General features: G+C 62.5%; 51 protein-coding genes, 2 tRNA genes and 1 pseudogene (2 of these 54 only partly in view). 26 read left to right on the top strand and 28 right to left on the bottom strand.

All coding sequences use genetic code 11. The features are described 5' to 3' along the window. Positions 1-2982 carry the 5' portion of a PAS domain-containing hybrid sensor histidine kinase/response regulator gene (locus JVX98_RS19620; protein ID WP_205237153.1) on the bottom strand. It extends 522 nt beyond the left edge of the window, so 2982 of the gene's 3504 nt are visible here — the first part of the coding sequence; its start codon is at positions 2980-2982; the stop codon falls past the left edge of the window. Positions 2983-3242: 260 nt separating this feature from the next. Here JVX98_RS19620 and mscL point away from each other — a divergent pair, with 260 nt between their 5' ends. Next, entirely contained in the window at positions 3243-3671 is a 429-nt protein-coding gene (gene mscL / locus JVX98_RS19615; RefSeq protein WP_043613162.1) for a large conductance mechanosensitive channel protein MscL, read from the top strand. Positions 3672-3876: 205 nt separating this feature from the next. Continuing rightward, a complete protein-coding gene (locus JVX98_RS19610) occupies positions 3877-5043 on the top strand; it encodes a pyridoxal phosphate-dependent aminotransferase (RefSeq protein WP_192447910.1) in 1167 nt (388 codons plus the stop codon). A gap of 33 nt (positions 5044-5076) precedes the next feature. Here JVX98_RS19610 and JVX98_RS19605 read toward each other — a convergent pair whose 3' ends face one another. From JVX98_RS19605 to JVX98_RS19565, 9 genes are all read right to left on the bottom strand, one after another. Then, positions 5077-5385, bottom strand: a complete 309-nt coding sequence (locus JVX98_RS19605) for a chorismate mutase family protein (protein WP_205237152.1) — start codon at positions 5383-5385, stop codon at positions 5077-5079. A gap of 451 nt (positions 5386-5836) precedes the next feature. Continuing rightward, positions 5837-6841: a cytochrome d ubiquinol oxidase subunit II gene (gene cydB, locus JVX98_RS19600; protein WP_205237151.1), complete on the bottom strand. Its 1005-nt coding sequence runs from the start codon at positions 6839-6841 to the stop codon at positions 5837-5839. Beyond that, positions 6831-8258, bottom strand: a complete 1428-nt coding sequence (locus JVX98_RS19595; protein ID WP_205237150.1) for a cytochrome ubiquinol oxidase subunit I — start codon at positions 8256-8258, stop codon at positions 6831-6833. Before JVX98_RS19595 ends, cydB begins: the two co-directional genes overlap by 11 nt. Before the next feature lie 323 nt (positions 8259-8581). Further along, positions 8582-10063 carry a glycosyltransferase family 39 protein gene (locus tag JVX98_RS19590; protein ID WP_205237149.1) on the bottom strand — a complete coding sequence of 494 codons (1482 nt, stop codon included), beginning with the start codon at positions 10061-10063 and terminating at the stop codon, positions 8582-8584. A gap of 155 nt (positions 10064-10218) precedes the next feature. Then, positions 10219-11388, bottom strand: coding sequence for a M20 aminoacylase family protein (locus JVX98_RS19585; RefSeq protein ID WP_205237148.1), 1170 nt, complete (start codon positions 11386-11388; stop codon positions 10219-10221). A gap of 1 nt (position 11389) precedes the next feature. Continuing rightward, positions 11390-12214, bottom strand: a complete 825-nt coding sequence (locus JVX98_RS19580; RefSeq protein WP_192447903.1) for an ABC transporter permease — start codon at positions 12212-12214, stop codon at positions 11390-11392. Then, the gene (locus JVX98_RS19575) at positions 12211-12936 is read right to left on the bottom strand and encodes an ABC transporter permease (protein ID WP_205237147.1); all 726 of its coding nucleotides are present in this window, start codon (positions 12934-12936) and stop codon (positions 12211-12213) included. Before JVX98_RS19575 ends, JVX98_RS19580 begins: the two co-directional genes overlap by 4 nt. A 102-nt stretch (positions 12937-13038) precedes the next feature. Next, a complete protein-coding gene (locus JVX98_RS19570; protein ID WP_034797062.1) occupies positions 13039-13821 on the bottom strand; it encodes a transporter substrate-binding domain-containing protein in 783 nt (260 codons plus the stop codon). Positions 13822-13857: 36 nt separating this feature from the next. Beyond that, a complete protein-coding gene (locus JVX98_RS19565) occupies positions 13858-14631 on the bottom strand; it encodes an ABC transporter ATP-binding protein (RefSeq protein ID WP_043613145.1) in 774 nt (257 codons plus the stop codon). A 285-nt stretch (positions 14632-14916) separates the two neighbouring features. On the opposite strand from JVX98_RS19565, the gene JVX98_RS19560 reads away from it, so the two are divergent. The 8 genes from JVX98_RS19560 (at position 14917) to JVX98_RS19525 (ending at position 24140) form a co-directional block, all read left to right on the top strand. Continuing rightward, positions 14917-15540: a TetR/AcrR family transcriptional regulator gene (locus JVX98_RS19560; RefSeq protein ID WP_043613143.1), complete on the top strand. Its 624-nt coding sequence runs from the start codon at positions 14917-14919 to the stop codon at positions 15538-15540. Between the two features lie 17 nt (positions 15541-15557). Beyond that, entirely contained in the window at positions 15558-16748 is a 1191-nt protein-coding gene (locus JVX98_RS19555) for a pyridoxal phosphate-dependent aminotransferase (RefSeq protein WP_205237146.1), read from the top strand. Beyond that, entirely contained in the window at positions 16745-18352 is a 1608-nt protein-coding gene (locus JVX98_RS19550) for a 5-guanidino-2-oxopentanoate decarboxylase (RefSeq protein ID WP_205237145.1), read from the top strand. The genes JVX98_RS19555 and JVX98_RS19550 overlap by 4 nt, the downstream gene beginning before the upstream one ends. A gap of 165 nt (positions 18353-18517) precedes the next feature. Next, positions 18518-18925, top strand: coding sequence for a hypothetical protein (locus JVX98_RS32370; RefSeq protein ID WP_246764908.1), 408 nt, complete (start codon positions 18518-18520; stop codon positions 18923-18925). A 110-nt stretch (positions 18926-19035) separates the two neighbouring features. Next, the gene (secD, locus tag JVX98_RS19540; protein ID WP_205237144.1) at positions 19036-21576 is read left to right on the top strand and encodes a protein translocase subunit SecD; all 2541 of its coding nucleotides are present in this window, start codon (positions 19036-19038) and stop codon (positions 21574-21576) included. A gap of 513 nt (positions 21577-22089) precedes the next feature. Beyond that, positions 22090-22302 carry a hypothetical protein gene (locus JVX98_RS19535; RefSeq protein WP_034797039.1) on the top strand — a complete coding sequence of 71 codons (213 nt, stop codon included), beginning with the start codon at positions 22090-22092 and terminating at the stop codon, positions 22300-22302. A gap of 230 nt (positions 22303-22532) precedes the next feature. Next, a complete protein-coding gene (locus tag JVX98_RS19530) occupies positions 22533-22985 on the top strand; it encodes an Rrf2 family transcriptional regulator (protein WP_034797035.1) in 453 nt (150 codons plus the stop codon). A 144-nt stretch (positions 22986-23129) separates the two neighbouring features. Then, complete coding sequence (locus JVX98_RS19525; RefSeq protein WP_192447896.1) at positions 23130-24140, top strand: SIS domain-containing protein; 1011 nt, start codon at positions 23130-23132, stop codon at positions 24138-24140. Positions 24141-24177: 37 nt separating this feature from the next. On the opposite strand, the gene JVX98_RS19520 is transcribed toward JVX98_RS19525, so the two are convergent. Continuing rightward, positions 24178-24702, bottom strand: a complete 525-nt coding sequence (locus tag JVX98_RS19520; RefSeq protein WP_192447895.1) for an Lrp/AsnC family transcriptional regulator — start codon at positions 24700-24702, stop codon at positions 24178-24180. A 48-nt stretch (positions 24703-24750) separates the two neighbouring features. Here JVX98_RS19520 and JVX98_RS19515 point away from each other — a divergent pair, with 48 nt between their 5' ends. Beyond that, entirely contained in the window at positions 24751-25938 is a 1188-nt protein-coding gene (locus tag JVX98_RS19515) for an MFS transporter (protein ID WP_205237143.1), read from the top strand. A 21-nt stretch (positions 25939-25959) separates the two neighbouring features. Here the strand turns inward: JVX98_RS19515 and JVX98_RS19510 are convergent, their stop codons facing one another. The 5 genes from JVX98_RS19510 to JVX98_RS19490 form a co-directional block, all read right to left on the bottom strand. Further along, complete coding sequence (locus JVX98_RS19510) at positions 25960-27288, bottom strand: capsule biosynthesis protein (protein WP_205237142.1); 1329 nt, start codon at positions 27286-27288, stop codon at positions 25960-25962. A gap of 13 nt (positions 27289-27301) precedes the next feature. Next, a complete protein-coding gene (locus tag JVX98_RS19505; RefSeq protein WP_205237141.1) occupies positions 27302-28894 on the bottom strand; it encodes an LTA synthase family protein in 1593 nt (530 codons plus the stop codon). A 97-nt stretch (positions 28895-28991) separates the two neighbouring features. After that, positions 28992-29831, bottom strand: coding sequence for an SDR family oxidoreductase (locus JVX98_RS19500; RefSeq protein WP_205237140.1), 840 nt, complete (start codon positions 29829-29831; stop codon positions 28992-28994). A gap of 84 nt (positions 29832-29915) precedes the next feature. Beyond that, positions 29916-31331 carry an aminotransferase class I/II-fold pyridoxal phosphate-dependent enzyme gene (locus JVX98_RS19495; protein ID WP_205237139.1) on the bottom strand — a complete coding sequence of 472 codons (1416 nt, stop codon included), beginning with the start codon at positions 31329-31331 and terminating at the stop codon, positions 29916-29918. Further along, positions 31328-38839 (bottom strand): type I polyketide synthase, encoded by a 7512-nt coding sequence (locus JVX98_RS19490; protein WP_205237138.1) that lies wholly within the window; start codon positions 38837-38839, stop codon positions 31328-31330. The genes JVX98_RS19495 and JVX98_RS19490 overlap by 4 nt, the downstream gene beginning before the upstream one ends. A gap of 408 nt (positions 38840-39247) precedes the next feature. Here JVX98_RS19490 and JVX98_RS19485 point away from each other — a divergent pair, with 408 nt between their 5' ends. From JVX98_RS19485 to pncB, 3 genes are all read left to right on the top strand, one after another. After that, positions 39248-40435, top strand: coding sequence for a polysaccharide biosynthesis/export family protein (locus tag JVX98_RS19485; protein ID WP_034797015.1), 1188 nt, complete (start codon positions 39248-39250; stop codon positions 40433-40435). Positions 40436-40614: 179 nt separating this feature from the next. After that, positions 40615-41214: a bifunctional nicotinamidase/pyrazinamidase gene (gene pncA / locus JVX98_RS19480; RefSeq protein ID WP_205237137.1), complete on the top strand. Its 600-nt coding sequence runs from the start codon at positions 40615-40617 to the stop codon at positions 41212-41214. Positions 41215-41259: 45 nt separating this feature from the next. Then, positions 41260-42564: a nicotinate phosphoribosyltransferase gene (pncB, locus tag JVX98_RS19475; RefSeq protein WP_034797014.1), complete on the top strand. Its 1305-nt coding sequence runs from the start codon at positions 41260-41262 to the stop codon at positions 42562-42564. A 326-nt stretch (positions 42565-42890) separates the two neighbouring features. Here pncB and JVX98_RS19470 read toward each other — a convergent pair. Together JVX98_RS19470 and JVX98_RS19465 are read right to left on the bottom strand one after the other, a co-directional pair. Next, a pseudogene (locus JVX98_RS19470) lies at positions 42891-43626 on the bottom strand (DNA helicase). A 325-nt stretch (positions 43627-43951) separates the two neighbouring features. Further along, positions 43952-44026 (bottom strand) — tRNA-Thr (locus tag JVX98_RS19465). Positions 44027-44177: 151 nt separating this feature from the next. On the opposite strand from JVX98_RS19465, the gene JVX98_RS19460 reads away from it, so the two are divergent. The 10 genes from JVX98_RS19460 to JVX98_RS19415 all read left to right on the top strand — a co-directional run bounded on the left by JVX98_RS19460 (position 44178) and on the right by JVX98_RS19415 (position 50728). Continuing rightward, positions 44178-44429 carry a hypothetical protein gene (locus tag JVX98_RS19460; protein ID WP_210335871.1) on the top strand — a complete coding sequence of 84 codons (252 nt, stop codon included), beginning with the start codon at positions 44178-44180 and terminating at the stop codon, positions 44427-44429. Positions 44430-44691: 262 nt separating this feature from the next. After that, a complete protein-coding gene (gene murA / locus JVX98_RS19455; protein ID WP_205237136.1) occupies positions 44692-45984 on the top strand; it encodes a UDP-N-acetylglucosamine 1-carboxyvinyltransferase in 1293 nt (430 codons plus the stop codon). Between the two features lie 106 nt (positions 45985-46090). Next, positions 46091-46531, top strand: coding sequence for a DUF2948 family protein (locus JVX98_RS19450; protein WP_205237135.1), 441 nt, complete (start codon positions 46091-46093; stop codon positions 46529-46531). A gap of 55 nt (positions 46532-46586) precedes the next feature. Next, positions 46587-47891 (top strand): histidinol dehydrogenase, encoded by a 1305-nt coding sequence (gene hisD, locus JVX98_RS19445; protein WP_205237134.1) that lies wholly within the window; start codon positions 46587-46589, stop codon positions 47889-47891. Next, positions 47888-48364 carry a UPF0262 family protein gene (locus JVX98_RS19440; RefSeq protein WP_205237133.1) on the top strand — a complete coding sequence of 159 codons (477 nt, stop codon included), beginning with the start codon at positions 47888-47890 and terminating at the stop codon, positions 48362-48364. The genes hisD and JVX98_RS19440 overlap by 4 nt, the downstream gene beginning before the upstream one ends. A 14-nt stretch (positions 48365-48378) precedes the next feature. After that, complete coding sequence (locus JVX98_RS19435; protein ID WP_192447883.1) at positions 48379-48846, top strand: low molecular weight phosphatase family protein; 468 nt, start codon at positions 48379-48381, stop codon at positions 48844-48846. Between the two features lie 269 nt (positions 48847-49115). Further along, a complete protein-coding gene (gene infA / locus JVX98_RS19430; protein ID WP_004435948.1) occupies positions 49116-49334 on the top strand; it encodes a translation initiation factor IF-1 in 219 nt (72 codons plus the stop codon). 143 nt (positions 49335-49477) lie between these two features. Continuing rightward, a complete protein-coding gene (locus JVX98_RS19425) occupies positions 49478-50098 on the top strand; it encodes a Maf-like protein (protein WP_034797002.1) in 621 nt (206 codons plus the stop codon). 4 nt (positions 50099-50102) lie between these two features. Beyond that, on the top strand, positions 50103-50315 hold the full coding sequence (gene yacG / locus JVX98_RS19420) for a DNA gyrase inhibitor YacG (RefSeq protein WP_034797000.1): 213 nt from the start codon (positions 50103-50105) through the stop codon (positions 50313-50315). Positions 50316-50652: 337 nt separating this feature from the next. Beyond that, positions 50653-50728, top strand: a tRNA-Phe gene (locus JVX98_RS19415). Positions 50729-50798: 70 nt separating this feature from the next. Here the strand turns inward: JVX98_RS19415 and JVX98_RS19410 are convergent. Genes JVX98_RS19410 through JVX98_RS19385 form a run of 6 tightly spaced genes read right to left on the bottom strand, consistent with a single transcriptional unit; the run spans position 50799 to position 53504 of the window. Next, positions 50799-51890 (bottom strand): tyrosine-type recombinase/integrase, encoded by a 1092-nt coding sequence (locus JVX98_RS19410; protein ID WP_246764907.1) that lies wholly within the window; start codon positions 51888-51890, stop codon positions 50799-50801. Then, a complete protein-coding gene (locus JVX98_RS19405; RefSeq protein ID WP_246764906.1) occupies positions 51890-52126 on the bottom strand; it encodes a hypothetical protein in 237 nt (78 codons plus the stop codon). Before JVX98_RS19405 ends, JVX98_RS19410 begins: the two co-directional genes overlap by 1 nt. Beyond that, positions 52126-52323 carry a helix-turn-helix domain-containing protein gene (locus JVX98_RS19400; RefSeq protein WP_205237132.1) on the bottom strand — a complete coding sequence of 66 codons (198 nt, stop codon included), beginning with the start codon at positions 52321-52323 and terminating at the stop codon, positions 52126-52128. Before JVX98_RS19400 ends, JVX98_RS19405 begins: the two co-directional genes overlap by 1 nt. A gap of 56 nt (positions 52324-52379) precedes the next feature. Then, positions 52380-53033: a hypothetical protein gene (locus tag JVX98_RS19395; protein WP_205237131.1), complete on the bottom strand. Its 654-nt coding sequence runs from the start codon at positions 53031-53033 to the stop codon at positions 52380-52382. After that, entirely contained in the window at positions 53026-53271 is a 246-nt protein-coding gene (locus JVX98_RS19390; RefSeq protein ID WP_205237130.1) for a hypothetical protein, read from the bottom strand. Before JVX98_RS19390 ends, JVX98_RS19395 begins: the two co-directional genes overlap by 8 nt. A gap of 41 nt (positions 53272-53312) precedes the next feature. Beyond that, entirely contained in the window at positions 53313-53504 is a 192-nt protein-coding gene (locus tag JVX98_RS19385) for a hypothetical protein (protein WP_205237129.1), read from the bottom strand. A gap of 113 nt (positions 53505-53617) precedes the next feature. On the opposite strand from JVX98_RS19385, the gene JVX98_RS19380 reads away from it, so the two are divergent. Both JVX98_RS19380 and JVX98_RS19375 read left to right on the top strand, forming a co-directional pair. After that, positions 53618-54097: a hypothetical protein gene (locus tag JVX98_RS19380; RefSeq protein ID WP_205237128.1), complete on the top strand. Its 480-nt coding sequence runs from the start codon at positions 53618-53620 to the stop codon at positions 54095-54097. A 48-nt stretch (positions 54098-54145) separates the two neighbouring features. After that, entirely contained in the window at positions 54146-54694 is a 549-nt protein-coding gene (locus JVX98_RS19375) for a hypothetical protein (protein ID WP_205237127.1), read from the top strand. Here the strand turns inward: JVX98_RS19375 and JVX98_RS19370 are convergent. The 4 genes from JVX98_RS19370 to JVX98_RS19355 all read right to left on the bottom strand — a co-directional run. Further along, positions 54644-55435, bottom strand: coding sequence for a hypothetical protein (locus JVX98_RS19370; RefSeq protein WP_205237126.1), 792 nt, complete (start codon positions 55433-55435; stop codon positions 54644-54646). The genes JVX98_RS19375 and JVX98_RS19370 overlap by 51 nt on opposite strands. Before the next feature lie 387 nt (positions 55436-55822). Beyond that, a complete protein-coding gene (locus JVX98_RS19365; RefSeq protein ID WP_205237125.1) occupies positions 55823-56410 on the bottom strand; it encodes a DUF2163 domain-containing protein in 588 nt (195 codons plus the stop codon). Next, complete coding sequence (locus tag JVX98_RS19360) at positions 56407-57057, bottom strand: hypothetical protein (RefSeq protein ID WP_205237124.1); 651 nt, start codon at positions 57055-57057, stop codon at positions 56407-56409. The genes JVX98_RS19365 and JVX98_RS19360 overlap by 4 nt, the downstream gene beginning before the upstream one ends. Beyond that, positions 57050-57436, bottom strand: the 3' end of a protein-coding gene (locus JVX98_RS19355) for a tape measure protein (protein WP_205237123.1). 2028 nt of this gene lie beyond the right edge of the window; the window shows 387 of its 2415 coding nt (coding positions 2029-2415); its start codon lies off the right edge, out of view; the stop codon is at positions 57050-57052. Before JVX98_RS19355 ends, JVX98_RS19360 begins: the two co-directional genes overlap by 8 nt.

The following is a 57436-nucleotide window of genomic DNA, read 5'->3' as shown; positions in this document are numbered from 1 at the left end:
CACGCGCGAGATGCGGTCGACGATCGAAAGGCCGAGCCCAAGGCCGGAGGCCGTGCGGGCGCCTTCGTCCAGCCGGGCGAATTCCTTGAAGACGGTGCGGAACTTCGACTGGGGAATGCCGATGCCGGAATCGAGCACCTCGATCGTCGCCATGGCGCCATGCCTGCGCACCCCGACGAGCACCTTGCCGGTCAGCGTGTATTTGATCGCGTTGGAGACCAGGTTCTGGACGACGCGGCGCAGCAGGTTCGGATCGCTGCGCACGACGAGCGATGTCGGCATGATGATGAGTTCGAGATCCTTGGCTCGCGCCATCGGGGCAAAATCGGTCTCGATCCTTCTAAGCAATTCGTTGAGCGGAACGGATTGTATCCGCGCCTTCATGGCGCCGGTGTCGAGGCGTGAAATGTCGAGCACGGCGCCAAGAATGGCTTCGACCGATTCCAGCGAGGAATCGATGTTTTCGACCAGCGTGCTGTTGTCGGATTCACCGAGCCGCTCGACGAGCGACGAGGAGTAGAGGCGGGCGGCGTTGAGCGGCTGCAGGATGTCGTGGCCGGCGGCGGCAAAGAACCGCGTCTTGCCGATATTGGCCTCGTCCGCGGCCGCGCGCGCCTCGGCGAGTTCCCGGTTCACCCGGGTCAGTTCGCCGGTGCGCTCGGCCACGCGCAGTTCCAGCGTCTCGTTCGCCTGCTTCAGCGCCATGTCGGCGGCGACGCGCTGGGTGATGTCGGTATAGGTGGTGACGATGCCCTTGTCGGGCATGGCGTTGGTGCGCACTTCGATGATGCGCTCGCCGTTGCCAAGTTCGAGCAGGAAAGGTTTGTCGAGCGTCAGGAAGTTGGCGATCAGCCCCTTTTCCTGATCCTTGCGAATGTCACCGCGCTTGGTGAGGATCGAGACGATATCGGCAAGCGGGAAGCCGACCTGGCCGGCCGCTTCCGGCAGGTCGAGAAGCTGGCGGAAGCGCCGGTTCCAGATGATCAGGTTGTTGGCATTGTCGAAGACGGCGATGCCCTGGTCCATCTGCGAGAGCGCGGTCTGCAGCATATCCTGATTGTATTGCAGTGCCTCGCTCGCCTGGTCTAGCAGCCAGGCCGTCTCGGACGAGGTGTCGTCGCCGCGCTGCAGCGCGAGCGAAAGCACCAGCCGCGCCGAGGACGAGCCGATGGCGCTGCCGAGCAACTGCTCGGAGAAATGCACGACCGCCATGTCGGCGGGTGCGTTGTCGTCCAGCCAACGGCCGGTCTGGCGCTCATAGGTATGGAAGGAGCGCTGCATGCGCTCGGCGCCCATGTAGCGTGCGATCGTCGCCTTGAGGTCGCGCACGGTGACCTTGGTCTTGCGGCCGCGAAAGGCGCCCTCGGTGCGCGACCGCCGGGTGATGAATACGCCGGCCTGGAAGCGTTCGATCGGCTTCGGCGTGCGGGTCAGCGATCCGAGAACATAGGTGGCGCAGTTGACGAGCAGGCTGAGCGTCGTGGCGTTCACCAGCGGGTCCGCATCGGGACCGGAGAACAGCTCGGTGAACGGCAGAAGGAAGCTCAGCACCGTCGTTGCCACATGGGAATTGTCGGGTCCGCCGAGGCTCGGAAGGAAGAGCAGATAGGCCCAGACGAGAAAGCCCGAGACCATGCCGGTGATCGCGCCGCGGGCATTGGCCTGGCGCCAGACAAGGCCGCCCAGCAGCGCCGGCGCCATCTGCGAGATGGCGACGAAGGAGAGCAGCCCGAGCGAGGCGAGGCCGGCGCTGATGTCGGCGGAGCGATAGTAGGCGTAGCCGAGCAAAAGCACGGCGAAGATTGCGGAGCGTCGGATGTTGAGCAGCGTTCCCGCGAGGTTTTCCTGCAAGCCGCCGCGCTGGCTGAGGTTGCGGCGCAGGAACACCGGCATGACGATGTCGTTGGAGATCATGATCGACAGCGCGACGGACGCGACGATCACCATCGCGGTCGCCGCTGAAAAGCCGCCGATGAAGGTGATCAGCGTCAGCACCGGCAGACCGTTGGCGAGCGGCAGCGTCAAGAGATAGAGGTCGGCGTCGCCGGAGCCGGAGAAGGTGAGGATGCCGGCAATGGCGATCGGCAGCACGAAGAGATTGATGCCGATCAGGTACAGCGGAAAGAGGATGCCGGCGGTGCGAAGCTCGCCTTCGGTGCGGTTTTCGACGACCGTCACATGGAACTGCCTGGGCAGCATGATGATCGCAAAGGCGGACGTGACGATCAACAGCACCCAGCGCGCTATCGGGGTCTCGTAGGAAAGCGCCGACTGCACGGCAGGGCTTTGCGCGGCCAGAGACCACAGGTGAGCCGGGCCGTTGAAAATGACGAAGACGATGTAGAAGCCGGCGGTGACGAGCGCCACCAGCTTGACCAGCGATTCCATCGCGATCGCGAGGATCAGTCCGTCCTGGTGCTCGGTCGCATCCGTATGGCGCGTGCCGAAGACGATGGCAAAGCAGGCGAGGAAGAGCGTGACCAGCAGCGGCAGGTCGATGAAGCTTTGCCCGGCGCCGATGCCGTAGTCGCTGGTGTTGATCATGGCGGCGACCGAACTCGAGATCGCCTTCAGCTGCAGCGCGATATAGGGAATGGCGCCGACCAGCGAAATCAGCGCGACGATCGCGGCCACGGCTGGGTTCTTGCCGTAACGCGCGGCAATGAAGTCGGCGACCGATGTCAGCTTCTCGGTCTTGGCGAGCCGTATGATCTTGCGGATCAGCGGCATGCCGAGCGTGAACATCAGGATCGGGCCGATATAGATGCCGGTGAATTCGAGCCCGCGTTCGGCCGCAAGCCCGATGCCGCCGAAATAGGTCCAGGAGGTGCAGTAGATGGCAAGGCTCAGCGCATAGACGAGCGGCCTGCCTTTCAGCGCAGCGCTGTTCCTCCTGGCCCGCCGGTCGCCATAGCTCGCCACTGCAAACAGCAGCAGCAGATAGGCGAAGGCCGAGGCAAAGATGACCGAACCCGAAAGCATGCCTCACTCCTCCAGGGCGGAGCATAGGGCAAGTCCGCCGGGTTGAGAATTGCCCTCGCATGAGTCTTAAGTTCAAGGCTCGACACGAGAAATCGGTGTGCAGCGCCGGCTGCCTTCCCGTTCCTGCTCTATCCGGTGCTAATTGATCAAAGGCAAAGAAAGGTTTTCTCGCTGCCCGCTTTGGTTTAGTTTCCGTAAACGCTTGCAGCGCGGGACAGCGCCGCTGGCCGTTTTCAAACGGGGATAATACGGAGAGATTTATGCTGAATGAGTTCAAGGAGTTTATTGCCCGCGGGAACGTGATGGATCTCGCGGTCGGTGTCATCATCGGCGCAGCCTTCAACAAGATCGTGACGTCGGTCGTCGAAGACCTGGTCATGCCGATCGTCGGTGCGCTCACTGGCGGCGGTTTCGATTTCTCCAATTACTTCCTGCCGCTTTCGGCCAACGTGACGGCCACGTCTCTCGCCGCCGCCCGCCAGCAGGGCGCCGTGTTTGCCTACGGCAACTTCATTACCGTGCTGATCAACTTCCTGATCCTTGCCTGGATCATCTTCCTGATGATCAAGGCGGTGAACCGCATGCGCGCTTCGATGGAAAAGAAGAAGGACGAAGCGCCGGCCGCACCGCCGCCGGAAGACATTCTGCTGCTCTCGGAAATCCGCGACCTGCTGAAGCAGCGCGCCTGAGTTTTTCTTCGCGGCCCCGGCTTTGCCGGGGCCGCGAAACATCACAAAAATCGATAAATCGGTCAGATAAAGTCGCGTGATCGCCCCGGCGAAAGCGGCTAGAAGCAACGGGCAAACCGGAGCGGTCCATTTCGCTCTAGTCCATTGGAATCTTTCATGATGATTCAGGCGGCAGCCTGCACCATCGTGCATCCGGAGCCCGCCGATGACCACGCTTGCCACCATCAGCCCCCGCGCGCTTTCCGCGCCCGAAAGCGGTATCGTCGAGGTGGTGAACTATGCCCGCGGGCGCGATGGCCTGATCCCGCTCTGGGTGGGCGAGGGCGACCTGCCGACCCCTGCCTTCATCAGCGATGTCGCACGCGATGCGCTTGCCGCCGGCGAGACCTTCTATACCTGGCAGCGCGGCATCCCGCCGCTGCGTGAGGCGCTGTCGCGCTACTATCAGCGCCGCTTCCAGAAGACGCTTTCGCCCGAGCATTTCTACGTCGTCGGCTCCGGCATGCAGGCGATCAAGCTGTCGATCGAGGCGATCGCCTCGCCCGGCGACGAGATGGTGCTGTTGACGCCGGCCTGGCCGAACTTTGCCGCCGCCGCCGATCTCTCCGGCGTCCGGCCGGTTTCGGTCGAGTTGCGCTTCGAACACGGCAAGTGGCAGCTCGATCTCGATCGGCTGCAGGCGGCGATCGGCCCCAAGACCAAGGCGCTGTTCATCAACACCCCCTCGAACCCGACCGGCTGGACCGCGACCCGCGAGGAACTGGCCGCGATCCTGGCGCTGGCGCGCAGGCACGGGCTCTGGATCATCGCCGACGAGATCTACGCGCTCTATTATTATGGCGGCGCCCGCGCGCCGTCCTTCCTCGACGTGATGGAGGAAGGCGACCGCATCCTCTTCGTCAATTCCTTCTCGAAGAATTGGTCGATGACCGGCTGGCGCGTCGGCTGGATCGTCGCCCCACCGGAAATCGGCCAGGTGCTCGAAAACCTGGTGCAGTATTCGACCTCGGGCGTCGCCCAGTTCCTGCAGCGGGGTGCTGTCGCAGCACTCGACGAGGGCGACGCCTTTGTCGATGCCAATGTCGCCAAGGCGGCAAAGAACCGTGACGTCTTCTGCGACGCGCTGATCGCCACCAACCGGGTGGAAACGCTGAAGCCCGACGGTGCGCTCTACGCGTTCCTGAAGATCGACGGCGTCACGGATTCGCGCGCGGCCGCAATCGACATCGTCGACAAGACCGGTGTCGGCCTGGCGCCGGGAACCGCGTTCGGCGACGGCGGCTCGCTGTTCATGCGCGCGTGCTTCCTGCGCGACCCGGGCCATGTGAAGGAAGCGGCGGACCGCCTGCAGGGTTACATTCTCGGGCGCTGACGGCCGCAGGCCGAAAGATCGGCGACGGCGATGTTACTCGTTGCCGGTTTCGCCGAGCAGCTTCTGCTCGTGGGCGATCGCGTGGCCGATCAGCCGCGCCCAGATGTCTTCGTAAAAATCAGGGTCGAGGTTGACGCGCGCTGCATTCTTGCGGGCGTTCTCGCGCACTTCCATCACCCGCGCCGGAATGTCGGCCTTCAGCTTCAGCGGTGCCTTGATCTCGGCCGCCCGGTCGATATAGCCCCAGCGCTCGGCAAACAGCGCCATCAGCGCCTGGTCGAGCCGGTCGATCTCCGCTCGCACGTCGGCCATGGTTTCGCATTGCGCGGGGGTCTTCTGCATCTGTCTCGTCCAATTGCCTGGGGCGCAGCCAGCGCGGGCCAGGATGTTCGAGCGTCCCTCGGCTCTCAGCAAGCGGGGCGCTTCTGCGGCGCACTGCTAACAAACGGCGAGCTGTCTTGGAAGGGGCAACAGGGTCGCAGCCGGCGACCCCTCGAGGTGGTCACCTCAGCAGGCGATCGCTTTGCAGGGGAGGAGGGTGCGGTCCTGTCTCCGTCTGCGGCGATCGCCTGCTGACGTGTTAAAGGGAAGTTAGCCGGCCAAGCTTGAGCGAGGCTTTTTAGAGCGGGATGCGGAAAAGTGCTGCGGTTTTCCGCCCGGATCCCGCTCCAATGGATCGACTATGTTCCGATCATCAGCTTGATCGCAAGGCCGACGACGGTGACGGCCGCCACCCCCGCGCACCAGAGACCGACGAACCAGAGAAGCTTGCGGCCTGTACCCGTCTCGCTGGTCAATGGTAGCCCTCCTCTGGGTCGACCTTGCCGTGGAAAACCCAATAGGCATAGGCGGTATAGGCGAGAATGATCGGCACCAGCACCAGTGCGCCGGCGAGCAGGAAGGAGAGGCTTTCCTCAGGCGCCGCCGCATCCCAGATCGTCAGCGATGGCGGCACCATATAGGGGTAGAAGCTGATGCCGATACCGGCATAGCCGAGCACGAAGAGGCCGAGTGCGGAGATGAACGGCCGGCTGTCGTGGCGATTGCGGATGCCCGAGATCAGCGCATAGAGGCAGCCGAGAACGAGCGCCGGCACGATGACGCTGAAGATCGCCGTCGGAAAGCTGAACCAGCGGTCGAGATATTGCGGCTCCAGGAACGGCGTCCACAGGCTGACGATACCCATCGCGGCCACGGTGGCGAAGGAGCATTTGAGCGCGAGGTCGCGAGCCCGATCGGCAAGGTCGCCATGGGTCTTCATCACCAGCCAGGTGGCGCCGAGCAGCGCATAGCCGACGACGACGGCAATGCCGGTCATGATCGAGAACGGCGTCAGCCAGTCCCACCAGCCGCCGACATAGGCACGGTTCTCGACCGGAATGCCCTGGACGAGGGCGCCGAGCGTGATGCCTTGCGCAAAGGCCGCCAGCATCGAGCCGCCGGAGAAGGCCCAGTTCCACAGATATTCGGCCCGGCGCGTACGCCAGCGATATTCGAAGGCGACGCCGCGGAAGATGAGGCCGATGACCATGGCGATGATGGGGGCGTAAAGCGCCGGCAGGATGGTCGCGTACGCCAGCGGAAACACCGCCATCAGGCCGCCGCCGCCGAGTACCAGCCAGGTCTCGTTGCCGTCCCAGACCGGAGCGACGGAATTCATCATCACGTCGCGGTCGTGCTTCTCTGGAAAAAACGGGAAGAGAATGCCGACGCCGAGGTCGAAGCCGTCGAGAATGACATAGGCGAGCACCGCAAAGGCGATGATGCCGGCCCAGATGAACGGCAGATCAAGCTCCATGATGGCCTCCCTTGATGTTTGCATGGCTGGCGTGAGTGGCGGGGCCCGGCATGATGCCGGAACTGCGCAATGGTCCTTCGCCGAGCTCCGGCATCGGATCGCGCGGCAACCGCGCCATCAGGCGCAGGATGTAGAAGGTGCCGGCGCCGAAGACGAAGAAGTAGACGATGATGAAGGCGATCAGCGAGGCGGCGACGGCGGGTGCCGCGATCGGCGCCACCGAGTTTGCCGTCAGCAGGTGGCCGTAGACCGTATAGGGCTGGCGGCCAACTTCGGTCGTGACCCACCCGGCGAGCACGGCGACGAATCCGGCAGGCCCCATGGCGATCGCGGCACGGTGCAGCCAGACATTGCTGTCGAGCGTGCCGCGATAGCGACACCAGAGCGACCAGAGCCCGATGCCGAGCATGGCGAAGCCGAGGCCGACCATCACCCGGAACGACCAGAACACGATGCCGACGGGCGGATGCAGCTCCTCGGGGATCGTATCGAGCCCGGCAAGCGGCGCGTTGAGGTCGTGTTTCAGGATCAGGCTCGAAAGCTTCGGGACCTCGATCGCATAGTCGACGCGCTTTTCAGGCGAGTTCGGAATGCCGAAGAGGATGAGCGGCGCACCGTCCGGATGGCTCTGGTAGTGTCCCTCCATCGCCATCACCTTGGCCGCCTGGTGTTCCAGTGTGTTGAGCCCGTGCATGTCGCCGGCAAAGATCTGGATCGGCGCGACGATCGCCGCCATCCACATCGCCATCGAGAACATCTTTCGCGCCCGCCGTGGCGCCGTCTTGCGGATCAGGTGCCAGGCGCCGCAGGCACCGACGACGAAGGCCGTCGTGAGATAGGCGGCCAAAACCATGTGGGTGAGGCGATAGGGGAAGGACGGGTTGAAGACGATCGCCCACCAGTCGACCGGGACGAATTGGCCTGCCTCGTTCATCGCAAAGCCCGCCGGCGTCTGCATCCAGGAGTTCGCCGAAAGGATCCAGGTGGCCGAAATCAGCGTGCCGATGGCGACCATGGCGGTTGCGAAGAAATGCAGCTTCGGCCCGACGCGGTTGAGGCCGAACAGCATGACGCCGAGAAAGCCTGCTTCGAGGAAGAAGGCGGTCAGCACCTCATAGCCCATCAGCGGCCCGATGATCGGCCCGGCCTTGTCGGAAAAGACGCTCCAGTTGGTGCCGAACTGGTAGGACATGACGATGCCGGAGACGACGCCCATGCCGAATGCGACGGCAAAGATCGTCTTCCAGAAATTGAAGAGCTCGAGATAGACCTCGTCCTTCTTCCACAGCCACAACCCTTCGAGCACCGCGAGGTAGCTCGCAAGCCCGATGGAAAAGGCGGGGAAGATGATGTGGAAGGAAACGGTGAAGGCAAACTGGAAGCGAGCGAGCAGGGTCGCATCGAAACTCTCAAACACGGGCGCAATCCTTTCAGACATACGGACGCGACGCGTCGCTGACGCGTGGGCCGCAATGCTCTGGCTGCTGCATCATTCGTCCGGTGATCGATCGTCGATCAGGGGACCTATCTTGGCCTCTGGCCGAGGCAAATCCTTGGGTTGCGCCGGCTTTTCAGCATGCACTTGAATCTGCGCCAAATTTGCGAAACGTCAATGACGGCGCGTCCGCCACGTTGTCACACTGCGGCAATGTTGCGCTGCGGCATATTGGAGCGCGCCGCGCGGACGCCGGTGGGCGCCGGGGAAACACGACGCCCGGCCGGTGGCCTGTCCGGCAGCGACTAGTCGCTGCTCGCCACTTTGTCGCATGCCGGGGTTTGCGCGTCGCTGCCGTTGTCGTGGCAGGGTTCCGCCTTGGAGGGGACGGCCAGAGGCCTTGCCGCGAGCACGCCCATCCTCTTGCCGCGGTAGGGACTGTCCATGACCAGCTGATATCCGGAAAAGTCGTCGGCGTTTCGGCCAACGACGATCGCGCGGCCCTCGGGGTGGCTTGCAAACCATTGCGCCAGCCGCTGTGGAGGGACGTCGTCGACAGGTTTTTCCAGGCGAGCCAGGAAGCCGAACTCGGCGTGATAGTTGGCGACGAAGGCCCAGTCCCGGTCGCGATTTGCGCGCATATAGGCGGCGGTCGGCTCCAGATCATATCGCTTCAGGAACGTCGCCGAAGCGACCGCCTGCCCGACGACGATGGCCGCAACCATGGCCACCATGTTCAGCACCAGGCGGCGGCTCGGGACATTTTTGAGACAGAGGACGACGGCAAGCACGACGGCCGGCACCAGTGGCATCAGGTAATGCGGCTGTTTCTCGCCGATCAGGGAAAAGCTTGAGAAAGTCGGGGCTGCCCAGAAAAGCAGGAACCGCGTGCCTTCCTCGTTAAGCCACCCTTGGCGCAGCGCGGCAGCGCCTTTCCAGAAGCTTGGGAAAAACACCCACGGGATCATCATTGCGGGCAGCAGCGGCAGGTAGAAGTAGAAGGGTCGGACATGGGCGTTGAGCGTGCCCGTCGCCCGGCCGACCGTCTGATCCCAGAGCAGCGAATGGGTAAACTTGCCGTCCGCCTGCATCAACACCGGGACGAGCCAGCAGAGAACGATGAGGCCGGCGATGGCAAGCGCTGCGAAGATGCCGAGATACCACCGGCCGGGTCGCCTGAGATCGTCTGCCCAGAGCGGAGCCAACGCGATCGGGAACAGGATGTGAAGGAAAGCCACCGGCCCTCTGGCGAGAACGCCGAACCCCAGCGACAGTCCGATCAGGAGGACGGAGCGCCAGTCCCGCTTGCGGGCATAAAGCACGATGCCGATCAGCGACAGCAACACGAAGATGGTGAGGGTGAGATCGAAATAGATGAGGGTGCTGTAAACGAGAAAGGGCACGCTCGCGACCATGACCATCGCCGTGCGGTCAGCCTGCCGGTCGAAATCGGAAAAGAGCAGGCGGCCGAGCGCGATCGTGAGATAGACGCTTGCGAGTGAAGACAGGACGACGGGCAGCGTTGCCGCCCAGCGCGTCACGCCGAAGACCGCCCATGAGGCGTTGATGAGCCAGAACAACAGCGGCAGCTTGTGATGGTAAGGCTCGAAATTCATCGTCAGCGGCTGAAGCCAGTCGCGACGCAGAAACATTTCCCAGGCGACGCTGGCGTAGCGCGTTTCGTCGATCGGAAGCAGCGGCCTGAACCATATCGCCGCGACAAACGGGATGAATACGACGAGCGGAAGCCAGAGGTGCCTTATCGGCTTGGGAAGGGCCAGATGCATGACGTGTCAAGCTCCGCATCACGGTCGGTTTGCTTGCAGCACCATGCGGAGAGAACCTGTCTCGCGCCTGTCCAACATTCAAGCGAGAGGAGCAAACAGGCCCTGGTGGCGCGGGCAGGATCCGCTCCACCAGGGCGGTAACCGTTCATGGCCTATCAGCTTCGGGAGAGATAGGTCTCGGCCAGCTCGGTCCAGAAGGCCGCGCCGATCGGCAGCAGGTCGTCGTTGAAATTATATCCGGGGTGATGCAGCGGCCGATCATCGTCGCTGGTCTTGGAGCCGAGGAAGAAATAGGTCCCCGGCCGCTCCTTCAGCATATAGGCGAAATCCTCGCTGCCCATGAAGGGGCGGGCGAGATCGACCACCTTGTCGGCGCCGGCAAAGCGAACCGCGAGATCGCGGACGAAATCGGTCTCGGCCTTGTGGTTGATCGTCGCGTCGTAGCTGCGCTGGTAGTCCACGGTCGCGCGCATGCCGAAGCTCGTCGCTTGCGCTTCGGCGATCATGCGGATGCGCCGTTCGAGTTCGTCGCGCACATCGGGCTCGAAGGAGCGGATGCCGACGACGATCTCGGCGCGCTCGGGGATGATGTTGCTGGCCGAGCCGGCATGAAAGGCGCCGACGGTGACGACCGTCGGATCCATCGGATGGATGTTGCGCGAGACGATCGATTGCAGCGCCATGACGATCGACGCGCCGCAGACGATCGGGTCGGCCGTCTCCTGCGGCTCGGCGCCATGCCCGCCGCGGCCATGCACGGTGATGCGCGCCTCGTCGACGGCGGCCATGATCGGGCCTTCGCGAAGGGCGAACTGGCCGAAGGGCAGACCCGGCTCGTTGTGAAGCGCAAACACCGCGTCGCACGGAAACTGATCGAACAGGCCTTCGTCCATCATGATCTTGGCGCCGCCGAAATTCTCTTCGGCCGGCTGGAAAATCAGGTGAACAGTGCCGTCGAAATTACGCCGCTCGGCAAGGGCGCGGGCAGCACCGAGCAGCATCGTCGTGTGACCGTCATGGCCGCAGGCGTGCATCAGGCCAGAGGTCTTGCTGGCATAATCGAGCCCGGTTTCCTCGAGGATCGGCAGTGCATCGATGTCGGCGCGGATGCCGACCGTGCGTTTGCCGCTGCCGTTCTTGAGCGTGCCGACGACACCGGTTTTCGCAAGGCCCGTCGTCACCTCGTAGCCGAGGCTTCTGAGATGTTCCGCGATGAAGGCGGAGGTGCGCGTTTCCGCCAGCCCGAGTTCGGGATGGGCATGCAGGTCGTGGCGAATGGCGACGAGTTCCGGCATGGCGTTGGTGATCGAGGGGGAAAGTTTCATGTCAGGCACCGCGGGTTGGGATGCGATTTTCGAACGTGCGGAAAGCCACCACCAGGATGCCGGTGAGGCACATGTAGATGAGCGCGAGCAAGAGGAGCGGCTCGTAGGTGAGGAAGGTTTCCTGCCGCACCTTGGAGATGACCGCATAGACGTCGACGACGGTGACGGTGGCGACAAGCGGGGTCGATTTCAGCTGCAGCACCGTTTCGCCGTTGAGCGTCGGCAGCGCCCGATGGATGGCGCGCGGCAGCCAGATGCGGCGGAACATCGTCCAGCGGCCCATGCCATAGGCCTTGGCCGCCTCGAGCTCGCCGTTCGGAACACCGGCAAAGGCGCCACGCATGACCTCGCCCTCGTAGGCGGCAAAGGAAATGGTCAGTGCCGCCACGCCATAGGGCCAGGCCTCGCGCAGATAGGGCCAGAGGAAGGATTGGCGGATTGCCGGAAACTGCGGGAACAGCGAGCCGAGACCGTAGTAGAGCAGCCAGAGCTGCAACAGCAACGGCGTGCCGCGGATGACCGTGCAGAAGACCTTGGCCGGCAATTTCAGGAACCAGGGGCCGGTCACCTGCACGAGGCCGATCGGCACCGCCAGCAGGAAGCCGAGGATGGCGGTGCTGAACAGCATCATCAGGCTGACGAGAATGCCCCAGCCGAGCCGCGGCAGGTAGCGCGGCAGCCAGTCCCATCGCATGAAGACGGCGACGGCGACGACGAAGGCGGCAAAGACCAGCATCATGACGATGCGGTGCGGTTGAAAGAAGCTCCTCGCCGTTGGCAGGTCTTCGGGCGTAAACGCAACGGCGTGGGTGGTTTCGTCGGTCATCGGCTCTCCGCAAAACCGCGTCGGGCATGGCGTTCGAGCATGCCGATGAAGACGTTGGAGATCAGCGTCAGCGTCAGGTAGAGGGCGCCGGCCGCCAGGAAGAACAGGAGGTAGGCCTTGGTCGTGCCGGCCGCCTGGCGGGTGACCAGCGTCAATTCGCTGAAGCCGACGACGGCGAGAAGCGCCGTATCCTTGGTGGCGATCAGCCAGAGATTGGAGAGGCCGGGAATGGCATAGGGCAGCATCGCCGGCAGGGTGATCCGCCGCAGGACCATGGCTGGCGACATGCCATAGGCGCGTGCCGCCTCGATCTGGCCGGCGGGCACCGCCTTGATCGCGCCACGCAACACCTCGGTCGAATAGGCGCCCTGGACGACGCCGATGACGAAGATACCGGCCATCAGGCCGCTGATGTCGACCGGGCCGACCGAAAACAACGCCAGAACCTGGTTGAGCAGGTCGGTGCCGGCATAATAGAGCAGGAGGATCAGCACCAGCTCGGGCACCGCGCGCACGACCGTGGTGTAGCATTCGAGCAGATCGCGCAGGACCGGGCCGCCGTAGAGCTTGCCGAAGGCGCCGCCGATGCCGAGTGCCAGACCGAGCGTGAAGCCGCCGACGGCGATCTGAATGGAATTGAAAAAGCCTTGCAACAATACGCCGCCCCAGCCGGGTGCTGAAAGCGAGAGCAGGCCCCAATTGATGAGGGAATCCGCAGCCATGCGTCGTCGAGCTCCGATGGCGCCGGCCGGCGATCGCTACAGTGCTGCGGTCCGTTCGGACAAGACAGCGCTGCGACGGTTCGATCGCCGGCCGATCGCGCCTTATCCGCCGTAGATGTCGAAGTCGAAGTACTTCTTCGAGAACGTATCGTAGGTGCCGTTGTCGCGGATCGCCTTGATGGCGGCGTTGATCTTGTCCTTGAGCTCGGTTTCGCCCTTGCGCAGGCCGACGCCGACGCCGGGGCCGATCACGGCGACGTCTTCGGCAACGTCACCCTTGTATTCGCAGCATTCCTTGCCCTGGTCGGTTGCCAGAAACGCCTTGAGTGCGATGGCATCCGCCTGCACCGCATCGAGGCGGCCGGCGGCGAGGTCGTTGTTGGCCTCGTCCTGCGTCTGGTATTCCTTGACCTCGACGCCTGCCGGCGCGAAGTGCTTGGCGGCATAGGCCTGGTGAACCGTCGAGACCTGGACGCCGAGCGTCTTGCCCTTCAGCCCTTCCGGCGAGGAGTTCATCTCGACGCCCTTGGTGCCGATGATACCGGTCGGGGTGTTGTAGTACTTGTCGGAGAAATCGATCGTCTTCAGGCGCTCGTCGGTGATCGACATCGAACTGATGATCATGTCGATCTTCTTCGAGGTCAGCGCCGGGATGATGCCGTCCCAGGCGACCGGCGTCAGCACGCATTCGAGCTTGGCCTCGGCGCACATGGCGTTCATGAACTCGACTTCCCAGCCTTCCCACTTACCGCTGGCGTCAGGTGCCGTGAACGGCGGATAGGGTTCCGCTGCGACGCCGACCTTCAGCGCTTCCGCCGATGCCGCGACGCCGCCGCTGACGGCGATCGCCGCCGCAACGGCCAGGACTTTCAATGCCTTCTTCATGCTGTTCCCCTTTTTGGTTGTTTAGCATTCAGGAATTCAGTGAATGGAACTGATGAACTTCTTGAGCCTTTCCGATTTCGGTGCGCCGAAGATGGCCTCCGGCGGGCCCTGCTCCTCGATCACGCCGTTGTGGAGGAAGACGATGTGGTTGGCGACGTCGCGCGCGAACTTCATCTCGTGGGTGACGAGGATCATCGTGCGCTTTTCACGCGCGAGGTCACCGATGACAGAGAGAACTTCGCCGACGAGTTCGGGATCGAGCGCCGAGGTCGGCTCGTCGAAGAGCATCACGAGCGGCTGGATGGCAAGCGCCCGGGCGATCGCGGCGCGCTGCTGCTGGCCGCCGGAAAGGAAGGCCGGGTAGGCGTCGCGTTTCTCGTAGAGGCCGACCCGTTTCAGCAGGGTTTCGGCGGTGGCGACCGCCTCGGCCTTCGGTTTGCCGAGCACATGGATCGGGGCTTCGATGACGTTTTCGAGGATGGTCATGTGCTGCCAGAGATTGAAGCTCTGGAATACCATGCCGAGCTGGCTGCGGATGCGCTGGACCTGTTTGCGGTCCTCAGGCACCAGGCCGCCGCGGCCGTCGGATTTCATCCGGATCTTTTCGCCATGCACGCTGACGCTGCCGGCGGAGGGGAGTTCGAGGAGGTTGATGCAGCGAAGGAAGGTGGATTTGCCGGAGCCGCTGCCGCCGATGATGGCGATCACGTCGCCCTGCTTCGCCGTGAGCGAAACTCCCTTCAGCACTTCCAATGGCCCGAAACGCTTGTGCAGGTCAGTGACCGCGATTGCCTGGGCCGCATCCGTCATCGGCGCGCCGCTCCCATGGCTCTGCGAGCTTTGTCTGTCAGCATCGAAACAGTTCCCCTGTCGTCTTCCGCGCGGCATCTTTGGCCTGTCACGGGTTTTTGTTGGCAGGCATGGTTGCACTTGTGCCGCTATTGTTCAAGCGTATAATAATGGACGTCGTCGATTTTTTGACGCCCGCCGATCGTTCGATTTCCCGAAGGAGCCGCCCATGCCGCCGTTCTGGCCGAAGCCTTTGCTGACCGCGCCTGAACAGGGTTTCGCGCCGGTTCGAGAGCAGAGTGCCGCATGAACAGACGCAGTTTTCACCGTGCGCCGGAAGGCGAACGCCGCCAGGAATTGATCGAAGCGACGCTCGACTGCATCTCGGAATTCGGGCTGAAAGGCGCGACCGTCAGGCAGATCGCGATCCGTGCCGGGGTGACCGCCGGGCTGGTGCGCCACTACTTCGAATCGAAGGACCAGATGGTCGCCGAGGCCTATCGCGCCGTCATCGCCTCGCTCACTGAAAAGGCGAGCAAGGTCGAGGGCGACCCGGAAACCCGGCTCAGGGATTTCATCGCCATCAACCTCACCGAGCCGGTGGCCGACAGCCGCAGCATCTCCCTCTGGGCGGCCTTCATCAGCCAGGTCCGGGTCGATCCGGTGCTGTCGGAGATCCATCGCGAAGGATATCTCGCATTCCGCAATTCGCTGCAGGAACTGCTTGCCGATTTCCTTGCGGCCAAGGGCAAGCCGGCCGATGCCGAAACCTGCCGGGCTTTCGCCATCGCCATCAACGGATTGGTCGACGGCCTCTGGGTCGAGGGCTGCCTTGCCGGCGATCTCTTTCGCGAAGGCGAACTCGTCGCCATCGCCATGTCTTCGGTCGAAGCGTTGCTCGGCACGAAGATCGGAACTGCAAAACAATGAAAACGGGAGAAAGCACCATGCGCTACGCGTCCATCACCGAACGTCTTGCCGATCTTGGTTCGGGCAAATGGTCGCTGCATATCCGTGCCCGCCAGTTGAAGGCTGCCGGTGCCGACATCATCGAGTTGACGATCGGCGAACCGGATCTTCCGCCGGACCGCGCGCTGCTCGACGAATGCCAGCGGGCGATGAATGCCGGGCGCTATCGTTACTCCAACGGCCGCGGGGAGCCGACGGTCGTGGCGGCCGTCGCGGAGAAATACCGTCGCCGCCGTGCCGATGTGACGAACGAGAACGTGCTCTGCTTTCCCGGCACGCAGACGGCGCTTTTCGCCGTGATTCTCGGGTTGGCGGAGGCCGGCGATGCCGTGCTCGTCGGCGATCCGCTCTATGCGACCTATGAAGGCGTGATCCGCTCGACCGGCGCCCACCCGGTGCTGGTGCCGCTGAAGCCTGAATTCGGCTTCCACATGCAAGCCGAAGATCTCGAAAAGGCGATCACTCCGGAGAGCCGGGTGCTGCTGCTGAATACGCCGCACAATCCGACCGGCGCCGTGCTGACGGCGGAAGAAATTGCCGCGATCGGCGAAGTCGCACGTCGACACGATCTCTGGATCGTCTGCGACGAGGTCTATGAGGAGCTGGTGTTCGACGCCGTCTTTGCCTCGCCCTTCGACAATCCGGATCTCGCCGAACGCACGATCGTCGTCTCCTCGATCTCGAAGTCGCATGCCGCGCCGGGCTTTCGCAGCGGCTGGGCGGTCGGCCCGGTCGAGTTCACCGAGCGGTTGCTGCCGGTTTCCGAAACCATGCTTTTCGGCACGCAGCCCTTCATCGCCGACATGACCGCCTATGCCCTGACCCATGACATCGACACCGCACGGCAGATGCGCCTGTCCTACAAGTCGCGGGCAGCGCAGATCGTCGCCGGCCTTGCCAAGGCACCCGGTATAGAGGTGTTCGCGCCTGAGGCCGGCATGTTCATCTTGATCGATGTTTCGGGAACCGGTCTCGACGGCGATGCGTTTGCCTGGGCGCTGCTTGAAGAGGAGGGGGTTGCCGTCATGCCCGGATCGTCCTTTGGCGACGAAGCACAGAACTATCTGCGCGTCAGCCTGACCGTGCCCGATGCCGCCATCGACGAGGCCTGCCGCCGCATCACCGCCCTTGCCGAGCGAGCCAGCCAGCGCAAGGAGCGCCGCGCATGACCACGGAAAAAACGGTTGGAGAAGTCCTGGTCGATCTGCTCGAGGCCAACGGCGTCGAGGTGGTGTTCGGCATTCCCGGCGTGCACACGGTCGAGCTCTATCGGGGCCTTGCGGCATCGAAGATCCGCCACGTGACGCCGCGGCATGAACAGGGCGCCGGCTTCATGGCCGACGGCTATGCCCGCGTCAGCGGCAAGCCGGGCGTCGCCCTCGTCATCACCGGGCCGGGGCTGACGAACACCATCACCGCGATGGCGCAGGCGCGGCAGGATTCCATCCCGATGCTGGTGATCTCAGGCGTCAATCGCCGCGATTCACTCGGCCATGGCCGCGGCTTGCTGCACGAACTGCCCGACCAGCACGGCATGATGAAAACGCTGGCGCTCTATTCGCACACGCTCCTCAATCCGGAAGACCTACCTTTCGTCGTCGATCGCGCCTTCTCGGTGCTCGTCTCCGGCCGGCCGGGACCGGTGCATATCGAGATCCCGACCGACGTGATGTCGGCGAAGATCGCGCCGCAGGCGGTGCGCCCCGCAACGGCCACCCGACCGCGCTCCGACAGCGAGACGCTGCAGCGTGCGGCGATCCTTTGCGCCGACGCCTCGCGCCCGGTCATCATCTGCGGCGGTGGCGCGCTGACGGCGGAGGCGGAAGTGGCCGAGCTTGCCGAAAAGATCGGCGCGCCGGTCGTCACCACCGTCAATGCCCGTGGCATGTTCTCGGGCAGTCCCTTGAGGGTTCCAGCCAGCCCGAGCCTGAAGGCGGTGCGGTCGCTGCTGAAGGAGGCCGACCTGGTGCTGGCGCTCGGTACCGAAATGGGCCAGACCGACTACGACATGTATGCCGATGGCGGCTTTCCGGCCCTGCGCAACCTGATCCGCACCGACATCGATGCGGCGCAGCTCGCGCGCGGGCCGCATGCAGCACTCTCCATTCTCTCCGGCGCCAAGGCGGCGACGGCGGGCATCCTCGCCTTCCTGCCGGGCCATGCCGCCAAGGATGGCGCGGGACGGGCCGAGACCGCGCGACGGGCGGCGCTGAAGGAACTGACGCCGAAGATGCGGGCCGAGATCGGCATCATCGACACCATCTACAAGGTCCTGCCGGATTGCACTGTCGTCGGCGACTCGACCCAGGCCGTCTATGCCGGCAATCTCTATTGCGATGCACCGCGACAGCGAAGCTGGTTCAATTCGGCGACCGGTTACGGATCCCTGGGTTACGCGCCGCCGGCAGCCGTTGGTGCGGCCGTTGCCGATCCGTCGCGGCCGGTCGTCTGCCTCGTCGGCGACGGCGGCTTCCAGTTTTCGCTGGCCGAAATCGGCTCGGCCGTCGATGCGCAGGCGCAGGTCATCTTCCTCGTCTGGAACAATGACGGTTACCAGGAAATCGAAAGCTACATGGTCGATGCCGGCGTCACGCCGGAGGGCGTCAAGCCTTCGGCGCCGGACTTCCTGATGGCGGCGAAGGCCTATGGCGTCGAGGGACGGCGGCTTGCTTCCGCGAGTGATTTGTCCCACGCGCTCGCCGAGGCGGCGCAGCGGAAGGGACCGTCGCTCGTCGAGATCCACGAGCGGCGAACGAGCGGCCTTACGGCCTGAACAACGACAACGACGAAGTGGGCCGGATTTGACTTTTCCGGCCCGGAATGGTGTTAAAGGCGCCCATGCTCGATTCCGGCCATGTTCTCTAGGTAAGGTCGGGCATTCGGGCTCAATTTTCGTCTCGCTGGTGTTCGACCGCCAGGGAAAGGGACCGCGTCCTCGATGGACCGCATGGGTGGTGGCAGCAAGAACATGCAGGCCGGCCGGCTTCTCGCCGTGCTGTGGCTGTTTTGCGCCTCCTTCGCAATGCAGGTCATCTCGGTCGGACAGAGCATCCCGTCCCGTTCGGCATCCGGCGCCCAGGCCGGAAACGTCACCGACACCGGTTCGACCGATCGTCCCGCCGCCCGGCAGCTCTCGCGGGCGACACCGCTTTCTGACCTTCGATTTACGGCGGAGCGCAAGGACGCCAAGTCCGCAGCCGATGACGGCTTGCCGGCGCTCCTGCCGGCATCGCTCCAATTTGAATTTCCCCGCTCTTCGGATGGGCGGGTGTTCCGAGAGACCGCCGCGTATCTCGGCGGGGCCGCGAACCATGGCCCCCACATTCGCGCACCTCCGCGCGTCTGATCCATCACACGGATTTTGGCAGGCTGGCAGCTTCGGCTGCAGCTGCCTTTTATGAAACAATGCCCTGACGACGCGCCCCGTGCCCGCGCAGGCTCTTCTGGAACCACAACATGCGTACATCGAAATGGGCGATTCTCGTCTATGTCGTCGTGATCATCTTCGGATGTATCGCGGCGCTTCCGAACGTGCTGACGCCGGCACAACGTGAACAATTTGCAGGCTGGCTGCCGGTCAAGCCGGTGACCCTCGGCCTCGACCTCAAGGGCGGCTCGCACCTCGTGCTCGAAGTCGATGCCGCCGGCCTTCGCAAAGCTCGTCTCGAAACGCTGCTTGACGATACGCGCCGGGCGCTCCGCACCGAGCGCATTTCGGCCTCTTCGGCACGTATTGCCGGTGATACCGTTACCGTGAAGATCGAAGATCCGGCCGACCGCGAAAAAGTTCTGCCGAAGCTGAAGGAACTCGCTGCCCCCGTCGGCACGCTCGGCTTCGGCAGCTCGGCGTCCGATATCGACGTGACCGAGGATAGTGACACCATCACCCTGGCAATGACCGAAGCCGGCCTTGCCGACCGCACGACCAAGGCGGTCGAGCAGAGTCTGGAAATCATCCGCCAGCGCGTCGATACCGTCGGCGTTGCCGAACCTTTGATCCAGCGCGTCGGCTCCGACCGTATTCTCGTCCAGCTTCCCGGTCTCGAAGATCCGACGGCTCTGCGTCAGCTTCTCGGCTCGACCGCGCAGATGAGCTTCCACATGGTCGACCAGACGGTGGATCCAAACCAGCCGCCGCCGCGCGGCGTCGACATTCTGCCGGGCGCCCACGACACCAACAAATATGCGGTCGAAAGCCGCGTCGCGATCTCCGGCGAACGGCTGGCCGATGCCAAGGCCGGCTTCGACCAGCGCACCAACGAACCGATCGTTTCCTTCACCTTCGACGCGCTTGGCGCGCGCCAGTTTGCGGAAATCACTCAGGCCGCAGTCGGCCGGCCCTTCGCCATCGTTCTCGACGGCAAGGTTCTGACCGCACCGGTCATCCGCGAACCGATCATTGGCGGTCAGGGGCAGATCAGCGGCAACTTCACCTCGAAGGAAGCAACCGTTCTCTCGGCGCTGCTGCGCTCGGGCGCCCTGCCGGCGCCGCTGACCGTCATTGAAGAACGCTCGGTTGGTCCGAACCTCGGCTCGGATTCGATCCGCATGGGCATCTACACCGGTCTTGCCGGCTTTGCCCTCGTCGTCGCCCTTATGGTCGTGCTCTACGGCGCATGGGGCATGATCGCCAATGTCGGTCTGGTGCTGCACACGATCCTGACGATCGCGCTTCTGGCGATGCTAGGCTCGACGCTGACCTTGCCCGGTATCGCCGGTATCATTCTCGGCATCGGGATGGCCGTGGACGCCAACATCCTGATCAATGCGCGTATCCGTGAAGAGACGGAAGGCGGCGCAGGCGCGATGAAGGCGCTCGATATCGGCTTCAACAAGGCCTACGCAACCATCATCGATAGTAACGTCACGACGCTTTCGGGCACCGTGCTGCTCTTCGCCTTCGGCTCCGGCCCGGTCAAGGGCTTCGCCGTCACGATGATGCTCGGCATTATCATCTCGATGTTCACCTCGATCACCGTCGTGCGCCTGATGATGCGCGAGGTCGTCGTTCGCCGGAAGATGAAGAAGCTCGAGATCCCGTCGCTGTTCGGCAAGGTTCCGAAGCTTCCGTCCTTCTCCTTCATGAAGGGCCGCTTCGTCGCCATCGGCATGTCCGCCTTCCTGTCGGTCAGCTCCGTCGTGCTGTTCTTCACGCCGGGCCTCAACTACGGCATCGACTTCGTCGGCGGTATCCAGGTCGAGACTACCTCGAAGAATACGCTCGACCTTCCGACGCTTCGCCACAATCTCGAAGCGCTCAACATCGGCGAAGTGGCGCTGCAGGAATTCGGCCAGGACAAATCGGTCCTGATCCGCGTCCAGCGCCAGCCGGGCGGCGAGCAGGAGCAGACCGTAGCGCTCAACCGCATCAAGGATGCCGTCGTCCAGACGATCCCGGATGCGGCATTCGAGCGTACTGAGGTCGTCGGCCCGACCGTCAGCACCGAGCTTGCCCGTTCGGGCTTCCTCGCTGTCGGTCTCGCGATGGTGGCGATCCTGCTCTACATCTGGTTCCGCTTCGAATGGCACTTCGCTGTCGGCGCGATCGCGGTCCTCTTGCTCGACATCACCAAGACGATCGGCTTCTTCGCGCTGACAGGCATCGACTTCAACCTGACGGCTATCGCCGCGTTGCTGACGATGATCGGCTACTCGGTCAACGACAAGGTGGTGGTCTATGACCGCATGCGCGAGAACCTCAGGAAGTACAAGTCGATGCCGTTCTCGGATCTCATCGACATGAGTATCAACCAAGTGATCGCGCGATGCATCTTCACCTCGATGGCGACGGCCTTCTCGCTGGTGCCGATGGCGATCTGGGGCGGCGATGCCGTCAAGAGCTTCGCCTGGCCGATGATCTTCGGCGTGATCGTGGCAACGACCTCGTCGATCTACATCGGCGGTCCGATCCTGCTCTTCCTCAATCGTTGGTGGAAGGATCGCGAAGCGTCCCGCAGCGGCACGACCACGCCGCAGGCGGGAACGCCGGCGGCCTGATCGCCGTCTCTCAGGATATAAAACGTGAAGGGGCGGCCGCAACGGCCGCCCCTTTTTTGTCCGAATGTGCTGTCTTTATCCACCCGTGCCTTGCAGACTGATTCTTTGCTTCCTAAATAGCGTAGGTCTCCGGCTCCGGAACGGGTGGATGGATTTTGCGTGCATCGCCCCTTGAATTTAAAGGGTGAAGAAATTTTTTCTGCGTATTCATCTTTTTAATTGACGGAATTGGTAGATTATTCTAGTTTGCCACTACGTGAACGCGGGAGTCCGCCTCACGGTTGTTCATCGAACGCTCCGGCATTGCTGATGCCGGGCCAGCCAAAGGAGTGTGACATGTCCGAAACCGTCTCGACCGCCGCCTTCTTCGGCACGCGTCTCCTTTGTCGCGCAACAGAGAAAAAATGGCTCATTCGCAATCTTTGCCGAATGTGACCTTCGAACCCCTCGAACTTTATCTTTTGCCGAAATTGAAAGTTTCCGCGCCGACAGCGTGGATGGAGCGTTATTTGTATGAGCAAGCAGGTTATCGAATTTGGCGGCGAAGCCGTCGGCGTTGTTGTCCCGGATGAAGATCGCTTCAAGTTCCTGGCGGTGAAGTATCACGTCTGGGACCTGGACGCGAAGCGCTTCGGCTCGGCCGATGAAGCGCGCGCCGCAATCCGGCAGCTGTTGGCCCACCAGGCCGTCCAGGCGAAGCGTCAGAACCACAGCGCCGCTGCCTGAAGCCGCACTTGGATGAGAAAAGCCGGTTTCGGCTTTTCTCCCGCCTCCGCCGCGAAGACCTTCGCAAATCTTGCCGCATCGGCCGCACGCAATTGCCCGCGACATCGGTCAATTCCCCACTATAATTATATGTTGGCAGTACGTTTCTTGTGCTATGCCAATATATATATTTGCATTTGCGCGGATGATTCCCGTTTTCTGGGGTGCCGCCGCAGGGAAAGCGTGCCGGAATGCTGACGAAGAAGGGAAAGTACGGACTGAAGGCCTTGGTCGATCTTGCACGGCTGGAGCCGGGGGAGACCGCCTTCATTACCGAGATCGCGCAGCGCAACAATATCCCGAAGAAATTCCTGGACACCATCCTGCTCGAACTGCGCAACGCCGGCATGCTGCGCTCGAAGAAGGGCCCCGGCGGCGGTTATTCGCTGTCGCGCCCGGCATCCGAAATCCGCATCGGTCACGTCATCCGTACGCTCGATGGGCCGCTAGCGCCGATCCGCTGCGCAAGCCGCACGGCCTATGAGGTGTGCGAAGACTGCAACGATCCCGAGACCTGTCAGGTGCGGGTGTCGATGACGACGGTGCGCGATGCCGTTGCCGCGATCCTCGATTCGATGACGCTCGAAGAATTCGCGGCCGACAAGTCGATGCCGCTCGAAATGGAAGAAAAGCGCGCCGGCTGACGAAAACGCCACGGATCACGCCAGTTTTCCCCCGAACTCTGCTTCCAAGACTTGGTTTGCCAAGAAAAAGCGCTTATCTGCCGTCAATGGTCTGGCGGGCAATTTCATGCCTGTTGCTTAAGTCTTCGCAGAATTGGGGTCATCATGGGTTTGAGACATGCATCGGCGGATGATCGCACCGCAAATGCGGCTTTGGAATCGATCGGCCGGACGCTGACGACCGCGATGGCCGGCATCAAGGCGCTTGCGGATCAATTCGGCGCCGACGAGATCTTTGCCCGCAGCGTCGTTGAAGCTGTCGAATTGATCGGCGAAAGCAAGGGGCGCGTCGTCGTCTCCGGCGTCGGCAAGAGCGGCCACATCGGCCGCAAGATCGCAGCCACGCTGGCATCGACCGGAACATCCGCTTATTTCGTGCACCCGACCGAAGCGAGCCACGGCGACCTCGGCATGGTCACCTCGCAGGACGTACTCATTCTGCTTTCCTGGTCGGGCGAGACCGCCGAGCTTGCCAACATGCTCACCTACGCCAAGCGCTTCAACGTGCCGATCGTCTCGATCTGCGCCAACCGCGACAGCGTGCTTGCCCGCAACTCCGAAGTGCCGATCGTGCTGCCGAAGGTCCAGGAAGCCTGTCCGCACGGCCTCGCGCCGACGACGTCGGCCATGCTGCAGCTTGCCATCGGCGACGCGCTCGCGATCGCGCTCCTCGAGCGGCGCGGCTTTTCGGCCGAAGACTTCAAGACCTTCCATCCGGGCGGCAAGCTCGGTGCGCAGCTGCGGCTGGTGCGCGAACTGGCGCATGACGGCGCCCAGATGCCGCTTCTCAGCGTCGGCCGCCCGATGAGCGAGGCGCTGATCGAGATGTCGTCGAAGGGTTTCGGTGTCGTCGGCATCGTCGACGATGGCGGCAAGCTGGCTGGCGTGATCACCGACGGGGACCTGCGTCGTCACATGTCCGGCGACCTGCTGCTGCAGCCGGTCGAAGCGGTGATGTCGCGCAATCCGCGCGTGATCCGCGGCGACGTTCTCGCAAGCGGCGCCATGGAATTCATGCAGCAGCACAAGGTGACCGTGCTGTTCGTCGTCGACGATGGCGGCGCGCCCGTCAGCATCCTGCATATTCACGACCTGCTGCGCGCCGGCGTCGTCTGAGACCGGCAGGGCCGGACCGTCGCCTGGCGAAGGCGGTCTAACCCTTCACCACGGCGGGCCAGTCGCTCGTCGTGCCCGGCTGCACCGGCCGTTCCAGATAGGTCGAAAGCACCACATAGCTGCGCGTCGCCTTGACGCCTGGCGTGTCGTAGAGCCGCGCCAATAGCCCTTCCAGCGCATGCGTGCTTTCGGTGCGCACCTTGAGCAACATGCAGGTGTCGCCGGCGACCGAGTGGATCTCCTCCACCTCAGGGCATTCCTCGATCGCCAGCAGTGCCTGCGTCTTGCCCCAGCCGGTCGTGTCGACATGGACGAAGGCAAGCAGCGTCTTTCCGACCGCGTCCGGATCGATGAGCGCCGACACGCGGCGGATTGCGCCCGAACGCCGGAGCCGTTTCACCCGTTCATGCGCCGCCGGCGGCGAAAGCCCGACGCGTTCGCCAAGCTCGGCATAACTCGTGGTCGCGTCCTCGACGAGGACGCCTAATAGTTTTCGGTCCATGGCGTCGAGGTCGCGTTCCGGCGGACGCTTCCGCCGAATGTCATCTGTATTTTGGTCCATACCCGGAATTCCTCTTGTTGCTGAATTTCATTCTGCAAAAATGAAGGAATGACGAACATCGATCAACAAGTTTCGCCAAATCCAATCGACAGGGCCTCGATCGACAGGGCGCGCATCCCGCCCTTCGCCTATGTCCTGACCGTGTGCGTCGGCGTCATCGGCTCCAACTCGCTGGCGCTCGGACCAATCGCGCCGGAGGTGGCGCGGAGCCTCGGCGCGGATGTTCCCTCCGTGATGGTCGCTTCGGCCGCTTTCGGACTGGGCACGGCCGCCAGCGCCATCTTCCTCGGCCGCTTCATCGACCGGTACGGCCCTCATCGCATTCTGGCTGCCGCGCTGTTGCTTCTGGCCGCCGGGCTTGCCGGCAGTGCGCTCGCGCCCATGCTGGCCTTCCTGGTCGCCGCCCAACTCGTTGTCGGCGTCGCCACCGGCATTGCGCTTCCGTCGATCTACACGCTGGCCTCGGTCATCGCGCCGGCCGGACGGGAGAGCGAGACGATCGGCCTGGTATTGACCGGCTGGACGCTCAGCATGGTGGCCGGCGTGCCGCTATCGGCAGCGATCGCCGACTTCGGGGGATGGCGCGCCGTTTACTTCGTCGTTGCCGCGGCCACGCTGGTTGCCTGCGCTGCCGTCAGGCTCGCGCCAGTGCGGGAAGGTCTGGCCGGCAACACGACGTCGCCGCTTGCTGCGCTTGGCGTGCGTGGCGCCGGGCCGCTGCTGATCGCCTGTGCCGCTTTCATGGCCGCCTTCTACGGCGTTTATGCCTATATCGGCGAACACCTGCATGCGGCGCTCGGATTGCCCCTCAGCGCCAATGGCCTCGTGGCCGTTTCCTACGGCTTCGGCTTCGGTGCGGCGGCACTGCTCGACCGCCTGATCGATCGCTTCGGTGCCGGCAGGTTGCTACCCGTGATCTTCTTGGTCGTCGCCGGCGTCTATGCGGCGATGGCTACCGCAAGCGGCTCCTACACGGCCATGCTGGTCGTCGTCTTTTTCTGGGGCCTTGCCAACCATTTCGGCCTCAACGTGCTGATCATGAGGCTGACGGGGCTCGATCCCACAAGGCGTGGCGCGATCATGGGACTGAACAGCGGCGTCACCTATCTGTCGCTCTTTTTGGGAACGCTTGGTTTCGGCGTGGTTTATGGCGGGGCTGGTTTTTCCGCGCTGCCCTTGGCCGCGGCCGGGCTGATGCTGGTCGCCGCTATCGCCGCAGCGCTCGCGCCGCGCTAGGTCCCCGCGATGTGAAAACGGCTACCCTTGGCGGGAAGCGGAAGGCGCGCGTTTCGCTGGCTTTTGGCGCGGTGCGGGGTTAACAAAGGCCCCAGGCTCGTTGAGGCTGTCTTCGTGCAGCCGCCGGGCAATCGCTTCCGCACCGGCATCGGTTCCAGCACGGGAATAGAGGTTGCCGCGCACCTGGATCGACGCCGCAAGCAGGCGGAACATGGCGACACTGAGCCCAGGCTCCGGCGCCTGGGGCGCCTGCCAGAAACCGTCGAGTGGCTGCTGGTCGGTCAGACCGGCAATATCGAAGACGGCAGTGCCGAGCACCTTGACCGGCCGCCCCTGCTTCAGGGCGTGCAATCCGGCCGTCGAATTCACCGTGACCATGCCGGCGCTCGCCTCGCCAAGCGTATCGAGATTTCCGCCGTCCAGGTAGAAGACGCGCCCGCTCAAGCCAAGCGCCGCTGCTCGCTGCTCGATGAAGCTGCGCCACGGGATCAGGTCGTTGTCGAGCGGATGCACCTTGAAGACCAGGCGTGCATTCGGCGCGGCAAAGGCGCCGAACGAGGTCAGGACGTCAGCGATTGCATCCTTCTGGCTGTGGAAGGGCGAATGCGCCCTGAGCTGAAAGTCGGTTTCGAGCTGAAGCGGATAGACGAAGTAGGGGGCATCGTCCGAAAGGAGCTTCGCAACGGTCGCCACCGCTTCCGCGCTGCGCCGTTTTTCGGATAGCAGCCGGCGCACCCAGCCGGCATATTCGGCGAGCGGATGGAAAATCCCGTGACGGCGGTAGTGTGGAAACAGGAACCAGAAAAAGACGTTCGGCAGATTGTAGAGCAGATCGTAGCTCGCATCGGCGAGGAACGTCTGGCTGTAGCGCTTGCGCCAGTCCGGCTCCGGCAAGTTGGACGCAGCCGAAAGGATCTGCCCGGCATCGACAGGAAAATGGGAGTTCGACGACATGCCGTTGCGCTCGAGCGTCAGCCAGTCCGGCCGCAGATAGCCCATCTCGATAATGGCGACACTGACGCCGGTGCGATGGGCGACGGCATTGGCCGCCCTGTGGTAGGGCCGCTCTTCGCCGAGAAACAGCATATCCGTAACGCCGTGGGCCGCGATGAATGCCTCGAGATAGCCGGGCCAGGCGGCCGCCGTGCCGCGATAGTTGAAGCCGCCCTTGCGGCGCCAGAAGATCTGGTCGCCGACGTTCAGGTTGATCCTGAGACAGCGGTGGCCAAGGGCTTCGAGCCGGTCAGCGATCTTGCGGAAGATCGGCGAGGAGGGGCCCTGCAGGAACAGGAAGACCCGCTGTCTCGGCCGTGCGGCCCCACCGGCCGATGTCGTCGAAGCGTTCTCCATCCGCAGACCGCCGCTAGCGCAGCGTATCCTTTCTCAGGTTCGCGTGGTTGAGAAGCGCCTCGATCAGGTTCCAGGCCTCGACGCTGCTCGGTTCGGCCGGCTTGTGGGACGACCGCTTTGCCTTGGCGAGCGGCACGATCAGATAGTCGGTGCGCGGATCCGGGAAGGGATCGGCGAAGGATTTGAGCAGCGGCGCATGGTCGCCGTAAAAGACGAGCCAGACTGGACGGTCGAGCTTGTCGAGGTGTTCGCTCAATGTGTTGAGCGCCGCATCGGACTGCTCGAGGATGGCCAGATAGATGTCGACGGGATTGGTGAGGTCTCCGACGCGGCCCGGCTCCCATGGGCCGTGATTGGCCATGGATGCGACGAAGATGAAGCCGCTTTCGTCTTCGGGCAGCTTCTCGCTTGCGTCGATCACCTTCGCCGCGAGCTTCTCGTCGGAGACGTAGGGTCCGTCTCGCTCTGGGCGATGGTCGAAACCGTCGAGCATCGTCAGCTTGGAGAAGCCGAGCTGCGGCATCGCCTTGTGCCTGAGGAAGAAGGTCCGGTCATAGGGATGGATGAAGTGGGTATTCCAGCCGGCACGCTTCATCTTTCCGGGCCAGACGACGTCGGCATAGTGCGACGCGCGCAGATAGGGATAGCTGGCGTCGACATGAATATCGTCGGGCACCAGGCCGCTGATCACGGCGAATTCGGTGCGTAGCGTATAGCCGCCTTCGAACACGCTGCTGAGCCGGCCCCACTGCACCGCCTCGCGCCGCAGCCGGTCGAGCGTCGGCAGTTTCAGCGTGTCGACGCCGAAGTGCCGCATGTCGATGAAGGATTCCGATTGCCAGACGACGATCAGCGGCGAGCCGTCGTCACCGATCAGATCCTGCACGGCGGCCCGGACGATCTTGGAGAGATCCGCGACGATCTTTTCGCGACGCACACCGAGCCAAATGATGAAACGGAAGACGACCGAGCCGAAGGTACCGAAGCGCACCGTGTTCATCTTGACGTCGAGGACCTTGAGCAGCCGCTGTACCAGCGCGGCCGTCGGGCGGTTCACCGGGCCGTAGAAGAGCAGAAGCCAGGGACCATAGGCGATGCCGAGCATCACCAGGATCCAGAAGGCCTTGCCCCGGTCCGGCAGAATGGCCGGCTCGAAATACATGTAGAGGCCGGAAACGCCAAAGACGTAGAGGAAGGCGACGGTCCAGAAGACGACGTTCAGCGAGCTCGCATAGAAGATCGTCTTGTACTTGAACACGTCGACGACCAGCGCGATGTCGGAAAAGATCAGCGGTTCACGGATGAACTTGAACTTGGCGCGGGAAATGCCGGTGAAGATGATGAAGAAGCTCATCGTGCCGGCCGCCGCATAGAGCGGACGCCAGGATCCGGCGAAGAAACCGGCAAAGACCAGAGCGATGACAGGCAGGCGGGCAAGCACGTCGATCACGTCCTGCGTGCGTCCGAAAGGCGAAGGATTGGCGCGCCGCTCCCGCTTCGGCAGGGCGAAGCGGTCGGTGAAGAAGATCACCGCGCACGACAGCAGATAACAACTAAGCGTCAGTGTTATCGGGTAGTCGTGCAGCTGAAAGGGAAGCAACGCCAAGCGGAAACCTTCATGTCTTCATGCCGGCCGATGCCGCTTTATGCGGCACAGCGTCCGCCCGACACTTAGATCTTATCGATGCTAGGTACAAGCACCGTCAGGTCCGGTGCTCGGACACTCCACGATTATGCGTCGCCGTGTTGCCGCACCGCACAATCGCCCGGTCGAACCACCAGTTGAGCAGGGGACGAACGGCGGGAGCGAAGCGTCCAAGCAGAAACAATGTCGTGCCGAAATAGACTTCGAACCGGCCGCGATCGGTTCCCTTGACGATCCGCCTGGCCACCGCTTCAACTGGCCAGGGCCGGACCGTGCCCATGATCGTGGCGGCTTCCGGCGGTCGGGCCGCGAGTTCGCGCTGAAACTGCGGCGTTTCCGTATCCGGCGGAAAGCAGACGGAGACGCTGACGCCGTGCGGGCGGGCTTCCGAACGCAGCGCCTGGGCAAAGCCGTGCACGGCGAACTTGGAGGCGCAGTAGGCCGAATAGCCGTAGATGCCGAGCAGCCCCGCGCCGGACGAGATCATCATGATCCGGCCGCGCCGGCGCCGCTTCATGCTGTCGTAGACAGCGCGGACCGCATGCACCGTGCCGGAGAAATTGGTGTCCATCTGCTGCCGGAACGAGGCGCTGTCGAGTTCCTCGAACCGGCCGGGTTCGACGATGCCGGCCGATGCCACCAGGATGTCGCAGGGGCCGAAAGCCTGTTCGCACCGCCGGATCGCCGCCTCGACATCGCTCTCCACCGCGACGTCGGCGACCTCGATCCGGATGCTGTCGGCGTTCGCCCTGCTGGATGCGACAACTTTCGCTTGGGCGTCTTCCAGGAGGCCACGGGAGCGGGCAATCAACGAGAGGCGCGCCCCGCGCGCCGCGTAGATCGATGCGACCGCAAATCCGATACCGCTCGAGCCACCGGTAATGATCACATGCGTCATGCAGGTATTCCGCTCCAGAGTTCGGAAGGGTGCGAAGCGGCTCTGCTTCGGCAACCGCGTGACCCGGCAGCAAATGCGATCAGGTCAGCGCGCCGAGAGCGCTTTCATCATCTGGTCGATGTCGATGCCGCCGAGGCCGAAGTTGCGTGCGGTAAGGTCGGCCAGACGCTCGGCCGTCAGCGTTACCGTGCGGCGGATCTGCTCTTCCGTGTGGTCGCTGGTGATGAAGAAGCGCAGCCGCGCCAGGCCTTCCGGGACCGCCGGGTGGATGATCGGCAGCGCATTGACCCCTTCGGCAAGCAGGTCGTTCGACAGCTGCACCGCTCGCAGGGAATCGCCAACCAGAACCGGAACCACGGAAAATCCGCTGCTGAGCCCGGTGTCGAGCCCCGCTTCCTTGGCAAGCTTGAGGAAGAGCGCGCCGTTGCGGCGCAGCGCCGCCGTGCGCGTCGGCTCCCGTTCCAGCACCTCCAGGCTTGTGGTTGCCGCGGCCGCCAGCACCGGCGCAAGGCCGACGCTGTAGACGAAGCCGCCGGCCGAGGCCTTTAGCACTTCGACCAGCGCTTCGCTGCCGGCGATGTAGCCGCCGCAGCTCGACGTGGTCTTGGAGAGCGTGCCCATCCAGATGTCGATCTCGTGCGGATCGACGCCGAAATGTTCTGCAAGCCCGCGGCCGGTCTTGCCGAGAACGCCGAGCGAATGCGCTTCGTCGACCATCAGCCAGAAGCCGTATTCGGCCCGAAGTTTCAAAAGGGCCGGCAGGTCGGCGACATCGCCGTCCATCGAGTAGATGCCCTCGACGATGACCATGATGCGGCGATAGTCGCCGGCAACGGTGCGCAGCACGTGTTCGAGGTCGGCGACGTCATTGTGCTTGAACAGGCGCCGTGTCGCCCCCGAGAGCTTGACGCCGGCAAGGGCGCTGTTGTGGATGAACTCGTCGTGGACGACGAGATCCTTCGGCCCCATCAGGCAGCTGATCGCCGCCACATTGGTGAGATAACCGCTGACGAAGCAGACCGCAGCATCGACGCCATAGAAGCTGGCGATCTTTTCTTCGAGCGCCACATGCACTGGGCGCTCGCCCGCGACGAGGCGGCTCGCCGACGCGGAGATGCCGAAGGTGCCGATGGTGTCGCGTGCCCGCGCAAGCACCTCCGCATGGCGATTGAGGCCAAGGTAGTCATAGGAGGCGAAGTTGATCAGCTTCCGGCCGTCGATCACGGTGGTCGCGCCGGCCGCCGTCTGATGGGCACGATAGAACGGATTGGCGATGCCGAGCTGCTCGCTTGCGAACTTCTGCGTCATCACCTGCTTGTATTCCGGCAGGTCTTCGAAACGGGCCTGCTGCCGGCGTGCCGGCGGCGGCATCTCGCGCTCCGAGCGCGCCATGCGGTTGCGCTCGGAGGATTGATGCGTGTTTCTCATCCGGTCCAGCAGGTTCTCTTTGAGGCTGCTGGTCATCTTGGATGCGCCTGGACCGTTTCCGTTCGTGCTCATTGGCCTTGTGCTTTTTCCTTCGCCGTTCCGACGTGCCGCTGCGCAAGTTCGCTGACGATCTTGTCGTCGGCGGGCTCGGCATCGTCGCTCTGGTCGCGCTTGCTCACCTTTTCATAGAGCTTGCGCGCGACATCGCCAACCGTCGTGTTGTCGGCGACGCCGCTGAGCGGCATGTCGAAGCCGGTGTTCTGCTGGAAGCTCATGCCGAGTTCGACGGCCATGAGGCTGTCGAGGCCGATTTCCTTCAGAACCTTGCTGCGGGTGACCGTATCCTTCGATACGCGCAGGATTGCGGCGATCTCGCCGGCGACGAGATCGAAGAGAATGTCCTCGGCCTCCTGCGGCGACTTGCCCTCGATCATCGCGACGAGGTCCATCTTGGTGCCTTCGCCGCCCGTCGCATGCTGGTCGGCACTGCGCAGGATGACTTCGAAGAGGGCGTTGCGGGCGACAGGCAGATTGCGTGCCGCCGACCAGTCGATCTCCGAGATCATCACGGTTGCCGCATCGACGGTGCCTGGATCGAAGGCCAGGTGGCTTTCGACCATGTCGAGCGCCGTCTGCGCCTTCAGCGCCGTCTTGCCGATACGCTTGGCAAGGATGTCGTTCACATCCGTGTTCTGGACCAAGTAGCCCCTGTCTGCGATCGCGCCGAAGCCGACGGCGAGACCCGCAAGGCCGCGGGCGCGACGGGCGCGGGCGAGACCTTCGAGATAGCCGTTGGCCGCGACGTAATTCGCCTGTCCGGGGTTGCCGACGAGGGTCGTCGCCGACGAGAACAGGATGAAGTTGTCGATCTTGTCGCCGCTGGTCAGTTGATCGAGAACCGCGGCACCCTTGGCCTTGGTATCGATGACCGGCCGGTTGCGCTCGCGGTTGAGGTTGCTGATCAGCGCGTCGTCGAGCACCATGGCAGCATGGACGATCGAGCGCAGCGGCGCCACGGCGCGCAGCGTCTTGAGCAGGCGCTCCGTCGCTGCCGGATCGGTGACGTCGCAGGCATGAACCGTGGCGGCAACGCCGGCCTTCGCCCAGAGCTCGATCATCGCCGTCGTCTCGGCATCCGCCTGGCCTCGGCGCGAGCAGAGCGCGACCTTCGTCGCACCCTTTTCGACGAGCCAGTTGGCGGCAGCGAGGCCGAAGCCGCCGATGCCACCGACGACGAGATGCATGCCGTTCGGATCGACCTTCATGCCGCCATGCGGACGCTTGGCGACACGATGCGTGCCGGCGACCGGAGGAAGCACGACGATCTTGCCGATATGCCCGGCATTCTGCATCAGCCGGAAGGCGTTGCCGATCTCGTCGAAGTCGAAGGCGCGATAGGGAAGCGGGGTCAGCTTGCCGTCTTCGAACAGCGCACCGATCTCGGTGAAGATCCGCTTGGTCAGCTTCGGCTGATTGACCAGCAACTGGTCGGCGTCGATGCCGAAATAGCTGACATTGCGGCGGAACGGCCGAAGGCCGATCTTGCTGTCGGCGTAATAGTCGCGCTTGCCAAGCTCAAGGAAGCGGCCGAACGGCTTCACCAGCGCCAGGCTCTGCTCCATGGCCTCGGCGAACAGCGAGTTGAGCACGAGATCGACGCCTTCGCCGTGCGTTACGGCGCGAACGTCGTTGACGAAGTCGAGCGAACGGGAATCGAAGACGTGATCGGCGCCCAGCATCGACAGGAAGCGACGCTTTTCGCGCGATCCTGCCGTGGCGATGACCTTGGCGCCCTTCAGCTTTGCGACCTGCAGAGCGGCAAGACCGACACCGCCGGCGGCGCCGTGGATGAGGATCGTCTCGTCAGGCTGGATCCGCCCAAGCTCGACCATCGCGTAATAGGCGGTCAGGAACGCGACCGGGACCGTCGCTGCGGCAACCGGGCTGACCGATTGCGGCAACCTGGCGACACCGGCGCGCGAAACGACCGCGTGGGTCGAGAAGGCGGAGGACGCAATCGCCATGACGGCATCGCCGACGGCGAGGTCATCGACGCCGGCGCCGACCGCGACTACATGGCCGGAAAGCTCCATGCCGATCGTCGCGCCTGCGAAGCCGTCTTCGAGCGCCTCTTCCGGCAGAAGGCCCATCGCCCACATCACGTCGCGGAAGTTGAGGCCGGTGGCCGCGACCGCGACGACGACGTCACCCGGGCCTGCCGAGGGGATGTCGCTTTCTTCCCAGACGATGCTGCCGACCTGGGAGCTGACGCGCTGGCGGATGGTTGCAGCCTTGAAGGCAGCTGTTGCTGCGTGCGCATTGTCGACCGGCCCAGGCACGGCGCGGATCTCCGAAAGCGCAGCGCCATCGTCACCTTCGAGCAGCCATTCGCGGTTTGCTCCCGCGGCGCCAAGCAGCGGCAATGCCGCAGCCATCTGGGCAGCCGTCGCCGGCGACCCGTCGATGTCGAGCGAGTGGACGTCGAGGAACTCGTACTCGTTCTGGAGCACGCGCGCGAAGGCCCAGAGGCCGGCATTGACGCCGTCGCTTGCGACCGCTGCGCCGACCGTCCGGTTGGCGATCGGTGCGCCGCCAGGCGCAACAAGCACGAGACGGGGTCGCTTGTCGTCCGCCGGCTCTGCACCGCCGATATGCTGGCGCAACGCTTCGGCAAACGCGCCGAGCGCGAGGATCTGCGTTTGCAGAGAGGCAGAATCGTCGGTGCGCGACGCGGCCGTCGGCAAGGCGAGGAAGACTGCCCGAAGCGGTTGGGCCCCCAGCGCCTCGAAGGCTGGCAGGAGCGCGGCCTTGTCCGCACTCGCATCGCCGGTCAGGCTGACGCGAACGGCTGTCTCAGACGGTTCGCGCTGTTCGTGCCCGGCGATCTCCAGCAACAGGTAGGAGCCGGACGCCGGTACCGCCACGTCTGCGGCAGCAGTTGCTGTGCCACGCGCTTCGAGCAGGATGACGTTGCCGCTTGCACATTCGCGGTCGGCAATGTCGATGTCGCGCAGGTCGAGATCGTCGAGGCATTTCTGCCAGTGCGGCGCAGCCGCGAGGCTGCCGATCGGAAACTCCGCCGTCTGGCTGCGCGCGAACCAACCCTCGGACAGGCCAAGCGCGAAGTCGTTGAACAACGACGGGGCGCTGACCGCGGCGATGATGCCACCGGTAGGACGCAGTGCGGTACGCAAGGCCGTGCGAACCGTCACATCGTCCTCGATCAGGCCGTAGAACCCATCGGAAGCGCTGACGGCAAGATCGAAGGCCGCAAGCGTCGCGAGCTCGCCCTTCTTGAGGATGTGTACATGGGCGTCGTTTTCGAAGGAGAGCTCAAGGCCGCGCTGGGCGTTGTCGCGTGCTTCGAACACGGTGAGGCTTGCACCATGCTTTTCGGCAAGTGTCGCCAGGCGTCGGGTGAAGCCGGCGGATACGCTGCCGAGTTCGACGATGCGCAGACGCGCTCCGGCGGACTGTGTCGAGAGCGCTGTTTCGAGCGCCTCCAGGACGAAGGACATGCGCTGACGGCTTGCCTCCGAGTGAACCGCCTGATGGTCGATGGTGGCGTCGCTGATGAAGTTCGAGGCCGAGGCCGCTTCGTCGCCCGCATGCAGGGCGTCGATGCGGGCAAGCGCTTCCGCATAGGCATTGTTGATCAGCACGGCCTCGACGGCGCGGTCAGGCCGTTCGCCGTAGAGTTCGCTCAGAATTTCAGACACACTCGGCAGGTTGAACTCCTGCGCGACGGTCCAGACACCATCCTTGTGCTCACAAAGCCCGGCATCTTCGAGCACGTAGAGGCAGCTCGTCAGGAAACACTGGAACGCGAAATCGCCGGGCAGGCTGCCGCCCTGGATCGTTGAACGACCCTTGCCGAGCTTGAGGGCGATCTCCTGGCAGGCGCGGTAGATCGCGGCATTGAAGAGCAGCGTCGCATTGCCGATGCCAGCCTCGCCGGCGGCCGGCATGGCGATCGAGACCGGTGCCAGGCTGTTGCGCGGAAGGCCCGGCAAGGCGGCTTCCGACTGTACTGCCTCGTAGTGGAAGGACAGGGCGTCGAGCGTCTTGTGCTTGCGCAGATAGGTGCGGCGGAAACGGCAATCCTCGAAATGCGCGATCGGTTCGCCCGACTGGCCGAAGAAGTGGAACTTCGCCTTGATCGAGTTGGCGCTGACACGTTCGATTTCGATCATGGCGCGCGCGATCGGCAGGCCGCCATTGACGACACGCACGGAACCGAAGCGGACGGGAATATAGGGTGCGCCGCTCTTGTCGCCGGTGAAGCGGTCGAAGAGCGCCACCAGTCCGTGGAAAGTCGCATCGACCGAGATCGGGTTCAGGGCGTAGCTGACCAGCGGGTGTCCGGTGGCGTCTGCCGTCTTCAATTCTACATCGACCAGGCGGTCGCCATAGGCAACCGCTTTCGCGAGCAACTGGAAGCGGGGACCGTAGTCGAGGCCGAATTGCCGCGCCGTCTCATAGGCGCGGCCCGGTGCCACCGTTGCCGTCTTGGCAAGGCCCGAAAGCGACGGATAGGCGCGGTCCCCGGCCGGCAGCGGCTTGCGGCAGCGGGCTACCGCATGCACGGCCCAGTCGTCTTCCGACAGCCGTTCGCGCGAACGGATCTCGAGGTCGCCGGTCTCTGGCGAGAGGACGGTCGACAGCTCCATGATTTTCGTGTCGCTGAGTTCCAGCGGTCGGACGATTTCGAGATTGGTGATCTCGACTTCGTCGCTGCCATAGAACTGCTGTGCCGCTGCAACGGCAATCTCGATGAAGCCGCTGCCCGGCAAGATCGCCTTGCCGTCGACCACGTGTTCGGCAAGGTCCGGGAAGAGATGGGCGTCGATATGGTTTTTCCAGCTGCCGCTGTTCGGATCGCTGCGCCAGCCGGTCAGGCGGTAAGGTCTGGCAATCCGGCCGAAGAGGTCGGTGGCATCCGTCGTCGCCGCCGGCCGCAGCTCGACGGGCTCGAACGGGAGGCTTGGCAGGGCGATCGATGCATTGCGCTTGCCGAAGACCCGGGTCGTATCCACGACGGCGCCGTGCGCAACGGCACGTGCCATCGCGGCCGAGATCGGATCCTGGCCGCTTTCGGCGACGTCTCTGAGCAGCGTCGGCACCACCATGCCGGGGGCTGCTGCTTGCTTGATCGTCTCCTTGACGTAGGACGACAGGATCGGGCGCGGCGAAATCTCGATGAACAGGCGGCAGCCCATTTCGATCGCGGCTTCTGCGGCCGCCTGGAAGCGGACCGGCTCGCGAACGTTCTTCCACCAGTATTCCGGATCGAGCTGCGTGCCCTCGAGCGCGGCACCCGTCACCGTCGAGAGATAGGCGAGCTCGGTGCGGCGCGGCGCGATATCGGGGATGTCCGAGAGGAAGGCATCCTTCGCCCGATCGATGATCGGATGGTGGAACGGATAGTTGATGTCGAGGATCTGGACCGGGATCTTCGCCTTGCGAGCGGCATCGCGGAAGGCCGAGATCTGGTCGGCCGGGCCCGAGATCGTCACGGAATTATGGGCGTTAACCGCAGCAACGCAGAGTTCGTCAAGACCGCGAGCCTCGGCAAAGGCGCGAGCAGCCTCTTCACCGAGCATGACAGCCGCCATCGTCCCGTGGCCGGCAAGCAGGTCCTGATGCAGCGAGCGCTTTGCAACGATCGAAACGGCATCGACGAGCGACAGTGCGCCGGCGGCGTAGGCCGCGGCGATTTCACCGACGGAGTGACCGAAAACGGCGACCGGTTTGATGCCCATGGCAACCAGCGAATCCGACAGGGCGGCCTGCACCGCAAAGAGCAGTGGCTGGGCGATCTTCGTGTCGGCAAGCTTCTTGTCGAGATCAGGATCGGTCAGGAGATCGGTAAGCGCGATATCCGAGTGGAACTTGAACAGCGCGCTGACCGAGGTGAAACACTGGCGGAAATGCAGGTTTTCACGGAAGGCTTCCACGCCCATGCCGGCCCATTGCGAGCCGTTGCCGGAGAACACGAACGCGACCTTGGCGTCGCGAGCGACGGCCTCGCCGACCTCGCCGATATCCGAGCCGGGCTTTTCCAGGTGGCTGGCGATCGCACGGACGATATCTTCGGGCTGGTCGCTACGGGCGGCAAACCGATGGCGCATATGGGCGCGGTTGGCACCCGATGCGGCGATCATCGCACGGGCTTCACTTTTGGAAGCATGCGCGAAAGCCGTCTTGTAATCCTTGAGAAGGGCTTCCAGGCTCGATTGCGTATGGGCGCTTGCCAGGAACACATGCCCTGACGACGACGGATTTGCGGCCTTTTCATCGGCCGCCGGTTCCGGGTCGCTGATAACGACGTGCGCATTGGCACCGCCGAAACCGAAAGAGTTGATGCCGGCGAGGCGCGCGCGCTTTCCGCGCAGAAGCTCTATCGGATTTGCCGTGACGCGGACGTTCAGGCCGTCGAAATCGATGTGCTCGTTCGGCGTGTCGAAGTGCAGCGACGCCGGCAGGTAATTGTTCTCGAGCGCCATCATGGCCTTCAGCATGCCGAAGAGGCCGGAGGCGGGTTCGGTGTGGCCGATGTTCGACTTGATCGAGCCGATCGGCACGGGCGCCCGGCGCTTGGCGCCGATGACCGTTCCGATCGACCAGACTTCCGCCGGGTCGCCGACCTTGGTGCCGGTGCCGTGGCCCTCGACGAAGGCCACCTGATTGGCGTCGATGCCGTTTCCTTCGTAGATCGCTCTCAGCAGATTGGCCTGGGCTTCGCGCGACGGCAGCGAAATGCCGTTGGTGCGCCCGGCCGAATTCACGCCCGTCGCGACGATGCGCGCATAGCTGCGGTCTTTTTCGCGGCGCGCCCGATCGGAACGGCGCAGCACGAAGACCACGCCGCCCTCGGCGCGCACGTAGCCGGCGCCGTCGTTATCATAGGCACGGCAGAGGCCTTCCGGCGACAGCATGCGCGCCTGGGCGAAGCCGACGAAGGGCAGGGGGTGGGCAAGAATATTGACGCCGCCGACGATCGCCGTGTCGATCTCGCCCGATGTCAGTGCCCGCATCGCCTGGTCGAGTGCGACCAGCGAGGAGGAACAGGCGGTATCGACCGTCATGCTCGGGCCGCTGAGGCCGAAGATGTGCGAGATGCGGTTCGACACGATCGACAGCGTGTTGCCGGTCATGAAATAGGGGCCGGCTGCGGCCGGATCCTCGACCGTCAGGTTGGCGTGGTCGAGGCTCGATGCGCCGATATAGACACCGACGTTTTCGCCGTGCAGCGACGTCGACGAGATGTTGGCGTCTTCAAGCGCCCGCCAGGCGAGTTGGAGCAGCACGCGCTGCTGCGGGTCCATATACATGGCCTCGCGCTGCGACATGCCGAAGACGGCCGGGTCGAAATCATAGAGTTGATCCAGCACGCCGGCCGCGAAGGAATAGGTCTTCCCCTGCGTGCCCATGACGGGATGCCAGAATCGCGCGACATCCCAGCGATCCGATGGAATGCTGGTGACGGTGCACTTGCCCTGACGTAGAAGTTTGAACAACGCCGAGGGCGATTCTGCTCCAGGGGCGAGGCATGCACGCCCAATAATCTCAACAGCCATGTATGATCGAACGCTCTAAAATGCCGTTAAAGTTGCACCTGCGATTGCGCGGCGGAGGTCGAAATGCAATCGCCAATCGTCATGCTTGCGGGCTATCCCCAGCTATATTCGTTCCGCCTCATTAGTCAGCTTTTAACTTAAAGTCCCTAGCTTTCAACCCCAAAGACTGAAGATATACACGCTGTCAACGCCAGTCCAAGTCGGATTGGGCGACAAACCACGCTCAAGGTATCGAAGGTATGACCAGAAAGACGCGGGCTCAAATAAATTGCCCGTCTTGGTCTTGGGGTGACTTGTTGTGGGACGGCGATTGTGCTTTTCAGAGACCGGCGAAATTCCCTGCCGGGGGATGATGCGGCGCGGAACCATGAGCAAAATCATGGCTGTGCCGAATGTGGAGTGTCGTAGTTGAAACGAGTCAGTGCCCTTCTGCTTTGTTCCGCCCTCGTCGGATGCCAGGCTGTGCCTGGTGAGGGGCCGTTGGCCGGAGCGATCGTCAAGGACGCCGGCCAGTCAGGCGCCGAGATCGGCCGCCAGAATGCAACGGTTTTCGACATCGTCGATGTGGACGGACGCTCCGCGCGTCTCGTTTCCGATTATGTCTCCTCGACGCTCAATCGCCGTTTCGGCATTGGCGGCGGTGTTGGCCGCGTCGTCATCGGCGTTGGCGATCAGCTTAAGGTCTCGATCTTCGAAGCCGGCAGCGACGGCTTGTTCTCGACGCAGGACTCCAAGCAGACGAGCATCGATCTCGTCGTTCAGCCGGATGGCAAGGCTGCCATCCCCTATGTCGGCCCGGTCAAGTTTGCCGGCCTGACACTGGAGCAGGCGCGCCAGGAAATTCTGGAAGCGCTGAAGCAAAAGGCCGTTGAGCCCGACGTCATCGTCACGAGCATGAGCACCGCGTCGCGCAACGTTACGGTTTCGGGTGCCGTCGGCAAATCGTCGGTGGTGCCGCTGAGCCTCGTCGACGAAACGATCAACGAGGTCATCGCCAAGGCCGGCGGCCCGGTCGCGCAGCCCTACGAGACCTTCGTCACATTGGTGCGCGGCAAGAAGACCGGAACGGTTCTCCTGAAGTCGATCATCGAGAACCCGTCGGAAAATATCCACGTCAAGCCGGGCGACCAGATCTTCGTGACGCGCGATCCGCGCCGCTTCACGATCCTCGGTGCGGTCAAGGCCAACCAGCGCGTCGAATTCGGCGCCAACGATCTCAATCTGCTCGAGGCGATGGGCCTTGCCGGCGGTGGCTCGGACTACACGCTCGACATGAAGGGCTATTTCATCTTCCGTTACGAAGAGCCTGATGTGGTCATGAGCCTGCTCGGTCAGCAGCGTTTCAACGAAATGCTGCGCAAGGGCATGAAGACCGACAGCGTGGGTCGCTACCCGATCGTCTACCGCTTTGACATGAGCAAGCCGGACAGCCTGATTGTCGGCCAGACCTTCCCGGTCAAGAATCGCGACGTCATCTATGCCTCGCGTCACCCGTCGGTCGATTTCTCGAAGTTCCTCAACTTCGTCGCCCAGCCGGTCGGCATTGCCAATTCCGGCTTCTCGATCGCGGACAACATCAACAATCTCGGAAACTGATTGTTTTCAATTTCATTTGTTCAAGGGCGTCGGCCATGCCGGCGCCCTTTTTGCTTATCTATCCTCCTGGTCCTCGAAGCCTGCGGAACTGGCTTGTCGTCGCTCAAATTCTGTGATTGATCTTGGACTTAAATCGATTTTGGTGATCGATAACCAGTTGATCGGCCAAGAGGTGAATGATGGCGGATAAAGCGTTGATCGTCGTGGATGTGCAGAACGATTTCTGCCCGGGCGGCGCGCTAGGTGTGGCGGGTGGCGACGAGATCGTGCCGATGATCAACGGCCTGATCGGTCGCTTCGAGCATGTGGTTCTGACCCAGGACTGGCATCCGTCCGGCCACTCGAGCTTCGCTTCCAGCCATCCTGGCAAAAACCCCTTCGAAATGATCGCCATGCCCTATGGCGCGCAGACGCTCTGGCCGGATCATTGCGTGCAGGGCAGCGCTGGCGCCGAATTCCATCCGGCGCTCGAATGGACCCGCGCCGAGCTTTTGATCCGCAAGGGTTTCCGCCCCCAGATTGACAGCTATTCCGCCTTCTTCGAGAACGACCGCCGGACGCCGACCGGTCTTTCCGGCTATCTCAGGGATCGCGGCATCAAAAAGGTGACGCTCTGCGGGCTCGCGACCGACTTCTGCGTTGCTTTCTCCGCGCTCGACGCGGTGGCGCAGGGATTCTCGACCACGGTCGTTCTCGATGCCTGTCGGGGCATCGACCTCAACGGCTCGCTTCATGCCATGGTGACGCGTATGCGTGATGCCGGTGTCGAGCTGAACTAGCCGAGATGATCTAGCCTCGCCTAAGAGGAAGGAGCAATTTCACCGATGACGAAGACCGATATCGCCAGGCGCGTCTACAATCATGCCTGGAAACTCGACCCGATCGTACGCAGCCTGCTGGACACGGATTTTTACAAGCTCCTGATGCTGCAGATGATCTGGCAGCTCTATCCGGATGTCGATGCGACCTTCTCGCTGATCAACCGCACGAAGACGGTGCGGCTCGCCGACGAGATCGACGAGCAGGAACTGCGCGAGCAGCTCGATCACGCACGCGAGTTGCGTTTTTCCAAGAAGGAAATGATCTGGCTTGCGGGTAATACCTTCTATGGCCGCAAGCAGATCTTCTCGCCGGAGTTTCTCGCCTGGCTAGCCAAGTTCCGCCTGCCGGATTATGAGCTGAAACGCAGCGACGGCCAGTTCGAGCTGACCTTCCGCGGCCGCTGGGCGGAGACCACCATGTGGGAGATCCCGGCGCTGGCGATCATCAACGAGCTGCGCTCGCGCTCGGCGATGAAGGGCCTCGGTCCCTTTACCCTCGATGTGCTCTATGCCCGCGCCAAGGCCAAGATGTGGTCCAAAGTCGAGCGGCTGCGGCAGTATCCTAACCTCAGGATCTCCGATTTCGGCACGCGCCGCCGCCACAGCTTCCTTTGGCAGCGCTGGTGCGTCGAGGCGCTGAAGGAAGGAATCGGAAGCTCGTTCTCCGGTACCAGCAACGTGTTGCTCGCCATGGACAACGATCTGGAAGCGCTTGGCACCAACGCACACGAATTGCCGATGGTGGCCGCAGCCCTTGCCCGCAACGACAAGGAACTGGCCGCCGCCCCCTACAAGGTGCTGCAGGACTGGAACCAACTCTATGGCGGCAATCTCCTGATCGTGCTGCCTGATGCCTTCGGCACAGCGGCGTTCCTGCGTGACGCGCCGAAATGGGTGGCGGACTGGACGGGCTTTCGGCCGGACAGCGCGCCGCCGATCGAAGGTGGCGAAAAAATCGTCGCCTGGTGGAAGAAGATGGGACGGGATCCTCGGGAAAAGCTGCTGATCTTCTCCGATGGTCTCGACGTCGACACCATCATCGAGACGTACCGCCACTTCGAGGGGCGCGTGCGCATGAGCTTCGGCTGGGGCACCAACCTTACCAATGATTTTGCCGGTTGCGCGCCGACGGAAATCAGCGGCCTCAGTCCGATTTCGATCGTTTGCAAGGTCAGCGAGGCGGATGGCCGGCCGGCTGTAAAACTCTCCGACAATCCGCGCAAGGCGACCGGTGACCCGGCCGAGGTCGAGCGCTACCTCAAGTTTTTTGGCTCGCAGGATTTCGTTGAGCAGGCGGTTAAGGTCTGACCGCCAAGTAACGCCTAAGTCAAACGACGCCGCGTGCTGAGCGAACTTGCAAAAAAAAGAAACCGGCAGAAGCCGGTTTCAAAAGGGGATCAAAGATGTTGCGATTGTCCATCATCGCAATATCAAATCTGGCAGTGGAATCTTAAGGTTGCGTTAAGGCGACAACCTGCCATTGCATTTTGCTTCTCTAGAATACGAACATGTAGAGAAGGATGATGACGATGAGCGGCACGCCCATAAGCCAGAGAACAATACCTTTCATTGAGAAGCCTCCGCGTTGCTGCTTTTGAAACGATAACGCAGCATCGGGAAATACGTTCCGGGTGTCAGCGAGGCAGGCTCTTGTTACAGTTTATCGCCAGTAGCCTCGCTTCGCCCTTGTTCAAGAAGTAGGCCTTGTCGAAAAGCCGGAGATCAACGGGGTTCGGCATCCGGATATCGTCCAGGTCCGGAAGTTGTTTCACGGCGGCTTCGAAGGATCGATCGATCTGCGAGATGAAGATGATGATCAACCCGCGTTGCCGCGCGAATGCCCTCAATTTGCGCACCTGATCGCCAAGAGCGGGATTGTCACGTCGCTGATCGAGAAGCTGGAGGTAATCGACGACCACCAGCGTGCCGGGATCGCCCTTGGACAGCTTACCGACGATATGGTCGGCGCTGATCGTGTCGGAGCAATCGATCTCGAACAGCGGGGCAAACCGGCCATAGTCGGCCCTGATGGTCGCAAAACGCTCTATGACGTCCGTCACGGTATATTCCAGTGTGAAGAAGTAGGCGCGATGGCCGGCCCTCATCGCCTCTACGGCAAGCTCGAGGCTCTTCAGCGTCTTGCCCTGGCCGGGGCCGTGCGCCGAGGACCACGAGATCTCCGGGAGCGAGCGGGGCAAGCATACTCGCCGCGGTGCCGGCAGTCGTTTGTCGTGCCGCAAGCAGGCTCCAAGTTGAGTAGCCCTCCTGAACGGCAATGCGATCGAGCGCCTCATGCAAGGAAATGGCTTCGCCGCGGCATAGGCGTTTCGCCTTGCGTTTCAGATGGTAGATCGGCGCAGTCAGTTTCATCCGTAACCTCCTGATGCGAGCAACCTTCGCAATCCCTCCTTATGCGCAATGCTCGAACAGTCGGTTCGATGATGGATGGCCCCGCATGAAATCTGCTTTCCCGATAGGAGGGGGGAGGCGTGGGCGCGCCCGAATCGAAGTGTAGCGCAGAGGACGTACCAGGTGAACGGCTGTCGGTGGACCGAAAAGGGTAAGGCGTGAGCTACTGACCCGCCACGGATGATGCGGTCAAATGTTCGGATGAGGCGGCTTGCAGATGGCAACCGACGGAGCATTGCGAAGCGCTTCGCACGCGAATAACCGATTGTATCTCTTGAGAGAAAACTGGTGCTGCTAGAGAGATTTGAACTCTCGGCCTCTCCCTTACCAAGGGAGTGCTCTACCCCTGAGCTATAGCAGCATCTGGCGGCCGGTTCGTGTGTCAGCCGCATCAAGCGAGGGGGCTATTGCCATAGCTGAGCGGGGAGTGCAAGCAGGTTTTCGAAGTTTTTCGTGAAGAGCTGTGAGAAAAGTCGCTGGCGCTTCCGAAGACCCTGGTTTTGCGCTATGGCATGGGCATGCAAACAGACGACGAAGAAAGCGGCAAGGCCGTGTCCACGCCTGACGAGCGGCAGGCGGACGGCAAGGTGCGCCAGAAAAAGATAAAGGATACGACCGAGGCGGACCTGAAAAAGGCGCGCCTTGCCAGGAACTTGCGCGACAACCTCATGCGCCGCAAGCAGCAGATGCGGGCGCGCCGATCCGGCGCTGCTGATGAAGTCAGCGGTCTTCCTGCCGCAAAAACGGACGAATCCCAAGATTAGTACGGGCGGGAAGCGGTATCCGCCGCTTCGTTTTCAATTTGCCGGCGGCATGGCCATCGGCCGTACGAATGCACAGGTCCGTAAATCGGGACCGATCGCGGGGGAAAGCTGTGCAGCGACCTAAATATTACAGCGCCAGGCGTCTGAACGGATGCGCGGCGTTCAAGGTACTTCTAATTTCGCGGCGTCTCCACTAAAGAGGCGCCTTCAGACAACATCGGATTATTTTGGAAAGGCGGGCCAAGCCCGTTCGAGAGGCCTCATGGATCGCATCAGGATTGTAGGCGGCAACAAGCTCAATGGCGTCATCCCGATTTCGGGCGCCAAGAATGCGGCCCTGCCGCTGATGATTGCGTCGCTTCTGACCGACGACACGCTGACGCTCGAAAACGTGCCGCATCTGGCCGACGTCGAGCAGCTGATCCGCATCCTCGGCAATCATGGCGCGGATATCTCCGTCAACGGCCGCCGCGAGCGCCAGGGCGAGAGCTACGCCCGCACCATCCACTTCACCTGCCGCAACATCGTCGATACGACCGCCCCTTACGAGCTGGTTTCGAAGATGCGTGCCAGCTTCTGGGTCATCGGCCCGCTGCTCGCCCGTGAAGGCAAGGCGCGGGTTTCGCTACCGGGCGGCTGCGCCATCGGCACGCGTCCGGTCGATCTTTTCATCGAGGGCCTCAAGGCGCTTTCCGCCAACATCGAGATCGATGGCGGCTACGTCAACGCGACGGCGCCCGCCGGCGGCTTGATCGGCGCGCGTTACACCTTCCCGAAAGTGTCGGTCGGCGCCACCCACGTTCTGATGATGGCTGCGACCCTTGCCAACGGCACCACGGTGCTCGGCAACGCCGCCCGCGAGCCCGAGGTCGTCGATCTCGCCAACTGCCTCAACGCCATGGGCGCCAAGGTCACCGGCCAGGGCACGCCGACGATCACGATTGAAGGCGTACGTTCGCTTTCCGGCGCGCGCCACCGCGTCTTGCCGGATCGCATCGAGACCGGCACCTATGCCATGGCCGTTGCCATGACCGGCGGCGACGTCATCCTCGAAGACACCGACATGGCCCTGCTCGACACGGCTCTCGAAGCGATCCGCCGCGCTGGCGCCGAGATCACCGAGACCAACAGCGGCATCCGCATCGTGCGCAATGGCGCCGGCATCAAGCCGGTGGATATCGTCACCGATCCCTTCCCCGGCTTCCCGACCGACCTGCAGGCGCAGTTCATGGGCCTGATGACGATGGCGAAGGGCACCTCGCACATCACCGAGACGATCTTCGAGAACCGCTTCATGCACGTGCAGGAGCTCGCCCGCCTTGGCGCGAAGATCTCGCTCTCGGGCCAGACGGCCAAGATCGAGGGTGTCAGCCGCCTGAAGGGTGCGCCTGTTATGGCGACCGACCTTCGCGCCTCGGTCTCGCTCGTCATCGCCGGCCTTGCCGCCGAAGGCGAAACCATGGTCTCGCGCGTCTACCACCTCGACCGCGGCTTCGAACGGCTCGAAGAGAAGCTCACCCGTTGCGGCGCGCACGTGGAGCGCGTCAGCGACTGATTTCTTCGGTTGCGCCTGATACCGTTGCGGTTTCAGGCGCAACATCCTATGTCCATTTCAATTGTGGCACGGCAAGATGTGCGGCGAAACGAAAGGAATGGATGGCATGACCGGATTGAAGCTGCTGGCGCTTGACGAGGAGGATCTCGCTGTCGTCTCCGCCCACGTCCAGGATGCCGTGTTCAAGGTTTCGGGCCTGGAATACGACGCGCGCCGCAAGCAGTTTTCGCTCATCGTCAACCGCTTCGTCTGGGAAACGGCCGATGGCAAGCGCCGCTCCTTCGAGCGCCGGCGGGCGCTGCTCCTCTTCAAGCGGGTGAATGCGGTGCGTTCCGTCGGCTTCGACCGGCGCGACAGCGAAGCGGTGCTCGATCTGCTGACGCTGAAGTTCACGGTGGAGGGCGAGGGGCCGGAAGGCACGCTGGAGCTGGTTCTGGCTGGCGACGCCTCGATCGCGCTTGACGTCGAATGCATCGAAACGCAGCTTGCGGATACTGGCGGGGCGTGGGAAACCGCTTTCAAGCCCAAGCACCCCGAAGGCGCTTGACGCTGATCGACCCGCCCACACCGGCATGTGACACTGGCATACGAGGACGTCCCCTTTGGCAATCAGGCTCAATTTTCTCGACGGTGACTTCGAACAAAAGTTCGCGTCATTCCTGACGACCAAGCGTGAGGTGTCCGAGGACGTCAATGCGGTGGTCAAGGCGATCATCGACGACGTGCGGCTGCGCGGCGATGCGGCGCTTGCCGAATACTCCAAGCGTTTTGATGGCGTCGATTTCTTGGTGACGCCGATGGCCGTCAGCGCCGCCGAGATCGATGCGGCGATCCAGGAAGTCGAGCCGGAGGTTCTCGGCGCGCTTAAGGTCGCCGCCACCCGTATCGAGGCGCACCATGCCCGCCAGCGCCCGAAGGACGATATTTACGAGGACTCCATGGGCGTCGGCCTCGGTTCGCGCTGGACGGCGGTCGATGCCGTTGGCCTCTATGTGCCCGGCGGGACCGCGAGCTATCCAAGCTCGGTGCTGATGAACGCGCTGCCAGCGAAAGTGGCGGGCGTTCCCCGCATCGTCATGGTGGTGCCGGCAATGGGCGGTGTGATCAATCCGGCAGTATTGGCTGCGGCACGGCTTGCCGGCGTCGAGGAAATCTATCGCATCGGCGGCGCGCAGGCTGTGGCCGCCCTTGCCTATGGCACCGAGACGATTGCGCCGGTCGCCAAGATCGTCGGCCCAGGCAATGCCTATGTGGCTGCGGCCAAGCGCCAGGTTTTCGGCACGGTCGGTATCGACATGATCGCCGGACCCTCCGAAGTGCTTGTTATTGCCGACAAGCACAACGATCCGGACTGGATCGCCGCTGATTTGCTCGCCCAGGCCGAGCACGATGTCGGCGCCCAGTCGATCCTGATCACCGACGATGCGGAATTCGGCCAGGCGGTCGAGAACGCGGTCGAGCGGCAATTGAAGACGCTGCCGCGCGCCGAAACGGCGTCGGCAAGCTGGCGCGATTTTGGCGCCGTCATCCTCGTGCCCGATCTTGCAGAGGCCGTGCCGCTCGCGAACCGTATTGCCGCCGAGCATCTCGAGCTGGCGCTTACCGACCCCGAACCGATGGTCGCCAAGATCCGCAATGCCGGCGCGATTTTCGTTGGCCGCCATACGCCCGAGGTCATCGGCGACTATGTCGGCGGCTCCAACCACGTGCTGCCGACCGCCCGCTCGGCGCGCTTCTCCTCCGGCCTCGGCGTGCTCGATTATATGAAGCGGACGTCGATCCTGCGGCTTGACGCCGAACAGTTGCGGATCCTCGGGCCGGCGGCGATCGTGCTGGCAAAATCCGAGGGCCTTGAGGCCCATGCGCGCTCCGTCGCTATTCGCCTCAATCTCGGTGATGCTGGATGAAGGCGGACCGCAACCAGCGTCTCTGCGATGTCGTTCTGGACGAGACCATCGGCCGCTCGACCCCTGATGTGGAGCATGAGCGCGCGGTTGCGATCTTCGACTTGCTCGAAGAAAACCTGTTCGAGCCCGCCGGCCATCCTGGCGGCCCCTACAAGCTCAATCTCTCGCTCGTCGATGCGAAGCTGGTTTTCGCGATCTCGACCGAGAACGGCGACGATGTCGCCACCCATATCCTGTCGTTGACCCCGTTCCGCCGGATCGTGAAGGACTACTTCATGATCTGCGAGAGCTACTACGAAGCGATCCGCTCGGCGACGCCGAGCCAGATCGAGGCGATCGACATGGGGCGCCGTGGCATCCATAATGAAGGTTCGCAGACGCTGATGGATCGCCTCTCCGGCAAGATCCGGCTGGATTTCGACACCGCCCGCCGCCTGTTCACGCTCGTCTGCGTGCTCTACTGGCGCGGGTGAGGGCGGCGACCGGCATGGCGGGAACCGAGGCTCAGCGCTTGAAAATGCCCCGCTCGGTCCTCTTCATGTGCGGCATGAACGCCATCCGCTCGCCGATGGCCGAGGCGCTTGCCAAGGCGGCGCTGCCGGCCGGAACCTATGTTGCCTCAGCGGGTGTGCGGCATGGGGAGCGCGATCCCTTTGTCGACGTGGTCATGGCCGAAGTGGGCCTGGGCCTCGGTCGCCATCAGCCACATACGCTGGACGAATTGGAGGACGACTACTTCGACCTCATCGTCACGCTGGCGCCGGAAGCCCATCACAAGGCGCTCGAATTGACGCGTTCCATGGCCGTCGACGTTGTCTACTGGCCGACGCCGGATCCGACGGTGGCCGCCGGCACGCGCGAGCAGATCGTCGATGCCTATCGCGCCGTGCGCGATCACCTGTCGACGCTTATCAATCATCGGTTGGTCGGCTCGAAGAAGTCGGAAGACATCTGAGGCTTTGCCGAAAATCCGCGGGCGGTTCCAGCCCAAGACGTTTCCATGCCCGCTTAAATCCCGATCGATTTAAGACTAGAGACATGGAGCGGTACGAAGTGCTATAGCGGCTTCGCACTTCTGATCCGACGCGCGGCACAGTAGCCCGTCACAAAAGCGCAAAAGCCGGTCTTAGATGGTTCACAAATCCTCGTCGATTGTGTAGTTTCCGGCGAATTTTTCGGGATACCTGACGGTTCCCTAAACAAAGATAGAAAGAACAGTCCTACATGGCGAAAGAAGAAGTCCTTGAATTTCCGGGCGTGGTCACCGAATTGCTTCCGAATGCGACCTTCCGCGTGAAGCTCGAAAACGAGCATGAGATTATCGCTCACACGGCTGGCCGTATGCGCAAGAACCGCATCCGCGTGCTTGCCGGCGACAAGGTTCTCGTTGAAATGACCCCGTACGACCTTACCAAGGGCCGTATCACCTACCGCTTCAAGTAAGCCGCTCCGGCTCTTAGCAATTCCTGGAGCATTTCCGCTTCTTCTTCGAATCGCGAAAACGCTCTAACCTTTGGTTGGATTGCAATTCCGTAAACCGCCTATCGCATTTTGCTGGAATTGCTTTGGAGTGACGGCTCGTTCCGATGACAGTGGCCAAGAAACTGATACTTGCGTCCGGTTCGCCGCGTCGCGTCGAGCTTCTGGCGCAAGCCGGCATCGAGCCCGCGCGCCTGATGCCGATGGATCTTGATGAGACGCCGAAGCGTGCCGAACATCCACGTTCGCTCGCACGGCGCCTGTCGGCCGAAAAGGCGCGGGCGGCGCTTGCTGCGGTCAAAGGCGAGGCCGGCTGGGACGGAAGCTACATCCTGGCGGCCGATACGGTCGTCTGTGTTGGCCGCCGTATCCTGCCGAAGCCGGAACTTGTCAGCGAGGCCTCGAGCGCGCTGCATCTTCTTTCCGGCCGCAGCCATCGCGTCTATACCGGCGTCTGCCTGATCACTCCGGACAAGACCGTGCGCCAGAAGGTCGTCGACACCAAGGTGCGCTTCAAGCGCCTGTCCGGCTTCGATATCGAGAGCTACCTCGCGTCGGGCCAATGGCGTGGCAAGGCGGGCGGCTACGGCATCCAGGGCATCGCCGGCAGCTTCGTCGTCAAGCTCGTCGGCTCCTACAGCAACGTCGTCGGCCTGCCGCTCTACGAAACCGTCAGCCTGCTTGTCGGCGAAGGCTATGACGTGCACAATCGTTGGCTGGAAGGCTGAACGAGTGACCGACGAAACGAAGAAAAGCGCTTCGAACGTCGCGCCCCTGCGCGCACCGCGCCCGTGCCCGGAATGTGGCCGGCCGTCGCACCGCGAACACTACCCCTTCTGCTCCGATCGCTGCCGCAATGTCGACCTCAACCGTTGGCTCTCCGGCTCCTACGCTATTCCGGTCGCTGACGACGAGGCGAAGGCCGACGACGGCGACGACCGCTAAGCGTGCCGCTACGGCCGGACCCGCCGGTCCGGCTTTCCTTCGCCACATCCTCTTGCCACGGACGACGCCTTGAAGATCCTCGCGCCACCGCGTGCGTGCGATCATCTTTTTCGGCTTCCAACGATCGCTTTCCACGAAAAATGGACGAGGCAGAGGATGCGATCTCTCTGAAACTCCTGGCTTTTTCGGTCATTCGATTGTCCACAGGATTTCGGTCAAAAAACTTTCATTTGGCGCTGGACACCGCCGAACAAGATGCTATAACCCCGCTCGTTCCCGGGGCACACACAAGCGCCCCGATGGTTCCGAAAGGAGCCGATGCCCAAAACGGCAGGATGCCCGGATAGCTCAGTTGGTAGAGCAGCGGATTGAAAATCCGCGTGTCGGTGGTTCAAATCCGCCTCCGGGCACCATTCTAAGCCCTTGTTGCGCCTAGATTTTCCCATATCTGCATTCCTTCTCATGTAATCCGGTTTGACAGAGTTACGAAGCTGGTTTGACAACCTTCGTTTTTCGTTTGTTCAGTTCGGCCTCAAAATCGGCGACAGCGGCAGTGGTCTGACGCGTGCGATCGGCCCGCCTTGAGTAGTGCTTTGCCATGGCTTCGGTCGCGTGGCCGAGCACGAGAGCGATGGTGCCGTTGTCCTTGCCCATCTCGGCAAGGATCGTCCCTACCGTGTGACGAAGCCCCTTGAGCGTCAGCCCCGGCTGAACCGTCCCGGCCTTCTCCAGCTTCTTCTTCAGCTTGTCCCAGTTCGTGCTGAAGCCGTTGTAGGTCCACGGCTGGCCTCGGCTGTTGGCGCAGAGCGTAATCGCGTCATGCTTCGGCCCCTTCGCCAAGGCATCCGCTACCGGCTCGAAGATCGGGAGATAAACGGGCTGGCCTGTCTTGTGCCGGCGCGTGTCGATCCCGGCCGATACTACGGCCGTCTTCGGCAGCGCCAACGCATCTTGAGGATCGAGGCCGTAGAACATCATGAGGCCGATCGGCAGGCTCATATGCGCGGGCAGGGCGGCAAGCACGGTATCGCGCTCGGCATCGGTCCACGGCCTGTTTGCGTCCCCCAGGCTTCGCGGGCGCTCGGCAACGCTCACAGCTTCGACCGGGTTCTCCTTCACATAGTCGTACTCAAGGCCCCAGTTGAAGATAATCGACAGGACCGAGCGGACATGGTTGGCAAACCGGAATTTGTGCTGGAGTTCGGCCTTGTCGCGGATCTTCGCGACAAAGCTTCGTGTGAACCGCTCCAGCGGTGTGTCCTCAATCGGCTTCAGCCAATCGAACACCTTCTGGTAGTCGCTCTGCGTCCGCTTGGCGCGTTTCTGAAATTTGGGGCTGGCGCGATACTTCTTGATGAGCATGCCGAGGGTTCCCGGCTTTGCTTCCTTGACCTTATGCAGCTCGTTGATCCGATGCACTTCGACATCGAAGGCGAGCGTGTAAGGCTCGAACTTCGTGCAGTCGATCTTCTCGCGGCTCTTGCGGTGATATGCGCGCCACTCAAAGGGCGGCTTTTTGTCCCGAAATATCTGCCAGCCCTTGTACTTGTTCTGCCGTTTCTCGCGATCTGCCATCAGCCGAGCTTCCCGAGGATTTCATCGTCGCTATCGGCCACGCCATCCTTGAGCGCATCCAACCAGCCATCGAGGTCGCGCATGTCATACAGGCGGGTGCCTGATGGCATAGCGACCGGCGAAACCCGGCACTCGGCTGGGAAACGCTTTGCGGTCAAACCGCAATAATCGGCAGCCTCCTTCAGGGAGAGCATCCGCCGAGGTGATACCTTGAGATTGAGCGTGGCGGTCGCCATCAGCGTTCCTCACTTCCTCTTTTCCGGATGAACTTGGAGAGATCCGCACGCCGCATTTTGATCGGGCTGGTATTGGCCCCGATCTTGTACGTGCCGATTTTGCCCTCGGCGTGATAGCGGCGGATTGTCCGCGTGCTGCACCCGAGTTCGTGCGCGATTTCCTTGATGCCCAGTGGCCGCTTTCCGTCCGTCGCCATATCCATCCTCGTTGAAAACTGGTGAAGGGTCGGCAGATTTGCCGACCCTTGTCCGCTCAAGCCGCCGCCGTTGCGTAAGCTGAGATGGCCCGCAACAGGTCACTGCGGGCGTCGATGTCTAGTTCGTCGTCGGGAAGCCATCGGTCTGCAAATGCGGCGATGGCGATCACGTCGCCGAGAGATCGGCAGGTGTAAGCCCGCAACCACTTCTCGATTTCATGAAGTTTACCGTCGAGGGCGCTGTGCTGATCTTCGAGCGCTTCCATGCCGGTTTCGGCAAGCCATTGGGCTCGTGCCTGCCGACGCATGCGGTAGAGTGAGAGCGCTTTATCTCGGTCAGCAGCCATCCGGTCCAAGTATCTCGACCGCTCCGGAAGCCAAACCATGCTGGTCGCCCAGGTAAAGTACTTCTGGATCCCCGCCTCGGAGTAAAGCGGCTTGTCCCGCCAGTCCGGAGAATAGTCCATCTCACGTGTGGCGATCTCGCTCAAGACGAGTTCCGCCGGGCATGGCTGGTCGGGCAAATCGATAATCCGCACGATTTCAGCACGTATAGTGTCGCGCTGTGCCGCGATGTCATCATAGGTGCCGATGAGCCACTTGAGTTCGTCGCTGATTGACACGGGTGCTGCAACAGCCGGCGCAGCGGCACATGCCGTTACCAATAGTGGAGCCGCCAGTAAGGCGCGGCGGGAAAGAGCGTTACCCATGCTGCTCGGCCTCCGCCACAATTTCTAGCGCGAAATCGCGGGTTTCCAGAACGTTGTCCAGCGCAAGGCCTATGGAGCCTCGGAGCCCATCCCAGTTGAATTCAGAGAGTGGCGCGGCTTCACCGCGCATTGCGAGGAGCACAACCCGGAGAATGGCAATGGCGTCGTCTGCGCGGATTGCTGCATCCGTTGCGCTTCTTGCGCAGGACTTCGCCAGTAGTGTAGTCTGTTGGGGCATTCAGATTTCCTTTCTGGTGCAAGAAAGGCTCCGTCGGTTCTCTAGGCCGAGACGGAGCCTTTTTCTGTTTCAATGCTTGCCGCTGCTAGTCCAATTTTGACCAGGAGACGCAGGGTGGCAGCGCGGGTTCGGATGCGCCGCTGGAAACTGAATTCGTCGACCTGCTCAATCAGTTCCTTCTCGAACATGATCGGAATGCGTTCCGTTTTTGGCACGCGTGGCTTTTCACGCACGTCTCTCACCTCCATGTTTGTGCAAGTTGCACAAGTTAATATGAGTGAGTCCGTGCTTGCGTCAACTGAAAAGTTGTGCAACTTGTCCATATTCCCAAACGGGCGGCCAAAACATGACTGACGACACCGAAAGCAGAGAGCTGAAAGACCAGCGGGTTCCGATCATGATGACCCCGAGCGAGGTCAGCGCCATAGATGATTGGTCATTTCAGCATCGCATCAGATCCAGAGGCGAGGCCATTAGACGGCTTTGCCAGATTGGCCTGATGTTCGACGAGCATCGGGCCGAGTTGAACGAAAAGTTCAAGAGCGCGTACGACGCAGCGACCAAGACTCTTCCCTTGTCGCATGAAGTGATCGCGAGAGTGCAAAGCGGAGAAGCCACAAGTCTTGAACGTCAACTGACGTCAGCCAGTGCAAAGGCGCTGACGGAACTTACCCGGATGGTGCTTTTGGTGCGTTCGCTGGTCGGGGTCGCGAACAACTTCAAAAGTGACGAAGACCTGAAAAAGATCATCGCAGACGCCAAAGAAATATGGGCGGTAGAAGACACTACCGACAGGCCTCGTAACGATACCAAAGACAACGAATAAATGTCCGCAACGCGGACATTTATTTCATCCTGACGCGTTGGGGGGAGCATGAACAACAACGAAAGCAATCCTCCAGCATCACGACAGTTCGATGATGAATCAGTGTTGGTAGAGGAATGGTCGGACCCGGCCAGGCGGGAGCGATATCAATACTACGCTCGCGAAAAGTACGAATTTTACAAGTCGGCTCGGGAGATGAGTTTCAAGGCCAATATCGATTACGGAAAATGGCTTCTCGCTTCAGGTCTGGCCGTCCACGGTGGCGCAATCTACGCGATAAATTCACTCAAGGATCCGGCGCGTCCCGAGCTGATGATGGCGCTGCTACTGGCTGCAAAATGGAATATTGCAGGCATCGCGTTCGTTCTCTTCGCCGGCCTCATGGCGTGGATTAACTTTCAGTCGGCGGCAGACGTTTATGACGACTGGGCCAACCCTCTCATGGTTTACCGCACCGATCAGAACCCCCAACCCCGGAAGACTGACGCCGTTGGTGCTACGCGCCTGCTGGCAGCGTTCGCCGGAGTTCTTGCACTCTGGGCACTTTTAGCCAGTGCCGCGAATGTGTTCGGAGCTTTGAGCCCCGTTGCTCATTGATTGCTTAAACATGCGATCGAAAAGGCGGGGCGTCAAAACGATTGTCGCTTTGGGGTGTTTGCAGGCAACAGAGCAGTAGACTGACGTGGCGCGGATGGGCTGGAAGCCCTGCTTGCACGTCGGGCAGGTCTTCGGAACGTACTTCAGTCGCCCCTTGTTGTAGCATGCCTTCGAACAATACTTGGATTCCGACTTCTCCCGCACCGTCGAGTATCTGATACCGCACGCCTCACATACCCGCTGAGGCATGCGGGACTTGAGCACCATACGATAGGCGGACCAGGCGATGTTGCTGTTGCGCAGCCAGTTGTCGGCCGATCGCTGTGCAATCGCGGCCTTGGCGCACTCGGTCGAGCAGAACCGGAACTGGCGCAGCCCTTCCGAGGCTTCTGGTGGCAGCTCCGCTGAACACCATTTGCAGTTCTCATCGGACACCGTGAATTCCGGCTGGCCCTGGTCCCAGTTCGGACGAACTGCCCCGAGATAGCGCAAGCAATCCGCCACGATCGAGCGCGCCTCTCGATCGGCACTGGCCCAGCCATAACCCTGAGAGCACAATCCGCTCCGTAGGCCGGCGATGGTGGAGCCTTCATTTTCGAACGGGGTCGAGCGCCAATCGCGCATCACGTCCATCACTCGCGAAATGACGGGCTTGCGCGCCGCGCCCTTGAAGATGGCCTCGGTTTTCGGAGCCGTTGGCTTTCCATGTCGATAGATAGCCCAAAGCGCATTGCCCTTCATGAAATCACCCAAACATAGCGTCGAATAGCGCTGGCGAAACTGGATGTTTCGAGCGCGGCGGTAAGGTCTTGGTTCCATCCGGCAAGGACTTTGATGTGTCCTTTGTCGGGCGGCGCTTCGTGTGGAAATGCTCGATCCACGCATCGTCGAGGGCGCGGATGATGGCAACGTGCCGTGGGCCAATCGGCCAACCGAACGCCGTCGCCCAAGACAGGATCTCGGAATGGCTAATGGGATTTGGCCCCGAGGCATGCCACGTTCTTGCGGCCGACAACTCGCGAAACCAGGACCAATAGAGACCGGCGCCAGCCGGCAGATCGGGCTTCTTGCCCGTTGCCAGCGAGCGGCGCATAGCCTTGGACAGCCGCTTCAAGTAGGGGTCGAACCTCATCGGCTGATCTGCCCCCACTCTTCAGGGACGGAACCGACCGTGGCAACGTATTCGAGGCCCGTGTCTGTTTCGTCATTGTCAAACTGTTGTTCCGCAGTCGACCGCTTAACCAACGTCTGTCCACGCGCAGACCGACCGGGAGGCTGAAGGTCGATCATCATCGTCATGGATCGCTCGGCACCATTGAGCGGACCATCTTCGTAGCGGATCTGATCAATTTCGTAGATGTGTGAAACGAGGACGCCCAGCACCTCATCCGATTCCGGAACGCCGGCCAGAACTGAGACGATAACGGTCGAGTTCTGGTATTCCAGCAGTTCGATCGCCGCCATCGCATCCTCCGGATTGCTCGTCGGAATGTTCGAGAAAACAAGTGTTCGCGTCCCTACGGCAGTCCCAACCGAAGAGTTCATGCCTCCGGACTGGAGCCAACGATTGGGAAGATAGACCAGGCCGTTGTAGGTGTAGGGTCGGCCACCGCGATGGTAGCCGACCGACCGACCGGGCAGGTCGAAACGCACCAGCTCCAGCGCCGCCAGGCGGCCACCTTCAAGAGCATTCAAAAGGTCGGGATTAGTGATCATGAGAAAAACATCTCCGTTGCAGAAAAGGTCACAGAGCGGTTGTTCCAACCCTTCGGCGCCGAGAGGCTTCCGGGATCGATCATCATGACCGTGGACGGCTTCTCGAAATGCACCGCCGAGGCGAGCGTGAAATGTTGCAGGTCCAGCGGGAAAAGGATGCTGAGCGTGGCGACCCCTGCACTGTTCGCAACGGCTACCTGCATGACGCGATGAAGCGAGCGTTTAAGCGCCGTCATGCTGAAAGCCACATAGTCGCCCTCGATCAGGGTGAAGCCGGCAGGCAGACCCGAGACCATAACCGTTCGACTGTCGATGATCTGAGACAGGGACGCATCGCCGGTGAACGGGCCGCCGGCCGCCTTGACCAAGGCAAGAGGCCGGCCGTTGTCGTAGGCAATCGGTCTCGGCCGAAAGACATCGTAACCAAGGAACGCGCCTCGAGCGCCGGCCTTCATCGTGAACGCATCGGCCGCGCCGTACTGTTGCGGCTCGAGGAAGTTCGTCGAGAAGGTTGCTGTCCACCAGGGCGTTCCGAACGTGACCATTTCTGTTCGACGACCCTGCATGCGCTCGGTTGAGACCGGATCGTTGGGGTTGAACTCACACTCACGCCAAGGCAGGTCAGGAAGGGAGAGCGGGTTAATCATCCGGATTGCCTCCAATGCGGTTCAGTTCCCGGCGGTTGCGTTGATACTGGTTGAGCATGCTGGTCGAGACATTCTCGCTCTCGCTGCGGATCGTGGTGCGAAACATCGGCCCTTCCTCGGTGATGACACGCAGCAGGATCTCGCGGGGCTCACTTCCTTCCGGAGCTGCACCGCGCAGATCGACAGGAATGCGCCGGCCATCGGGCAAGGGAACGGCGGCTTCCGGACCCGCCTCGGCAAAAATCGCCGGCTCGTCGGAGATGCCACCCTTGGCAAACAGTCCGATACTGCCGCTTGCCGCTATGTTGGCCTGCCGCCCGATCGGCAGAAATCCCCCTCCGCCGAAGAGCATCGAGAGGAAACCGCCGCCGCCTTTGCC

Origin of the sequence: Ensifer sp. PDNC004, from assembly GCF_016919405.1 — a bacterium.
GTDB lineage: Bacteria > Pseudomonadota > Alphaproteobacteria > Rhizobiales > Rhizobiaceae > Ensifer.
The sequence above is the reverse complement of the archived record's forward strand: the minus strand, read 5'-3'. Positions and strand labels throughout refer to the sequence as shown.

What these genes read in the sequence shown, in the direction of transcription:
- mscL (WP_043613162.1), top strand. Translation starts at nt 3,243, where the DNA reads ATGCTGAATGAGTTCAAGGAGTTTATTGCCCGCGGGAACGTGATGGAT.
- JVX98_RS19610 (WP_192447910.1), top strand. Translation starts at nt 3,877, where the DNA reads ATGACCACGCTTGCCACCATCAGCCCCCGCGCGCTTTCCGCGCCCGAA.
- JVX98_RS19605 (WP_205237152.1), bottom strand. Translation starts at nt 5,385, where the DNA reads ATGCAGAAGACCCCCGCGCAATGCGAAACCATGGCCGACGTGCGAGCG.
- cydB (WP_205237151.1), bottom strand. Translation starts at nt 6,841, where the DNA reads ATGGAGCTTGATCTGCCGTTCATCTGGGCCGGCATCATCGCCTTTGCG.
- JVX98_RS19590 (WP_205237149.1), bottom strand. Translation starts at nt 10,063, where the DNA reads ATGCATCTGGCCCTTCCCAAGCCGATAAGGCACCTCTGGCTTCCGCTC.
- JVX98_RS19585 (WP_205237148.1), bottom strand. Translation starts at nt 11,388, where the DNA reads ATGAAACTTTCCCCCTCGATCACCAACGCCATGCCGGAACTCGTCGCC.
- JVX98_RS19580 (WP_192447903.1), bottom strand. Translation starts at nt 12,214, where the DNA reads ATGACCGACGAAACCACCCACGCCGTTGCGTTTACGCCCGAAGACCTG.
- JVX98_RS19575 (WP_205237147.1), bottom strand. Translation starts at nt 12,936, where the DNA reads ATGGCTGCGGATTCCCTCATCAATTGGGGCCTGCTCTCGCTTTCAGCA.
- JVX98_RS19570 (WP_034797062.1), bottom strand. Translation starts at nt 13,821, where the DNA reads ATGAAGAAGGCATTGAAAGTCCTGGCCGTTGCGGCGGCGATCGCCGTC.
- JVX98_RS19565 (WP_043613145.1), bottom strand. Translation starts at nt 14,631, where the DNA reads ATGACGGATGCGGCCCAGGCAATCGCGGTCACTGACCTGCACAAGCGT.
- JVX98_RS19560 (WP_043613143.1), top strand. Translation starts at nt 14,917, where the DNA reads ATGAACAGACGCAGTTTTCACCGTGCGCCGGAAGGCGAACGCCGCCAG.
- JVX98_RS19555 (WP_205237146.1), top strand. Translation starts at nt 15,558, where the DNA reads ATGCGCTACGCGTCCATCACCGAACGTCTTGCCGATCTTGGTTCGGGC.
- JVX98_RS19550 (WP_205237145.1), top strand. Translation starts at nt 16,745, where the DNA reads ATGACCACGGAAAAAACGGTTGGAGAAGTCCTGGTCGATCTGCTCGAG.
- JVX98_RS32370 (WP_246764908.1), top strand. Translation starts at nt 18,518, where the DNA reads ATGGACCGCATGGGTGGTGGCAGCAAGAACATGCAGGCCGGCCGGCTT.
- secD (WP_205237144.1), top strand. Translation starts at nt 19,036, where the DNA reads ATGCGTACATCGAAATGGGCGATTCTCGTCTATGTCGTCGTGATCATC.
- JVX98_RS19535 (WP_034797039.1), top strand. Translation starts at nt 22,090, where the DNA reads ATGAGCAAGCAGGTTATCGAATTTGGCGGCGAAGCCGTCGGCGTTGTT.
- JVX98_RS19530 (WP_034797035.1), top strand. Translation starts at nt 22,533, where the DNA reads ATGCTGACGAAGAAGGGAAAGTACGGACTGAAGGCCTTGGTCGATCTT.
- JVX98_RS19525 (WP_192447896.1), top strand. Translation starts at nt 23,130, where the DNA reads ATGGGTTTGAGACATGCATCGGCGGATGATCGCACCGCAAATGCGGCT.
- JVX98_RS19520 (WP_192447895.1), bottom strand. Translation starts at nt 24,702, where the DNA reads ATGGACCAAAATACAGATGACATTCGGCGGAAGCGTCCGCCGGAACGC.
- JVX98_RS19515 (WP_205237143.1), top strand. Translation starts at nt 24,751, where the DNA reads ATGACGAACATCGATCAACAAGTTTCGCCAAATCCAATCGACAGGGCC.
- JVX98_RS19510 (WP_205237142.1), bottom strand. Translation starts at nt 27,288, where the DNA reads ATGGAGAACGCTTCGACGACATCGGCCGGTGGGGCCGCACGGCCGAGA.
- JVX98_RS19500 (WP_205237140.1), bottom strand. Translation starts at nt 29,831, where the DNA reads ATGACGCATGTGATCATTACCGGTGGCTCGAGCGGTATCGGATTTGCG.
- JVX98_RS19495 (WP_205237139.1), bottom strand. Translation starts at nt 31,331, where the DNA reads ATGAGCACGAACGGAAACGGTCCAGGCGCATCCAAGATGACCAGCAGC.
- JVX98_RS19490 (WP_205237138.1), bottom strand. Translation starts at nt 38,839, where the DNA reads ATGGCTGTTGAGATTATTGGGCGTGCATGCCTCGCCCCTGGAGCAGAA.
- pncA (WP_205237137.1), top strand. Translation starts at nt 40,615, where the DNA reads ATGGCGGATAAAGCGTTGATCGTCGTGGATGTGCAGAACGATTTCTGC.
- pncB (WP_034797014.1), top strand. Translation starts at nt 41,260, where the DNA reads ATGACGAAGACCGATATCGCCAGGCGCGTCTACAATCATGCCTGGAAA.
- JVX98_RS19460 (WP_210335871.1), top strand. Translation starts at nt 44,178, where the DNA reads ATGGGCATGCAAACAGACGACGAAGAAAGCGGCAAGGCCGTGTCCACG.
- murA (WP_205237136.1), top strand. Translation starts at nt 44,692, where the DNA reads ATGGATCGCATCAGGATTGTAGGCGGCAACAAGCTCAATGGCGTCATC.
- JVX98_RS19450 (WP_205237135.1), top strand. Translation starts at nt 46,091, where the DNA reads ATGACCGGATTGAAGCTGCTGGCGCTTGACGAGGAGGATCTCGCTGTC.
- JVX98_RS19440 (WP_205237133.1), top strand. Translation starts at nt 47,888, where the DNA reads ATGAAGGCGGACCGCAACCAGCGTCTCTGCGATGTCGTTCTGGACGAG.
- JVX98_RS19435 (WP_192447883.1), top strand. Translation starts at nt 48,379, where the DNA reads ATGGCGGGAACCGAGGCTCAGCGCTTGAAAATGCCCCGCTCGGTCCTC.
- infA (WP_004435948.1), top strand. Translation starts at nt 49,116, where the DNA reads ATGGCGAAAGAAGAAGTCCTTGAATTTCCGGGCGTGGTCACCGAATTG.
- JVX98_RS19425 (WP_034797002.1), top strand. Translation starts at nt 49,478, where the DNA reads ATGACAGTGGCCAAGAAACTGATACTTGCGTCCGGTTCGCCGCGTCGC.
- JVX98_RS19410 (WP_246764907.1), bottom strand. Translation starts at nt 51,890, where the DNA reads ATGGCAGATCGCGAGAAACGGCAGAACAAGTACAAGGGCTGGCAGATA.
- JVX98_RS19405 (WP_246764906.1), bottom strand. Translation starts at nt 52,126, where the DNA reads ATGGCGACCGCCACGCTCAATCTCAAGGTATCACCTCGGCGGATGCTC.
- JVX98_RS19400 (WP_205237132.1), bottom strand. Translation starts at nt 52,323, where the DNA reads ATGGCGACGGACGGAAAGCGGCCACTGGGCATCAAGGAAATCGCGCAC.
- JVX98_RS19395 (WP_205237131.1), bottom strand. Translation starts at nt 53,033, where the DNA reads ATGGGTAACGCTCTTTCCCGCCGCGCCTTACTGGCGGCTCCACTATTG.
- JVX98_RS19390 (WP_205237130.1), bottom strand. Translation starts at nt 53,271, where the DNA reads ATGCCCCAACAGACTACACTACTGGCGAAGTCCTGCGCAAGAAGCGCA.
- JVX98_RS19380 (WP_205237128.1), top strand. Translation starts at nt 53,618, where the DNA reads ATGACTGACGACACCGAAAGCAGAGAGCTGAAAGACCAGCGGGTTCCG.
- JVX98_RS19375 (WP_205237127.1), top strand. Translation starts at nt 54,146, where the DNA reads ATGAACAACAACGAAAGCAATCCTCCAGCATCACGACAGTTCGATGAT.
- JVX98_RS19370 (WP_205237126.1), bottom strand. Translation starts at nt 55,435, where the DNA reads ATGAAGGGCAATGCGCTTTGGGCTATCTATCGACATGGAAAGCCAACG.
- JVX98_RS19365 (WP_205237125.1), bottom strand. Translation starts at nt 56,410, where the DNA reads ATGATCACTAATCCCGACCTTTTGAATGCTCTTGAAGGTGGCCGCCTG.
- JVX98_RS19360 (WP_205237124.1), bottom strand. Translation starts at nt 57,057, where the DNA reads ATGATTAACCCGCTCTCCCTTCCTGACCTGCCTTGGCGTGAGTGTGAG.